The sequence below is a fragment of the Coleofasciculus sp. E1-EBD-02 genome (assembly GCF_040218245.1).
GTDB lineage: Bacteria > Cyanobacteriota > Cyanobacteriia > Cyanobacteriales > Coleofasciculaceae > Coleofasciculus.
The window spans coordinates 1-48,136 of record NZ_JAVJQN010000200.1 but is presented as its reverse complement, the minus strand read 5'-3'; the positions used below and the strand labels follow the sequence as shown (position 1 = coordinate 48,136).

Genomic DNA, 48,136 nt, shown 5'->3' with positions numbered 1-48,136 from the left:
CGGTGCAAAGTGCAAGACCGTGGCACCTAGTCGAGTGGCTGCTTCTTGGGGGGTTAAACTAGACATTGCCTGACTATATCAGAGAAAATGTCTAGTTATGTCACTAATTGTCTAGATATTTACGGACTGTTAGTTAACCCTGTACGCTTGAAATCGTCATGACCTTTTCCTCCTCCACCCTACCCAAACCCCCTGAACGCGACACTCACACTTGGACATGGCGCGGGTTTCCCATTGCCTATCAAGTCCACGGCAATTCTGGACCAGCAGTGGTGATGGTGCATGGCTTTGGCGCGTCTTGTGGACATTGGCGTAAGAATTTACCCGCATTAGCAGAATCCTGTCGATGCTATGCCATTGACTTAATTGGTTTTGGTGCCTCTGCCAAACCGATGCCGGGACTTGAAGTGGAGTATACCTTTGAAACCTGGGGACAACAAGTCATTGATTTTTGTCGGGAAGTCGTAGAGACTCCAGCGTTTTTGGTGGGGAATTCAATTGGCTGTATTGTAGCGATGCAAGCGGCTGTGGATTGTCCAGATAGGGTATTGGGCGTTACCCTGATCAACTGTTCCCTGCGGATGCTGCACGATCGCAAACGAGTGACGTTACCTTGGCATCGTCGCATCGGCGCACCCATGATACAACAGTTACTGGGAGTTAAGTGGGTGGGGCAACTCTTTTTTCGTCAACTGGCGAAGCCACAGGTGGTGCGGAAAATTTTATTGCAAGCGTATCGCAAATCCGAGGCAGTGACTGATGAATTAATCGACTTGCTGATGCAACCAGCAGCTGATGTGGGTGCGGCTGATGTGTTTATCGCATTTACCCGCTATTCCGCAGGACCTCTAGCCGAAGACTTATTACCTCAGTTACAGTGTCCCACACTGATTTTGTGGGGAACTGATGATCCTTGGGAACCCATCGCGGAAGCAAAAGAATGGGTCAATTTTCCCGCCGTGGAACAATTTATCCCCTTAGACGGTTTAGGTCATTGTCCCCAAGATGAAGCCCCTGAGGTTGTTAATCCCATTTTGCAGGATTGGATTGCACAGCATTCGGTTTAGTTTCGTCATTTGTCATTCGTCATTTGTCATACTCAAGGGAGTGAGAAGCAAGCTACGTCATTTGTTGCCCTAGTTCCCCCATCTCTCTCATTCACTGTTCCCTGTTCCCTCGCCTCACCACAAGACTTATTCAGCAATCCCTGAAAAAATGACTATTGAGAATTTTTTCAAAAAAGACTATCCTTTGATTGGTGAGTAGATAATTAGAGAGTTGGAAAGCAAGGAATAAGCAGCTAAGGGTAAGCAAGCGTGCTAGAACACCGATTTAGTTATCCAACTCAATCAAAAAATGTAACATTAGCTACCAAACAACCCTTTTTGTTACTGTTGACTTTATTGCTACCGCCATTTTACGGACTGCATTGACGTTCTAAACAAGGGGTGTGTCATGAGTACAAAGGATAAGCTAGGTAATTCTCAACCGTCGCAGACAGCGAAGATCGCGACGGCAAGAAAGCTATCCAAACTCTGGGCAAAAAAGTATGTTCAACAGCACAGTACATCAGACAAAACGTGGCAGTCGAATTCTCCAGGATTACGAGCTGTTATAGCACAGCGGTTGCTTGATTCATTGCGATCAGTAACGATTCAAGCTTGGGCAAAAACCGAAGCCTTACTCTGCCAACAAATCAAGCGACAAGGTATTAACTATCGCTTAATTGATCCTTGGCAAATTACTAAAGATACTTACTCAATCTATGAGAAAGTATTGCTCGCTTATGCCGATCAAGTCATCCCCGAACGTTTATGTTTATTTTTAGCATCAGATTTAGGTCGAATTCGACACAATTATACAGCAATTGATCCTAGAGTGATTGCGTTTGTTAGTATGCAGTTTCACTATAGTGGTCAGTTACTACTGAAATCACTGTCACCTCAAGAACAAGCTACAGTGAGTATTTATTTCCAGGTGATTGATGATTGTCTGTATATGCCCTTACAACGACTCTATAAAACTGCCGCCAATTATGATCATCAATCATTAGCTTTGGTATCTCTACGGAAAATCTTACCGGATCAAGCATTAATTGCTCAACAAATTGCCACCCGAATTAGCGATTTACATCCAAACTATCACTGTCATAGTGGTAGCTTAGTGAATCCTACGGTGAAATCTGCCAGTATTCGGGATGTGGAAATGTTCCAGATTTACCTGTGGCTTTGTGTTCTGGAAAAAAGTATTGCGCCCATCCAACGCGAATTGTTTCCTTTGTGTGTCATGCTCTACCCTACTTTAAACGTAGGGTGGGAATTAGTTCGGCAAATGATTCATCTGTTAGGATTGGAATTTGGTAAACGTCTTTCTCAGCAGCAAATTTCGCTTGTTTTACCCTATTTACAAGTATTGTGGGAAATGTTTTCTCCTGAGGTATTTCCCGAACCTTTGCCCGTTGCAGTGTTGGAAAATTCGGCGTAGTTGTCATTTCATTTAAATTCCTCTGTGTACCTGGAGTGCCAACTTCTGCCTTATAGCAAAAGGCAGAAGACCTTTTTAAGCTGAAGTTCCCCTAGTTCAGATGTACTACAGGGAAATTAACCCCTACTGCGTAAGCATTTTAGCAATCTAGCCCCCTCGATCCGTACCCATGTATTTTTAAGATTTTCTTACCAAAGAAACCGAAAAAGTATCAATGAAGAAGCCACACATAAGAGCGATCGCTCTTATGTGTGGCGCGATCGCTCTACTCCTAATCATCAAAACACTGCACTCTCAGCCGTTTCATACTCATGTCTTGATCTCGGACATCCTCTTTTGAGAACTTTACTGACGCTATGTCATAATCGGTTGGACGGAAACGGTTGGTTTTGGACAAGTGCCTAGTCCCCAATCAACATAGAGATCACGAGGATCAGTCTCCCGTAGCCAGGTTGCTAAGCGCTTGAAATCTGCCTCATGATAAACACCAATACATCCCGCTGTCCCCGGAGACTTAGCCATACCGGGATAACGTTTAAAGCGATTCCAATCCATGTGTATCTGAATATAACGGCGCTTTGTATAGTCAGGACTCTTGTAGTCTAAATTAATCTTGACTGGTCCTAGTCCGTCTGACCAACTTGCATTGTAGTTGTCCTTTCCATTAACCCATAGCATATCATGAATATACCACTTACCTTCAGGCAGAGGTTCATAGGAACCGGACTGGCTACATTTGCCAATTCGGAAGTTTTGCTTGCTTTTAATCCCGGAGCAAACAAATATATGATCAACCTCCTTTCCATTCTTAATATAGGCTAAACGGAGTTTACGCAGACAAAATTTATCAAAGGCATTGGTTTTCGTCAGACGCAGATAGGTTCCTCCCCCCGCATCTGGATATGGCTCTGGTGGAACTATTGGACTCTCTCCGCTTAAGGCTTTCCAGGTTAGAGGACCGACTTTGCCATCAGCTTCCGGTGATCCAAATACATGCGCCTGGAAAACTCTGACGGCGTTGTCTGTAATTGGACCAAAACAACCGTCGATTTCACCGTCGTAGCAACCCAGTTCCTGTAGTCGTTTCTGTAGCCACTTAACCTCTTCGCCCTCACTCCCACGAACTAAGAGCGAATCGAGTGCGGGTTGAGGTGCAAACGGTTGAGACGTTTCGGGTTCTGCGCCCAAAAAGTTGATTATTTCTCCTTCAGGAATCCGTTTCTCTGGTGGAGCAACATGCAGATTCCGTGCATTCTTGTACAGTGAAAGAACTGAAATCAAATCCTCCTTAAAAGCACGATCTAGGGTAACCAGTTCGACCAGTTCTGAATCCTTCCAAGCTGCAATGATTGTCTGACCTTGATTACTGCGGTACGCCTCCAACCAAGTGACTTGCTCTTGGGGCGATGGCTCAACTAAGATAGGTTCTCCTTCATCCCCCACCGTTTCAAACAAGCGTTTTTCTTCTGCACGGCGCTTGATCAGACCTTCTAGGGGTTTTTTCACCCCATTCTCTGTGATTTTCACCCACCGAGAGAACTCTTGGGCTGCACCCGGATAGTCCCCTTGATTGAGCTTCTTGAGTAAAGTGCTGCAACTTAGAGCCCCACAACCTAGGTTATAGCAGAAAGAAATCAAAGCATCGATTTGATTCTGGTTCAGAGAAACTGTAACCAGTTTTGCCAGTTGCTTGGCGATCGCATTACACTCTTCAATCAAAAATAACTCAGCTTGCTGCTCAGAGATCTGGTCTCCCATCTGAACCGGACGGTCATCTGGATAGCGAATCGTGCCGTAACCAATAGTCGGAACTCCCGCAGGACAAAGATAAGCTTTTAATCTAAGCCCTTCATACCGTTTAATTAGGGCTATACCTTTTGACGAAATATTCATAAAACCTTCTCCTTACTGAAACCAGTAATATATCCAGCATATTTTTATTTTTTATTTTTAGCTATAAATGATTCATTTTTGTTAAAATTCTACTAATTTTGTTACATTTACGAGCAGCTTTATCGGGAATCTCTACTCTAATAATACTACCTAAAAAAAATAAGTTATTTCCCCAACCGTTTGATACCAAATCTGATGACAGGAAGCCCCTTTTGCTAGGGCGATTGAAATCGCTGCTACACAAACAAAGTCCGCGTAGGCGGACTGCAAAGCACAAAAGACGAATGACAAATAACCCCTTACATCATATTCAATGGATCAACATCAATCGTCAAACTCACATCCGGCGGACAAATCCGCTGCAACGCCGCCACATCGGGTAATTCTACCGCTACATCTGGCGGAAATTTGAGCAAAATCTGCCACCGATAACGACGGGCGATTCGCATAATCCCCGCCGGGGCGGGTCCTAATATCTCATACCCGGAACCCGCTTGACTCAACCAATCCGCTAACGTCTCCGCCGCCTTCTCAACGTTTATCTCCTCCAACCCACTCAATCGCAATAAAATCAGATGCCCATAAGGAGGATAATTCAACGATTCCCGTTGTACCAATTCCGCCTCGGTAAACACCTCATACCCATGGGTTTTCACCGCCTGAATCACCGGATGTTGAGGTGAATAGGTTTGGACAATCACCTGACCCGGTTCATCCCCCCGACCTGCCCGACCTGCGACTTGGGTTAAGGTTTGAAATGCTCGTTCGGCTGCCCGATAATCAGATAAGTGTAATAATCCATCGGCGGCGACAACTCCAACTAAGGTGACTCCCGCTAAGTCTAATCCCTTGGTTAACATTTGCGTCCCGATTAATAAGTCCGCTTCCCCATTGGCAAACTGAGTTAACAGGGTTCGATGCGCCCCCTTAGTTCGGGTGGTATCACTATCAAAGCGAATCACCCGTAAATCAGGAAACGCCTTAGCCAACTCCTGACTCACCCGCTGTGTGCCACTACCAAAAAACTTGAGGTAAGGTGAACCACATTCGGGACAATTATTAGGATGGGCGGTTGTGTAGTTGCAATAATGACAACGTAAGAGTTGATTCGCCCCCTCGTGGGCATAGTGATAGGACAGGGACACATCACAGTCCGGACATTCAATCACATATCCACAACTGCGACAGGAGACAAACGTACTATGTCCACGACGGGGAATAAATAAAATCCCTTGTCGCTGCTTTTGTTTCAACTGCTGTAACTCATCTTGGAGAGAACGGCTGAAAATAGAACGATTCCCCTGCTTTAACTCCTGTCTCATATCCACAATTTCCACAGGGGGTAAGGGGCGAGATTGGATGCGTTCGGGTAATGAAAGGTAATAGGTTTTACAGGGGGCGTCTGTGTTGAGATTGGCTTGTTGACCGTTGACAGCAACCCAGGTTTCCAAAGACGGGGTAGCTGAACCCAAAACTAGAGGACAATTTTCCAATTCCGCCCGCCATTGGGCAACGGTACGGGCATGATAAGTGGGAGAAAGACTGTCTTGCTTGAAACTGGAGTCGTGTTCTTCATCTAATATAATTAGACCCAATTTAGGTAATGGCACAAAAACAGCCGATCGCGTACCAATGACGACCTGGGGTTCTCCACTTAATACTTGTCGCCAGGTATCATAACGTTCCCCATGGGATAACCCACTGTGATACACATTCACCTTTTTGCCAAACCGGGCGCGAAATCGGTCGGTGAGTTGCGGGGTTAGCCCAATCTCTGGAACTAACACTAGGGCAGATTGTCCCGCCCTTAACAACGGTGCGATCGCTTGTAGATAAACCTCGGTTTTCCCGGAACCCGTTACCCCATGCAATAGCACTTGGTTATACTCATCCAAACTTTGAATCGTTTTCAATGCATAAGTTTGCGTATCTGTCAATATTTTAGGGCGATCATCTGCCACATTCGGCTGATCCAAGGTTCTGAGAATTTCCCGGTATTCAACAACTACATACCCTTTTTCTGCCAGCTTGTTAACAATAGAAGACGTAGCATGACAGACTTGCAATAACTCATTCAGCCACATATCCCCACCCCGACGCCGCAGTACATCTAATACTTCCCGTTGTCGTTCGGTGACATCAGGTTCAAAGCCATCCGCGACGAGAGTGACAGCTTTCTTCAGCTTCGGGCGTGAGGGTTGGGGCGGTTTCAAATAACTTTCCACCCAGCCACGTTTAAGTAAATCTTTCACCCCGCGACGCGCCCCTTTCACCTGGCGTTGTAGATAGGCGACGCTGTAATCTCCGTCCGGTTGGGCATCTAGGAGTGCTAAAATCTGACGCGCCGTTCGACCGACAAACGTATCTGCACCATCAGGAATCGCCTCTCTATGCAGACGAACTCGCCGTTGCGATCGCATCAACAATCCTGGTGGTAATGCCCCCCGAACTACGGATATCAGGGGTGTGCAGTAATACTGCGCCACTCGTTCCAATACCTGCCAATAGGAGTTCTCAAAAAAACCCGTACCAATTACATCCTCCACCTCCCGGATTTTCGCCAATGGCACATCAGCAGGGGGAGAAGCCAGTAACCGAATTGCGATCGCCCCCACCTGGCGGTTATTCAATGGCACCGTTAAAATATCTCCCGGTTTAATCGACAAATCCGCCGGGATGCGGTACGTCAACAGTCCCTCGAGTCCCGGACAATCCACCAACGTCTCCACCCAGCAATTCTGATGATCACCACCGGATTGATAGGTTGCTTTCGGTTCTGCCACAATTAAACTTGTCGGGGAATCAGACACAACGATAACCTCTCAATTTTTCTCACAGCGACTGGGGGAACATCGATTCAATAACCCCAGTTAACAGTTCTCAGATAAAGACGTGCCATGGCGCGTCTTCACAGAGTCATCAAGTAATTCATCTGAATCATTAACTTCAAAGATAAATGCTAACGTCAATTATTGTTAAAACTTATAGTTTAATCGGAACTCCTATCCTCGTATGGATGAGGCAAATCCAGAAATCCTCCCTAAACGGGACACCAGTAGAACTTGGCGGTTTCATCGGTAATCACCTAGCCAAATTTTAGAGAACGTATATTCTATAGCAAAAGGCAGAAAGCAGGGACACGGCAATGCCCATTGGTGTCAACTTAACCAGAAGAAGCCCAGATTTCTTTTGAGCGAGCGGCATTATCTCGATGTCGCTTGCGCTGTATTGGGAACTTCAGTATAGGAGAAGAGGTTAAACTCAAGAGCGCGATCGCGGATTTTTACAAAAGTTGCTGGAGCGTACCCTTTACTTTGTTCCTGAACTACATTTATTCAGATTCAATAGATGGATAAAGACGCTTGAGTTTAATTCGAGCATCTTGGGTTGTAAAACGCTAGTTAACTTGGGAATCTGCCTGATTCCGTTCAGCTTCCCAAGCATCCACTGCCTGCTTCAAAATCTCTTGGTCAGCGACAACCTATTCTTCCAAAAACTGAGACTTGATTTCCTCTAATTCCCTGTCCATTTGACTTTTGGTTTTTTGAGTATTGGCAGAACCTTTAGTCGGCGGTGTCGATTTGGGTGGGGTACTTTTAGATGTCGGTGGCTGCAAAAACTCAGACTTCAAATCCGCTAATTCTTTATCTAACCCTTTCCCATATTGAGGCGGATTTGGCTGGGGCTTCATTGGCGCTGAAGCCGGAGGATGTGCAGGTTTTGCCGATTTAACCTTAGCCACAGGGGTTTGAGACTGTAAATCCTGGAGTATCTCCGCCACCGATTGATAGCGCTGATTCGTCGCACTGACTAACATCTTATCTAAAATTTTAGCCACGCGATCGCTGACTGGATTTTTCAACCCTTGTCGCCATATCCAAACCCCCTGATTCACATCAAATAAGTCAAAGGGATGGATTCCCGTTAGCAGATGGATACAGGTCACACCGAGACTATAGATATCACTCGCAAACACGGCTTTCCCGATACTTTGTTCCGGTGCAACATACCCCACCGAACCAATCACTGTCCCGGTTCTGGCTAACGCTGTACCTGTCGCCACTTTTGATGCGCCAAAATCAACCAGAAATAGTTGCTTATCGCGATTTCGACGAATAATATTTTCCGGTTTAATATCGCGGTGAATAACATGATGTTGATGAACGAATTGTAAAACAGGCAACAAATTATTCAACACATCGCGAACTTGGGCTTCTGTAAACGCGCCTTTTCTTGCCAACTCCTGGGCTAAGTCTTCGCCCTCAATAAACTCTTGCACCAAATATTGATGGCTATCTTGACAAAAATACGCCAACAGTTCTGGAATCTGGGGATGTTTACCCAACTCATCTAACCGTACTGCTTCTTGGGTAAATAACTGCGCCGCTTTTTGTACCGTACTGGTTCCCTGGGCTTGGGGGAAAAACTGCTTAATCACACAAGGGGGATGAGACGGTTTATCCTCATCCACGGCTAGAAACGTGCGCCCAAAACCGCCTTGTCCCAAGGGTTGAACCGTGCGATACCGTTCCTTGAGGCGTACTTTTGACCCGCAGGTGAGGCAAAATTTGGTTCCGGCGGGATTTTGGGGGTTGGTACAGTTAGGATTGAGACAGTAACTCATGGGGGTAGTTGGCAATTCAGCGTTTATCTCTATTTTGCATCTAAATGAGGAGTAGCTTTTTTACTCTTATTCTTTTACCCTATTATCCTATTATCCTATTACTTTATTCCGTCTCAACTTAATTTCGTTTAGGATGCTACGATTCCTTATCTGAGTACATACTTTCCCGGCTCACAGCATAATCTGATAACAGGGGTGAATGGTACTCGTTACCATTAGTCCTTGCCAGCTAAGCGACAATTGACACTCGGTAGGGTGTTGAAGTCTCTCTGATGGACGGGGAATTAATATTTGTCCTGTTTTCTGGTGGATGAGTCACCGACAACTCTATAAAAACTCAGCATTGCCCTGTCGGAAAATCCTGCTAAACTCAAAAAAACACCCACGACCCGCCATAACCCGACTCCCTGGGGTGAGACGTTATGGACTATTCCCGACTGGTGAAACTCAATCGACTACTGTTAGCCGGAACTGCCCTCGTGGGCTTATTTTCCATCGTCACGGGATGTGCCGCCCCTGATTAAGTTTAAGCTGGCGCAAGTGCGACCGGGTATGAGTGGATCGGCGCTGTTGAATCGGCAGACGGGGAAGGTCTGCGGGATGGTGAAGTTTACTCGCGGTCGCGCCTCTGATTTGGGGGGTGGGGCAATTCCGGCGTCTGTAATTTTGCAACGGTTTCCCCAATTGCGGCAGCTTCAGAAAGATTTTCACGACCAAGATCAACACTGGCACGATCTGCTAACCCAAAAAGCTGAATTGAAGGATTCTTCATCTAAAGCAAAAAGTTTCTTAGGCAACTCTTTATTTAAAGTATCTAGAACGAGAGTTATATTTGGGTTTTCCTTACTGACTCTTAGCACGACTATACTATTTGGCTTCAAAGCTCAATCCCCCTTAAATCTACCTTTCGGAAGAAGTTTTTATACAGACATAGAAAAAGTGGAAGCTCAAACAGAGAACGTTGACTTTGCGAACGTTGATTCTCTCCGCTTTGTAACCGAGGATGCGAGATTTACTGACATTGATGACGATAGACTTGGTGACAGTAATTTACTAAAACAAACATTAGAAATAAAATTTGCAATTTACAACAACAGTGAATCCGAGATCAATATCTCGAATTTTCAGGTTGTTATTTATAAACAAGACAGACTTATATTGTCGAGTGCTCGACTTAGACGTATAATCAATATAACTCCAGAAAATCCTTTTATAATGCAAAATATAGTCTATGGCGTAGCTCCAAAAGATAGTGAATATTTCTTGCTAAACTATAGAAACACAGTGGGAAATGGTATAAAAGGTGCTGATACAGTGGGTGTTTTAGTATATTATCACTCATCTTCAGGCAATATTGGTAAGTTGAAGTCCGAAAAGCTACTTTTTCTGAATTTCAATTCCTCTGAAATAGTTACATTTGATGAGTCCTACATCTTGAACAGAATTAAAGAGGTTGAAAGATCTGAAATTGATGAGCAGCAGAAGGAAAAAACGTTAGAAAACTTACGTGGTTTGCTAAGAGATATTGTTAGACACAAAAATCTTTGATTTAATTTCTGCTTCTTTTAAGTCGGTGCAGGCAGAAGTGTGGAATCCAGTCATAAAACTTCATGCTTTATTCAGACCAGTTTGTCTGACCGGATGGGATGTGGGTGGCAAGGGGGGGTTCTGGAAGTGCGGGAAGCGCTAATAACGTTTGATATGATGTCCGGCAAATCACCCTTAATAAAAAAGGCCGAAACCCTTGCGGTTACAGCATTGTTATTATGGGCAATTCACCGGACTTGATATGAGGAACAATTCAACCCAATGCTTGGCGATCGCACCCCTGACGTTCTCAGAAGGCAAAATAGTAGATACAACACAACAGGAGCCAGAGATGACACTCAATGAACTCTTGCCAGCCATTCATCAACTCAACCCTACCGACAAGCAAAAACTGTTCGAGCTTCTCGATCGCGAACTGCACCCAACCCCCCACACACCCGCCCCAAAACTTCAACCCGAAAACTTTGAAAACGAAGGTCAGTGGCTCATCGCAGTCTTTGAGCGACACTTCAGCCAGATCGAACCCAACGAAATTCTCATCGAGCCACGGGAACCCATTCGAGTTGACGAAACCCTGTTTGGCGAACCATGAAAATCATTCTCGACACCAACGTCATTTCGGAACTCATTCAGCCCAGGGGTTCGAGCGTCATCCGCGAATGGTTAGCCAGCCAAAACGGTGCATCACTGTACACAACCAGCATTACCCAAGCCGAAATTCTGTACGGTATTCAAATTCTTCCAGAAGGACAGCGACGACAGAAATTGCTCGACGGAGCATTGATCGTCTTTGAGGATTACTTGGCAGAGCGAATTTTAGCATTCGATCAAAAAGCCGCTGAGCTTTATTCCCAAATAGCAGCTTACCGCAAACAAATCGGTCGCCCCATCTCACAATTTGATGCACAAATTGCAGCCATTTGCCGAGTTCACCAGGCAACATTAGCGACCCGCAACATACACGACTTTTTGGATTGTGGAATTGATTTGGTTAATCCGTGGGAAGCCAAGCGATGAACTGCTTTCCTCTCTGAGATGTGGGTGGGGGCAAGAAACCGGGTTTCTGCGATAGATTTCGGTGAGGATGCAGAGATTGCCATAGAAACCTTGGTAGTCAGCGCTATAGTGTTTATGGCGAAGACAGCGCAACTACGAACTTCACACGAATTTAACTTAAGGCGTGGGACGTTCGCTTATTGAACACTGTGGTTAAATGCTTGGAATTGTTCCTGAGTTATCCGCCCGGCTTGATACAGGGTTTGGGTAATTTCTGAAATCGTTAATACGGAATGCGCCTGATAACCATTGTCCCTCAACCTATCTTTCACTCCACCTTCATGATCAATAAATACGACAATATCCTGCACATTTAATCCCCCTGTCTCCAACTTCGCTGCGCCTTCCATCACACTCTTCCCACTAATCAAAATATCATCCACCACTACTACCGTTTCCCCTGGCTCAAAGTGACCCTCTATCACCCGTCGCGTCCCATGGGCTTTCACTTCCTTGCGGGGAAAAATCATCGGGTGATGCAGACGCAGGGATAACCCGGTTGCTGTGGGTAATGACCCATAAGGAATCCCGGAAATCCGGTCAAAGGTTAAACCTTGCAGAATCTCGGCATAAGCACTCAGCATTAGATGGAAAAGTTGGGGATTGGAAATCACTTTCCGCAAATCAATATAGTAGGGAAAAACGGCTCCAGATGCTTGGACAAATTCACCAAATAGAATGCAGCCCATGTCATAAAGTTGGAGGATTAAATCTTGATGGGGATGTTGTTCGAGAAAACAGACATCGGGCATCCACAAATCACAAGCAGAACCCGCTTGAATCTTTTTCCCTCTTGCCTGATTAATCTCCTCTCGCAGAGGTTGTATCGCGGCGGCGGGTTCTTCTGTGGCTAACATATCTTGGGGAACGGGAATTAATAACCCCTCACCATTGGCATTTAACCCAGCGGCTAAAATTTGGTTCAGTTCAGCCCCTCCCTCCGCCCAGATACTCCGGGCTAAAATTAAGCGTTCTGGGGCAATTGCCCGAATTTTTGCCAATATGTCTGGAGAGGTTGTACCAACTTCTAGGGCTAAATCTTCGGGTGCGCCCCAGGCTTTGGCTTCTTTAACTACTTGCAGATAAAGGGGTGTTTGGGGTTGGGGATACTGCTGGATAGCGACAGCCGCCGGATTGGAGGTGCAACAGAGAATAAAGACGGCTTTACCGGGATAAATTAAAAAGGGTGCAACATGGTCTTGTCCAGAATAAGGACTCAGCGTAACCGCATCAACCCGCGATCGCGTAAAAATGGTTTCGGCAAAGACGGTGCTAGTGTTTAGGTCACCATGTTTGGCATCTAAAATAACCGGGATGGAGTCAGGAATCGCTGCGAGTGTCTGTTCTAATAAATTGAGTCCCGGTGCGCCCAACGCTTTGTAAAAGCCAAATGTGGGCTTATAGGCGCAGACTAAATCGGCGGTTTGCTGGATGATTACGTGCAACCAATCCCTTAACCCATCCATCAGATCACCGGAGTGTTCTCCAGTGGAGTAACGCTTGGGCATCATTTCTGGGTTAGGATCGAGTCCGACTACCAGTAAACTTTGATTTTGGGCGATCGCATGATTGAGTTTCTCAAAAAAGCTCATTGGACTTTGCCCTTGGCGGGTAGGGAATAGGTTTTAATCACATACTCCAATAATCCCTCGCAAGCATCGAGGAGTAAATCAATCACTTGGTTAAATCCCTCTGGACCCCCATAATAGGGATCAGGAACGTCTCGTATCCGATGACGAGTGGCAAAATCACACATTAATCGCACTTTATCCCGATACTTCCCCGTCGCATCTAGGAACAGAATGTCGCGTAAATTCTCCCGATCCATCGCCAAAATCAGGTCAAACGCTTCAAAGTCAGGGATTTGAAACTGTCGGGCTTTTCCCTTGAGGATGATTCCCCGTTGGCTGGCGGCGAGAGTCATGCGTTCATCGGGAGGAGAACCAATATGATAATCACCTGTTCCCGCTGAGTCGCAGACAATGCTCTCCTGAAGTCCCGCTTGCTCAATTAAGTGATTCATAATGTTCTCGGCGGAGGGAGAACGGCAAATATTACCAAGGCAGACAAAGAGTAGCTTGCAGGGCATCGGTATAATGGATAGTTCTGTACAACTATGGATTTTAACCCGCGCTCAGATGTAACCCTCACATTTTAATGTCAGTCTGATAACCCGATCCGTGTTAAGTTTAGCAACGCAGCCGCCTGATTCTGTGATGATTTGAGGAAAGTATTTGATGTTCAAGTCGCGCCGCCGTCGCACCTACCGTAAGCGCCGCCGCCCCTTCCCATTGCTCACGATCATTTTGGCGATTCCGATTGTCTTGATTCTCCTAGAATTGTCCACTCGGCTGTTGGTGGGTGTCATGGGCAAAACCGCTGAGTTAGCTGCTTACGAGGGTGAACCAGCGATCGTGAATGTTTACCGCCTCAAGTTTTTGAATGAATATGATCAGCCTTACGAGGGGTTATCTGAACAGGGGCGACTTGCTGCCCACCGGAGTCTTGCTGTAGGGTATCAGCTTGAAGGTGAGCAAACCAGCAATTTTTGGCAGATTAATCCCCAAGGATTCCGCGACACTGAACCTGTTCCCCTAGACAAACCCAACAATGAATTTCGGATTTTTTTGCTGGGCGGATCAACCGCATTCGGTCAATGGAATCCCAGTAATCAAGCCACGATCGCGGCTCAACTGGAAGCGCGTCTGAAGGAACGGGTTGCTCAACAGCAGCGTTCTCCGGAGAAATATAGACCGACAGATTTGCCCTTCTATAAACCGGATTTAGAAAAGGCGTTGGCGTTACCTCCTAAGATTAAAGATGGTCAATATCGGGTGATTAATGCGGCTGTACCTGGGTATGCATCGGGGAATGAATTGGCTCAGTTAGCGTTGCAAATTTTGCCCTACCAACCGGATGCGATCATGGTTTTGGATGGATACATGGACTTGCTCCTACCGAGCGATCGCATGGCAACGGACATTCCCCATATTGAAACCTTTCTTAGTAATGCCTCTGGGCATTTTTGGACGCACCTCTCCCAAGAGTTAACCTCTGTGGTGACAAATACCTATCTGGTGAAAGCCATCCAATACTGGATAGTACGTCCTCAACCCTCGGTGAGTCGGCTGAGTTTAGCAGCGTTGAATGGTACAGCCCACCTAGCCAACTATCTTCCTGCTGACCCAGAGGAACTGCAAGAACGAGTTACCCGTTATCGCGATCGCCACAAGCAAATGATTCGCTTGGCAACTGGGGCATCTGTTCCTTTAATTATCGCCGTACAACCCGAAATTACGGGTCGTGGGGGTAACCAACAGATTTCACTCAGAGAGCAGGAAATTTTGGTTGAATTAGGAGCAGATTATCAGACACGAATCCAAGATGGCTATGTTGCTTTAGCTAAATCACTGGATCAGCTTCAAAGCTGGTATCCCGAAAATGTGAAAACGCTGAACTTCTACGATGTTTATAACGATTTTTCTGATCGGGCGTTTTGGGATGCCATTCATTTGACTGAAGAAGCCAACCGCATCTTATCTGAGCGCTTATACCAAACGCTGACGGCTTCATCTGAGCTACAAGTGCCACCGTCTCGACCTATACCTTAGTTTGAAGGATTGGAGAAATGGGGAAGGAAAAGATTAAAAATTCCGTAGGGTGGGCATTGCCCACCAGCATGCTGTTCCCGGTTCCCTAATCTCAACCGTTCACTTTAGATTGTAAGAACTCAATTGAGGAGACAGATGAAATGACCTTTGCCGAATCCCGCAGTGACACCGTTCCCGTTGAACTTCCCAATGGGGCGATCGCTTTCTTTGAGGTGACAACGACGGGGCGAGAGGATGTCAGCTTTGACGCCAAGCAGTTTCAGCCTGTTGCTGATGCGATCGAGGGGGTAGTACAGATGGTCGCCGCACCCCTGAAAAAAGCTAGACCGAGGAAGGCGACGGTAAAATTTGGTATGGAAATGGCGATCGAGGCGGGACAATTAACGGCAGTGATTGTCAAAGGATCGGGTAAAGCGAATCTGGAAATCACGTTGGAATGGGAAGCCCAGCCTAAACCGTAAACCCTGAGGGGGTGACAAGGAACTTGAAGGTACTACTGGGTGTAGGGTGTAGGGTGTAGGGTGTAGGGTGTAGGGTGTAGGGAAAAATTGACGCTTCGACTCCGCTCACTTCGACTCCGCTCAGCGTTGAACTTTACTCAGGGAGTCACCAAAAACTCTATTGCTTATTCATTTTGACCCTGAAGTCCTTCTGGTTGACGGCGTTGCCTCGCCAGAAAGAGCACTTGCTCCTTACCCTATCTCCTCTTATGGGCTTTTGTGTTCCTTACCGATTTACCCCACACCCCACACCCCATACCCCATACCCTGCCTACCTTTGACTTAGTTTGTCACCCCTTCAGCCGTAAACCATGAGTCGCGTCGAGAATCTGCTGCAACAATGCACGGTGAAGCTTTCCCTTCCCGGAGGTTGGGGGACAGGCTTTTTTGTCGCTCCAGAATGGATTCTCACTTGCGCTCATGTGGTCAAAGGGGCGAAGGGTGAACCGATTCAGGTACGCTGGCAGATGCAGCAGAATTGGTCACAGGCGGTAGTAGAGGAATCGCTTCCTGATCCTTATGATTTAGCGCTGTTGCGGGTGACGCTTCCTACTGATGCTAATCCGCCTTGTGTGTATTTGGATGGGGCGATTCAATCCCGTGATCCACTCTATCTATTTGGTTATCCTGATCGAGAGTTTGACAATGGCTGTCCGGTAACGTTTAACTGTGAAGGGTTCACAGGGGATGAGCCAGGATTAATTAAGTTTAAATTGGGACAAGTGCGACCAGGGATGAGTGGCGCACCGTTGCTGAATCAGCGAACAGGTAAGGTTTGTGGGATGGTTAAGTTTACCCGCGATCGCTCGTTTGATTTAGGGGGTGGCGCTGTACCAACGACGGCGATTCTGGAGCAGTTCCCTCAATTGCGAGAGTTTCAGCAGCAGTTTCATCAACGCGATCGGCGCTGGCGGGATTTAGTTCTCAAGCTGTCTGAAATCGATGTTCAGCCCTATTTAACCGCAATTACCACTAAATATGAGAAGTGGTGGCAACTTTACACATTAACCGATGCCGAAAGCAAAAAACGGCAATCTCAGGATGTGACACCGATTTTTGACTTCGGGTTGATTGTGCAGAGGGTGAAAAAGGAGGAGCGAGAACAGCGACAGGAAGAGAAAGAGCGAGAACAGCGACAGGAAAAGAAGGTGGAGCGATTTTCTGTGCTGGAAGGGCTTCGCAAGTATGCCCAGGAGCAGGTTTTGTTAGTCGGGCGTCCGGGATCGGGAAAGTCTACGGCGTTAGCACGATTACTCTTGGAGGAGGCGACGACTCAGAAATCAGAGTTTTTGAACAACTCCGACTTCTCACTCTGCACTCAGGAAGCCCTCACCCCCAGCCCCTCTCCCAATTCTGGGAGAGGGGAGTTAAGGAGGATTCCGGTGTTGGTGGAACTGCGTTACTGGCAAGGTTCAATCACCCAATTAATTCTCAATGCCTTTACTCGAAATGAACTCCCCTTAACGCAAGCACAACTGGAAACGGTGTTATCGCGATCGCTAATCCTCTTGGATGGGGTCAATGAGTTGCCCTCAGAGGAAGCGCGATCGCAGCTTGCTGATTTTCGCCGCAACCATCCCAAAGTGCCGATGATCTTCACCACACGGGATTTGAGTCTGGGGGGAGATTTAGGGATTGAGCAGAAATTAGAAATGCAGCCGCTCACTAAAGCGCAAATGCAGGCGTTTATTCGAGCCTACGTGCCAGAACAAGCGGAGGAAATGCTGCGCCAACTGGGTGAGCGCTTGCGAGACTTTGGGAAAACCCCGTTGCTGCTGTGGATGCTGTGTGACTTGTTTGGGGAGACTCAGACAATTCCAGAGAATTTGGGGTTGGTGTTTCGGTTATTTACTCAGGGATATGAGCGCAACCTGAAACAGGATGTTGTGATTGAGAGCGATCGCGACTGGTGGAAATCAGTGCTGCAACAGTTGGCGTGGGTGATGATGCAGGGAGAGACGCCAACGGAACTACGGGTAGGGATTGCACGGGAAGAGGCAGTACAGGCGATCGCGCAATTTCTCCATGGCAAAGTGGCGTATGGGGAGGATTTTGCCCGCAAGTGTCTGCGGGATTTGCAGAAGTATCATCTGATTCAGGCGGGAACAGGCAATCAGGAGTTAGAGTTTCGCCATCAACTGATTCAGGAATATTACGCAGCCGAGGCATTGTTGGCACGGTTGCCAACGTTGAGTGATGGGGTGCTGAAGCGGGAGTATCTTAACTATCTGAAATGGACAGAGCCAATCGCGTTGATGTTGGCGCTGGTGGATGATCGGCGAGCGGTGCAGGTGGTGCAACTGGCACTGGACGTGGATTTGCGGTTAGGAGCGCGGTTAGCGGGAGAGGTAAAGTTAGAATTTCAGGAGCAGACGGTTGGGTATGTGGAGGCGTTGGATGTACCCGCTTGGTTAAAGGTTCGGCATTTAGGGGAGACGCGATCGGATAGTGCCATTCCGGGTTTGCTCAAACTGTTGGAAGATTCGGATTCTGATGTGCGTAGGAGTGCCGCTGAAGCGTTAGGTAAAATCGGTTCACAGACAGCAATACCTGCCTTGCTCAAACTGCTAGGACATTTTGATTATTCTGTGCGTTGGAGAGCCGCAAAAGCGTTAGGTAAAATCGGTTCACAGACAGCAATACCTGCCTTGCTCAAACTGCTGGAACATTCGGATGCTGATGTGCGTTGTAGGACTGCAGATGCGTTAGGTGAAATCGGTTCAGAAACGGCGATTCCTGCCTTGCTCAAACTGGTGGAAGATTCGGATTGTGATTCTGATGCGCGTTGCAGAGCCGCCAAGGCATTAGGTAATATCGCTTCAGAAACGGCGATTCCTGGTTTGCTCAAACTCGTGGAACATTCTGATTCTGATGTACATAGGAATGCCGCCAAAGCCTTAGGTAAAATCGGTTCACAGGCAGCGATTCCTGCCTTGCTCAAGCTGGTAGAACATTCTGATTCTAATGTGCGTAGGAGAGCTGTCAAGGCATTAGGTCAAACAGGTTCAGAAAAGGCGATTCCTGCCTTACTCAAACTGGTGGAACATTCTGATTATAATGTGCGTAGGAGTGCCGTCAAGGCATTAGGTCAAACAGGTTCAGAAAAGGCGATTCCTGCCTTACTCAAACTGGTGGAACATTCTGATTCTGATGTGCGTAGGAGTGCCGTCGATGCCTTAGGTGAAATCGGTTCACAGACGGCAATTCCTGCCTTGCTCAAACTAGAACATTCTGATTCTGATTCTGATGTGCGTAGGAGTGCCGCCGATGCCTTAGGTAAAATCGGTTCACACAGGGCAATTCCTGCGTTATTAGGGGTGTTTAACCGGATATGATATAAAATGGTAGAGTGGATAATATATCCTCTATCGTTAGCGTTGTCCTCAATGGGTTTGGTAATTCCTAAATATTAAGATGTAATTCTTTTTTAGAGTCCTATGTACTAGAGATCAATATGTTTCATCAAGTAACGCTTAAAAACTTTAGAACCCATACGTTAACCACTGTAGATTTATACCCAATAACACTACTGATTGGCAACAATAATTCGGGTAAAACCAATTTGCTAGCTGGGATACAACATTTCTGCGGTCTGGTTAGGCGTGGTCATCCTAATCATCACATTCGCCATCAAACAGTCATAGCGGCAAGAGATCTTTATCCTCATAGATATAGGCTGGCTCAAGAGGATGAATCCATAGAGTTTTCTATTACATGGTCAAATGACCAGGGGAAAGCTAAATACTCCATGAAATTGTTTAAAGAGGAAAGCCTAAAAGAACAAGCAGCTTGTAAAGAAGAAATAGAGTTTCAGCTCTTCAATTCATCTGAACCTAAGAGGATTAAAAGTGGATACAGTAAGCTTTCAGGTGCAATTAAACTAAGAAAAAACATCGAAGAAGATCAATTATTGACAAATACAGAACAAGAATTATGCAGAAACTTCTTCGATGATTTTGCCAACACATTTAGCTATCACTTTCAGCCAGCTTTTCTCAAAGATTTGTTCACTGTTAGTCAAGATGAAGATGAAAAATATACAGAAAGTGGCTTAGAACCTGAAGACCGTCAAACTCAGACGAAAATAAAAATCCCGTCAAAATTAGGAGGCACGGGTCGTAATCTTCAGACTATCATTAAATATCTAAAAGAAAATGATGAGCGTACATTTACAAGATTTACGGCTTTAATGCGACGGTTTGAACCAAGTTTTCAGGGAGTCAGGTATGATGCTCAATGCTCTCGCCTAGTTTGGGAATTTGATTTAGGGCGTCAAGGAATTGTAGAGGAATTTCCACCAGAGGTTTTGTCAGATGGCTTTATGAAAGCGGCAGCAATTAGTCTTTTAGCTTCTCTGCGGCGCCCTCCAACGTTAATTCTTCTAGAGGAAATTGAAAATGGCATCAATCCTGGCAACATTCAAGAACTAATGAGATGGATATGGCAAATGACATCCCCAAGTTCTGAAGGGTATTCTTCCCAGTTCATCATTACATCCAATAGCCCTTCTGTTCTAAGAGAATTTCATGATCATCTTGATCATGTTTACACAGTTCGTTTAGATAAACGTAGCCGGAGGAGTGATGTCAGCAATCTCAACACATCTCTTGATACCTTAGTTGGAATAGGTACTGTTGAAGGAGAAATTCTAGAACGTGAGGATGGGAAGCGCGTCGTGGAACTTCCTAAATACCAACTGGCAGAACTTTGGTATTCGGGAACAATTGGGTAAAGGCGACACTGATGAGAAATATAGGCATTGTGGGGGATGGAGAAACTGATCGGGCTATTTTCGAGAAGTTTATTCAATGTGTTCTACTTAACGGAACATTCAATACGACGAGTTTTAATATTTGCAAATTAAGTAGACAAACAGTACGAGATTATGTCGATCGTTACTGGAAGTCAGCGACTCGGTCACAGAATTATTATCTACCTAGTGAACCTGCATCTGAACTTCAAAACAATATCACAAATACTTTAGTCGCTGCCTTTTCTGATTTTGAAACTGAAGTGGGTATTGGTGAACTTTCTAATCGAGACATTTTGTTAATTACAACTGATGCAGAGAAGTCTTTATCCAGTCCTGAGGACTATTTTAAAGATTGGAGTTTTAGTATATCTAAAATTTTTATGGGAGCAATAGATAAGTTTTACGCTCTTAAATCGCGAGAAGGCTATCCTTGTCAATATTTACCAGTCCTACTATCTCTAGTCTGCTTTCCTTCTTCTGAAGTTTTTGTGGCGGCTGCCAAAGAACCTCCTATTCAGTACTATGGTAAGAAACCTAAAGAGTTGAAGCAACTCCTCTATGGAACTGATGATTTGCGACGGCTTCGAGATCAAGATTTTGAAGAGAAGGCACTAAACTACATAACACCGGACAGTGTAGACAGAATTTTTAGCTATGTTCCTGAATCAAGACTTTTTATTCAAATGTTATCACTGGGAAAACACGGGGTAGATAGACCAGAATAATGGTGCGTTACGGCGATATTTCCATTAGAAGGATAATAAATATGAGTGATTACGCCTAACGCACCCTACGCTTCTAATTTTTGCCTTGACTCGAATAATGGTGCGTTACGGCGACATTTCCATTAAAAGGACAATAAATAGGAGTGATTACGCCTAACGCACCCTACGGTTATTACAAAGGACATAAGACAAATGACCAATGACGAAGCTTATGCAACTGGATTAAATAATTCATATAAATCTAACATGAAAATTGTAGTTTTCTGCTCATTCTCCTGGAGAATGGCAGCATGACTCACCATCGGTAAGCGACGGTTATATTTAGGTAACTTACGAATTAGGTCAGGATTTAATTCAATCAAATTGGGCGGTTCATCAACGATAATGCCAAAGAGATCCCCTTCTATGGGGTTGGTAATGACTAAAAAGGATTGCAAGTTGGTTGAATTGGCGTCATAGTTAGGATTTAACTGTTCATGTAAATCGACAATCCGAATCGTATAATCTCCTATTTGCAGTAATCCCATGGCATTCCAACCACTCTCATTGGATGGTGTGTTTAGCACTTTTAACACGTTATCCATGGGTAATGACATCAGAGAGTCGCTAATCTTAAAGACGATATATTTTTGGGAGTCAGGGGTCATGGTTCATTGGTTAATAAAGGACAGAATGCAAAAGACAGCCGCACGTTTATCTCTCTATAGGCAAAAATTGATCAGAACGTTCTAACCATCTAAGTATTGATGAATTGCTGTACTTTCTCTAACAACTGAGGTTCGAGAAATGGCTTAGTGATATAATCATTTGCCCCTAACTCAGTGGCAATCAAACGATGCTTTTCGCTACTGCGAGAGGTTAAAATAACAACAGGAATATTCGCTAATACTGGCTCCTGTTGGCGGTATTTGAGAAACTCAAACCCGTTCATGCGCGGCATTTCAATGTCACAAATAACTAACTGAATTTCCCCATAATTTTGCAGTTGTTCAAGGGCTTCATACCCATCCTTTGCCTGGAGAATCTGATAGCCTGCCTTTTGTAAGGTAAAGGTTAAGCTTTGGCGCACGGTAATCGAATCATCGACAATCAGCACCAGTTGGGGCGATCGCCTGGGGGTTGGCGTAGGGGGTGGCGGTTCAGGTGCAGCAGGTAACGCGGCTGGGCGGGAGGGAGATAATTGTCGCTGGTTGCGATCGGATGCAACGGAGGTGGAACCCGTTAAAGCCACCATTGAGGATTGAAAATCAGAGGTAAACTCTGGCGGGGATTTTGCCGTCTGCTGATCAGCAATCGACTGCATTAATGTGGTTCCATCTAGCACCAGGGCTAACCCACCATCTGCCAGAATACAACCACCATACACGTAAGCTGGAGGTGCAATCATCGATCCGAGGGGACGAATCACTAATTCCTGTTCCCCGACAAGCTGGTTGACTTCCAAGCCTAATAGCCGATTCTGACACCGGATTAAAATCACCGACATTTTCGGAGTTTGTTTAACTAAGGGGCGTTGGTCGGGAAAAACTAAGGCTTTCCGTTGAGGAATATGGTAATCTAACACATCTGCCAACGAAAAAATCGGGATCAGTTGCTCATCCTTGCCAGTACCCCATCGCAGCACTTTCCCCTCATCCCAGCAGCGCAGTCGTTCCGGTGGCGGGATAATGATTTGTTCGATCGCATCTGAGAGTAAAGCATAAGTTTGACCTCCCGCCTCCATCAACAGTAGCTTGGCGATGGTCAGATTTAGGGGGATTTGTAGCCGAAAGGTTGTTCCATAATACGGTTGAGAATATACTGTCACTGATCCTTGCAGGGATTCCACCTGAGAACGCACCACATCCATGCCAATTCCCCGCCCGGATAAATCACTTAACCCGGAAGCCGTGGAAAAGCCGGGTTCAAACAGAAACTCCGCGAGTTCAGCAGGTGACAACTGTCTGGCTTTTTCCGCGTCAATTAAGCGCTGTTCCACCGCCCGTTGGCGAATCTTCTCAAAGTTTAACCCTTGCCCATCATCGCGAACTTCAATCACTAAATATCGATTCTGGTGATAGGCATCAATGGCAATAGTACCCTGACGGGTTTTGCCGGATTCTTGGCGAACCTCTGGCGACTCAATCCCATGATCAAAGGCATTTCGGATCAGATGCAGTAAGGGGTCATAGAGTTTCTGCACCACCACTTTATCCACTAATACCTCTGTCCCATCCATGTAGAGTTCCACAGATTTATTGTGGGTGACTTCTAACTGTTGTAGCACTCGCGGAAACCGTCTAAATAAGGTTCCCAATGGTAACAGTCGCGCCTCCATCAATGTGTCACGGATACTGGTTAGCAGTCGCCGTTGTTTGTCAAACGTTTGATTAAATTGACTGGCAAAAACTTCAATTGACTCCGTTGCTTCCGTGAGTTGGGCGGTATCATCCATCAACGACTGGATTAAAAGCTGCGGTTCGTTATAACTATCCAGTTCTAACGAGTCAAATTGATTCGGGATTGTCGTCTGGGGATTTTGCCAAGCTAATGACGGGTTTTCGTTGATCCAGTCTCGACGCCTTTTTCCCCGGAGACTCATCCGTTTTTGTTGCGATCGATGCAATTGACGGTCATGCCAATCTTGCAACTCATCCAAGAGTTGTTGATGCTGTTGCAGCCGACTTAATACCAAACGAACCGCTGATTGCAATTGCTCATCCTGGAGGGATTGGCGATTTTGGTAGGTTAAGAGTTCCCCTACAGCATAATTCAAATGTTCTAAATGATCAATATTCACCCGCACCGTTTGCGGCTGCGTTTCCGGAACAGATTCTTGTTGTACCCGTGGCGAAGGTAAAACATAATCCATTAACGGTTCTTCCGCCTCTACTGGAGGAGTCGGTACAGATTCTGGGATTGAGTCCTGAAAATTATTGGCTGGAGTCTTGAAGACGGGAAACACTTCTTCGGATTCCGATTCAGATTCTACCTGAACATCCTCCTCCGTTGTTGATTCGGAAACCGAGATATTTCCCCAAACACTATCCAATAAATCAGCCGAATCGGGTTCCTCAACCCCTTCTGTCTCCGGTTCAGATACACTATAATCCTCATACTCATTGACATCGATATCCAGTAAAGGCGTCAAATCCGTCGCATCCAGTTGAAAATCTGCCGAATCAGTGATCGGACGTTGCGAAAACTCCTCATCGGGGTAAGCTGAATCCGCTGCATTTGTATCAGACGTCGCAAAATCTGCACTAACCTCTGGATCACTCAGATCCCCTTCCCACACCTGCTGTGGTGCGGCTTCCAGCGGCGCATGATCGGGAATAGCATCCAGCATCCCCGCCAATTCTTGCAGGGATTGAGAGGGTTGACCCCCTTGAGTGCGATCGCCATTCAACACCGCCTTTTGTCCCGCTTGCAAATCAGCTAGGGCGATCTGAGTAATCATTTCCGCCTGATCCGGATAATTCTCCAACGCCGCGATCGCACTACTGGCAATCGCCGCAAATCCCGGTAAATTCATCGATTCCGCCACACCCAGCAACACCTCCGCCTGCGATCGCAAGGTGTCCGCCATCACAGACGGATCATTACTCGCCAAAGCCTCAGTAATTTGATCTAACCGCTGACTCACCCCCACCTCAAAAATGGATTGAGTGACATCAAATCCCAACTCCAACGAACTCGGAATATTCGCTTGTTGATCAAAACAATCACCCAGCTTTTCCTGCAACTTAGCAAACACCGCCGCCGTGCGATCGAGAACTTCCGCCTCATTAATCTTTCCCCCCATCACTTCCGCCGTCAGGGGTAAGCGCAGACATTCATAGCCTTCAAACAGTAACGCCTCCACCTCCGCATCAATCACGACATCGGGATTAAACAGAGTTTTAAAAATATCCTCCAACGAGTGAGCCACCGTTTTAATCGTGTCCAACTCCACACTCGCCGCCGCACCTTTTAGGGTGTGAGTGGTTCGCATTAAATGGTGGACTTTATTAACACTAAAATTAACCCGTAAATCGAGTAATTCTTGTTCGATAATACCCATAAGTTCTGGCGCTTCTTCCAGGAAATATTGGTAACTTTGTTCACGGATATTTGGATCATTCATGGGAAAACTGTTGGATTGCGAGGGATGTAGGGGCGGGTTTTACCGCATTGGTGTCAACTTAAGCGCTAAAAGCAGGGGAAGCAGAGGAAGCAGGGGAAGCAGAGGGAGCAGGGGGAGCAGGGGGAGCAGGGGAAGCAGGGGAAGCAGGGGAAGCAGGGGGAGCAGGGGAAGCAGGGGAAGCAGGGGGAGCAGGGGAAGCTCTTGAAGTAGAGATACTTTCGCCTGCCAAGTTCGATAAGGAAATGCCTCGGAGCGAGGCTATGTCTGCCTTTAATGGCTGTAAGCCAGAAGTAGCAATGGTTGTGGCTTAAGTTGACACGGATGGTTTTACCGATAACCCTGAAGGAGTGACAATGCGTCTAAAACCTTTTAAAATCAGGTTTTGAGCGACATTAGTATCTCCAAAGATAAATCCTTATTGACAGATGAAGACCACCCGATGAGATATAGTCAAGCGAAGCGTTGCGCGGGGGGTATGGGGGAGGCGCTCGTCCCCCATCGGGGGGTCTGGGGGGCTGGTCCCCCAGAAACAAACTCCTATTTTTGACCCTATCTGTGACAAGAAGAAATGGGCTAAAAGCAGGATGGCTCAACACTTCAGCTAGCTTATCACCCCGTCAGCCAGCCCTGACTAAATGGTTGGGTTTAGGGGCGGGTTTACTCACATCTGGGTGAGAGAAAAAACGATAGTTGTGAAACCCGCCCCTACAGCATCAATGACCAATGACCAATGACATAAGACAAATGACCAATGACCAATGACCAATGACCAATGACAGACTATTCAACCTTGAACTGATCCGCACTCATTTGCAGATTTTGCGCCATCGTCAACAAACCTTGGAACGATGAAGACATCTCCATCGAATTTTCCGCCGTTTGATTAGCAATCGTCGCCACCTGAGTCATGGTTCGGGTAACCGACTGTAACTCCTGACTCTGAACTTGAGTCGCTTGAGTAATTCCCGCTACCACCTGACTAATCTGACTCGTAGCTTCCACGATCGCATACAAATACTCCCGCGCTTCGTTCACCTGGTTTGTACCCGATGCCACCTGCTGAATCCCCGTTTCCATAACCGATGACACCTCAGCCGTACCCATCTGGATTTCCTGCACCAATTGGGCAATCTCCGTCGTCGCTTCCGCCGATTGACGCGCCAGAGAACGGACTTCATCCGCAACCACGACGAATCCTCGTCCATACTCACCCGCGCGGGTGGCTTCAATGGAGGCGTTCAACGCCAACAACTGGGTTTGGGTGGTAAAGTTACTAATCAAATTCACCACTCGCGACACCTTCTGCGTCGATTCACTCAAACGCTTCAGCCGCTTACTGGTTTCCGCCACGGTTTCCCGGATATCCATAATCCCATCCACCGTGCGGTTCATCGCCTCATCCCCAGCTTGAACCGTTTTGTTCGCCTGTTGCACCGCTTCTTCCACCTGTTGAGCGCTAGCCCCCACCGCTTCGGTAGAATTCACCATCATCTGAATCTGTTCCAGGGTTTGTTCCAGCGCCTGGAACTGGCGTTGGGCTTGTTGGGCTAATCCCGAAATCGCGGTTTCACTGGCTTGGGAGGTTTGTGCCACTTGGCGCGAGGATTGCTGCACCTGTTGGACAATCGCCCGCAGACTTTGCAGGGTATTGTTATAGGCATCCGCCACCGTTCCCACTTCATCTTCGGTAATTGGCGCTCGTACCGTCAGATCCCCTTGTAACGCCGGACGTACTGCCATTAGCAGTTGAATTACCCCCTGTTGTAATTCTTCCTTCGCCGCTTTCTCCCGTTGCGCCGCCTCCCTCAATTGTTGGGACTGTTCCTGAACCTGTTCCAAGGATTGCGCTTGCTGGAGAGCAATCCCTAACTGAGTTGCCATCTGCGCCAAGAGTTTGACCTCGCCCTCTTCCCAGGTACGCGGTTCATTATTTTGATACACCCCCAGCAATCCCCAAAGTTGTTCCCCTTGGAATAGGGGGGCGATGATGTAAGCCTGCGCTCCCCACTGCTGCAACATCTCCCGGTTAAACGTCAACTCCGTGGCTTGGCTAATGTCATTCACCGCCGTAGTCTGATTTTGGCGATACACACCACCCTCACTTTGTTGCAACACCGGATCACTCACCTTTGCCAGTTGGGTACCGACAACCTTGACGTAGGAACCCCCCACATCTTCAAGCACCAATTCCCCACTCCAATCAGAATTAAAGCGATAAACCGCCACCCGATCCGTATTCAGCAGGAGTCGCAGTTCCTGACTCGTCGCCTGCAACAGAACCTCTGGGTTCAAGGTTCCTTTCTGCAAGCGCTCGGCAATCCGTTGTCCGGTTTTATACAGCAGGTTGATAAAGTTACTTTCCCGTTTCGCTAACTGGGCGAATTGATCCGACTGCTGTTGCACCTTCTCCAGGTAGTAGAGGCGTTGTAATGCCGTTCCTACGCCTTGAGCGACTTGGGTCAATGCGGTGATTTCGGTACTCGTCCAGTGCCGAGGTCCAGTATTTTGATACGCACAGAGGATTCCCCATAACTCATCGGCGACGAAAATCGGGGCGAGGGCGTAAGCTTTGACCTCAAACTGTTCTAAAATTTCAACGTGACAATCGGAGTGACCCACGGTATGGATATCATCCACGGCAAAGCTTTCCCGATTCCGATAACGTCCCCCTTGAGTTTCCTGTAAATAGCTATCTTCCCAAACAGTGCGGATATCCGGACCGACTAAGGGTGTCCATCCCGTCGCCACCGACTCCGCCACAAACACGCCACTCCAGTCTGGTTCAAACTGATAAACCGCCGTGCGATCGCACTTGAGTAGTTTCCGCAGTTCACGAGTGGATGTATTGTAGATGGTGGCGATATCCTCGCCATAGCTCAACTTAGTCAGAACACTGGATACGGTTTCCTGAGTTTGGGCAATCGTCGCTAGCTGCGTGGATTGGTCTTGTAACTGGTGCAGGTACTGGGATTGTTTCAGGGCGATGGACAATTGATACGCCACCTGCTTGACAAATTCCACCTCTTGGTTTCTCCACTTGCGTGGACCACTGCACTGGTGAATACAGAGTAATCCCCACAATTCGATCCCTTGCATAACGGGGGCGACTAAATTCCCGCGCACCTGAAATTTGGAGAGGGTATCAATATAACAGGGCGCTAAATTGGCGTGATAGATATCGGCAACTGCCCAAACCCGTCCCTTACGATAATTTTCCGCATGTTTCTCACCAAAACAATGGTCGTCAACTGTGATCGACAGGGCAGAGGGAAAACCTGCCACCACTCGTTCAGACACCATTTCTCCCTGATCAAACCCCGATTCGGGATCAAAGCGATAAATCCCCACGCGATCAGCCCCCAAAAAGGTTTGTAGTTCCCCACAAGCCGTCTGGAAAATCTGATCCAGATCTTGAGACTGGCTAATTTTGCTGATAATTTGAGCCGTGACTCGTTCCAAGTCGGCGGTTTTCAGCAGTTGCTCCGATTTGGCTTGCAATTGCTGCAAATAATCGGCTTGTTGCAGCGCCACCCCCAGTTGAGATGCCACTTGTTTGAGCAGTCGCACTTCACCGTCTTCCCAGTGGCGTGTACTGGTGTTTTGAAAGGCACTGAGTAATCCCCAAAGTTTGTCGTCTTGGAAGATAGACACCACCGCACAGGATTTGACTTGATAGTATTCTAGAGCCTCGATATGACAATCAGTGAGATCCGCATGGTAAATATCATCCACAACGAAGGGTTCATTGTCTCGGAAACATCCTCCGTGGTGTTCGTTGAGATAGGGATCTTCCCAACCACTCCCAACTAACTTGGGAAATCCGCCCGACTCGGATTCACAGATAAAGTCGCCGAAATAGTCATCCCGGAACTTATAAATCGTTACCCGTTCCGCATTCAGCAGTCGCCGCACCTCCTGAGTAGTGGTTTCAAACATCTTGTCAATGTCGAAGGGTTGACGAATCTTATCCACGACTTTGGCTAACGCCCGTTCGCGTTCCGCCTCTTTCGCCTGCTGTTCAGATTGCAGTTGAATCTGATGCACATATTCGGCTTGTTGTAAGGCGACACCGAGTTGGTTGGCAATTTGTTTGAGTAATTGGACTTCGCCTTCTTCCCAATGACGGGTACTGGTGTTTTGAAAGGCACTGAGTAATCCCCACAGTTTTTGCCCTTGGAAAATCGAGACAACGGCGCAGGATTTAACGCCATAGTTTTCTAACGCCTCGACGTGGCAATCGGTGAGATTGGCGGTGTAAATATCATCCACAACCAAGGCTTCATTGTCGAGGAACCGTCCGCCTCGATGGTCGTTGAGATAGGGATCTTCCCAACCACTGCCCACAATTGGAGAAAATCCTCCGCTTTGGGATTCACTGACAAAATCACCGAAATAATCGTCGCGGAATTTATAGATGGTGACGCGCTCAATATTGAGCAGTTTACGCACTTCTTTGGTAGTGGTTTGGAAAATCGTCTCCAAGTCTGTAGTTTGACGAATTTTCTCGATCACCCGGGCGATGGTGCGTTCCCGTTCCGCCGCTTTTGCTAATTGTCCGGTGCGGGCTTGTAAACTGTCCAAATATTCGGCTTGCTGGAGGGCGACACCAAACTGACGCCCGACTAATGCCAGTATGTTAAGCTCTGAAGCGTCCCATTGACGCGGACCGGAGTTTTGGAAGGCGGCGAGTAATCCCCAGAGTTTGTCTCCCTCGAAAATGGGCGCGATCGCGTAGGCTTTTGCCTCAAATTGTTCCAACAGATCGATATGACAGTCAGTCAAACCAGCGGCGTAAATGTCATTCACGCCATTGGTTTCTTCGTTACGATAACGCCCGCCTCGGGTTTCTTGGAGATAGGTATCCTCCCAAACTGTTTGAATATCCGGACCCACTAGGGGAACCCAGCCAGGAGCAACGGATTCAGCGATAAACTCACCACTCCAATCTTGATTAAACCGATACACCGCCACGCGATCGCACTCCAGTTGCTGACGGATTTCCCGGGTGGCGCTGCTAAAGACTTGGGGAATATTCAGCGATCGCAAGATGTTCTTGAGAATTTTCGCCGCGACTTGACCGACAACTTTGGTATTTTTGTTTTGGCTGCGGAGTTGACTAAACAGTTCCCCCGGTTGCAGGTTAAGCGCCAGTTCCGTTGTCACCTGATACAGCAGATTAATTTCGGAGTCTTGGAAGGTGCGGGTTCCGGAACATTGCTGAACAATCAGTAACCCCCAGACTTGTTTACTAAACAGAATCGGTAAACTCAAGCTGGCTTTAACTTGAAACCGTTTCAGCAGTTGCAGTTGATAGGGACTGGTTACGCCTTGATACAGATGACTCAGGGTGACAACCTGTTGCTGCTGATACTCGATTTGACTATTCGCGCCAAAGGTTAACGCGGGTAAGGATTCACCCAAACAGGGAGTATACCCCGCAACCATAGATTCAGCGCGAACCACGCCCTCGGTTTCCGTCTTAAATTGATAAATCAGAACCCGATCAACCTGGAAATGCTCCCGCACTTCTGCCACAGTGGTTTCTAGCAGCGTATCAACGCTTTCAATCGTAGACGCACGACGCATCCGTTGAGCAACCGCTAACAGCCACTGGCGTTGTTCCTGAAAATAGGTTTCGATATTGACACCCATCTCAGGCTGAGACTCATCTGTCACGCGATCGCCATTACTAATTTTATGAGCGGAATCGTTCTCCGCATCAGGGTTGAGTACTTGCTTCGATTGTTCGAGTTCTTGCATAATTTCGATGTGTCTAGTCCTAATATGTCCGCGATCTGCGATCGGAAAAAATGTTGACCCTCCACTTCAGAAAGAGGGCATAGCCTGTGAATGTGTAGGGGCGGGTTTTACCCATAAGATTTAGGAGAAAACCCCTAATTGAACTAAACCCGCCCTGGCTAAATTTTCAATTAGCCCCTAGCATTTTCTTCACTCACGATGCATTTGCCAAAGGGGATAATGGCTAATGGCGTGAATATTCAGTACAATGCCCTGATCTTCAGGGAAGGAACCCAGAATAAACGGCAAAAGTTTAGGCGGAAATACACCCGGAACAGCAGGCTGCAAATGTTGCAAATTGTGGTATTCGATGTCATTAACTTGAGAAACAACAAGTCCGATTGATTGCTCATTCACCTGTACCACTAACACCACCAAAACATCAGCCAATTGCCCTTGTTGGTCTAATGATAAATAGCCCAGCAACTGGCTCAGATCAACTAGCCAAAGCATATCGCCACGCCAGTTGCAGATCCCTAAAACACAACCAGGCATTTCCGGAACAGGCAGAATGTCTCTTACATTGACCCGTAGCACTTCCCCAATTTGTTCCAAGGGCAATAGGGCACTATCTTGGTGACTCATAGGAAAGCGAAGTAACCGCCGCTGTGTTTCTGGGGGTGAAGGTTTAAGGTTGAGTGAATCAAGACTCGTGGTTAAGAGGATTGAGTCAAGTGAATTTGTCATTTTTTAGGGAACAGGGAACAGGGAACAGGGAACAGCAATCAGCTAAACCAGTGTAAATTTATTAATGATTTTCATTAATTCCTGTTGATCGACTGGTTTAGAAATATAGGCATCAGCACCTAGCATTGACCCCCATAACTTATCAGCATCCGTGCCTTTTGTTGAACACATCACCACAGGAATTTTCTTGGTGTCGATGTTTGTTTTAATCTCGCGGCAAAGTTCAAAACCACTTTGACCCGGTAAAATAACATCAAGAATCACTAAATCAGGTTTTTTAGCTTGAAGTTTTATATGGGCTTCCTCTCCACTTGTTACACTCACTACGTTAAATCCGGCTTGTCTTAAATAACGAGTCAGTACCTGGGTTTCTGTTACACTATCTTCCACTAAAAGAACAGTTGTCATAGTTAATCCAATGTTTGCGATACACAACCTTTGCAGTTTTTGGTTCAGTCATAAATACTGAACACTATTTAATTACTCATCGGTACAGATTTGGTCGGTAAATACTTCTGCAAAGTACTCAACACCTTTTGTTGAGTAATCGGCTTTGGCAAAAAACCCGAAGCCCCGACCATTTTGGCACGCACCCGGTCTACAATGCCATCATTTCCGGTCAGAATAATCACGGGAATATCCTGAAAAACCGAAACACGGCGAATTTGAGAACAAATTTCATAACCATTAGCGACAGGCATCACCAAATCCAGGAATATCAGATCCGGCTTATTTTCTAAAAGCTTAACTAGGGCTTGCACTGAATCCTGGATTGAGACAAACTTATAACCCGCTTCCTCTAAAATATAACCCATCATTTGAGTGTCAAGCCGACTATCATCAATGTAAGCAATTACCGCATTTGATGATTTAGAGGAGGATGACAAGCGAGAAGGATTCCGTGATGTAATTTTGCCATTTTCAGGAGATTTATCCTCAACAATTTTACGAGGTAAAATAGAAACCTTCAAGTCCTCAACTTCAACTAATCCAATTAATTTTTTATGAATATAAGGGGCAATTGAGTGAGTTAGGGGCAGAGGACTTTGTTTTAACTTAACCGCTAAATCCCGAAGCGTTTGTTTCCCGTCCGCAAACGCTGTTAGATTACGATAAGCAGAGGGTGATGTCTGCTGGCGCAACTGATCTGCCTGCAAAATTTTAGGGGCGAGATTCGGTGAAATGTCAGCTAAACCCGCTTGTTGCCAAGCTTGCCAATCCTGAAAAACTTGCTGCCAAACGCGCTCCGTCCGAACCACAACCCAGCCTAAATCGATAGAATCTTGAGGAATGACTCGGTAGCTTAGATACATTCCAGAATGATAGTTTTGTTGTTCCCCTGCTTGGATAATATCAAAAAGAACTTCGCTGGTATGACCTTGAACAAGTGCTGCCATTTGTCCTAGGGGGATTTGTCCTTGTTTCGCTTGTGTGGCTAATGACTCATAATCTTGATATTGAATCGGTTCTCCTGCTGGCGTTATAGCATTAACAGCCAGTGAAGGGCAGTGCAATGATAGCTGACGAAACCAACGACGCACGGGATGTACCTTACTGTGACAACCAATCAAACTGCCGACACTAAAGAATAGCTGCCACTGCTGTTGTTGGGGATTGGTTATGTTGAAATCTAACTGACCTGTAAATTGTTGACTAGCACAATTTTGAATCCGTTTTAGTAGTTCTTCTGTGGTAAAAACGACATCATGTTTGGTTATAGTCCAATGAGTTGATCGAACAGATAAAGGAGCAAGCATTTTTATTTATTATTTATCTCGCTAAATCAGATACTATCGTCAGTCATATCGATATAAATATGACTGTTTTTTTTACCATTAAGATTTAAAAACGTTCTTTTTTGAGAGCTACAATGTTAACTATTTTTCGCCGATAAAATATTCCATGATAAACTACAGATATAACCAGCTTAATTGTAGCTCATAAAAAGGTGATTATGTCAATAATCGGGAATAAAACATTTAATATGAATTACATGTTTTCCTACAATAAATGAAAAATAGAGAAGAATACAACTATTTTTTAGTAGATAACTGTTGTCATAAAGCTTAGGACAGATGTAAGGGCTGAAATGATTCCGTACCAGTAATACACTTCTGCCATCTACCATCTGCCATCTGCTTTGTCTCCACCAAAGTGTGAGTATTCAACACTACACTACATTGGAGAGTATTGCATCGGTGGTTGAGCGTACCAATCTCCAAACATTGATGTATCCTGAAACTGGTTAACCGGGGGCTTGGGGAGATAAGTGTGTAACGCTTGGAGCATTTTATCTTTATTAATGGGTTTGGTGATAAAATCTGACGCACCGACAATTTTTGCCCGTGTCCGGTCAATAATCCCATCCTTACCCGTCACAATAATCACTGGGGTGGATTTGAAAAAGGAAACCCGACGAATTTGGGAGCAGATTTCATACCCATTCGCAATGGGCATAACTAAATCTAAGAAAATCAGGTCGGGTTTGTGTTCTATCAATATCGATAATGCTTTTTCCTGATCCTCAATATTGATAAATTGATAGCCTGTTTGAGTGAGAATATGATTCATCAGTAGCAGATCAACTGAGCTATCCTCGATACAGGCAATTAAGGGATTCGCCGATTTCGATTCTCTTGGAGTGGCTGGGGTTTCGGGAGATGAAAAGTCTGGCTTTGTCAGTGATACAGCACTGAAACTCACATCCTCAACCTCAATCAATTCAACTAACCCTTGACGAATATAGGGCATGATGGGCTGAGTTAGGAGTACAAGATTCCGATTCAAATGAACAGCTAAATCCCGTAATGTTTGATTGCCATCCATCGAAGCTATCAGGTTATCAGATGTAACGTCAGAGGTTTCCTCTTGCAACGCTTTAAACGTCTGATTCATACCTCCCAAACCACTGAGGTTATTGTAGAGCATCTGGGAAAACTGTTGTTGCAATTGCTTAGGGTTTAATGCCTTAGGCGCTAAATTAGGAGAAATGTCGGTTAAATCGGCGCTTTGCCAACTTCGCCAAAGTTTTACCGCTTGCCGCCACATTTCATCAACATCTAGGGTGACTAAGGTAGACTCCATCTGAGCTTGAGGGATTTGACTATAATTAAGTTGCCAGTTGGAGGAAGCAGATATCTGTTCCAGGTGTTGAATCAGATCAAAAAAAATTTCTAAAATATAGCTTTCGACAACTTCTGTCATTTGCTCTGACCGAATTTTTCCCTGGGTTACTAATTCCGCTAAGGTATCGTAATTGTGACTAGGGAACGGTTGGGAAGAATTGACAGTCGTATCAATAAGTTGGGGACAGTAGCGATAAAGCTGGCGCAACCAACTGCGACGGGGATGTATGCCACTTCCACCACAGATTAAACCTTGGCAAAAATATAAACTCCAGTGTTGGTGTGGATGGGCTTCAATATCTAAGCACCCTGTAAATTTCTCACTGGCGCAGGAGAAAAGTTGGGTCGCCAGATTTTCAGGATTGATAATTGAACAAGGGGTGAAGGGAAAAGCACCAGTGCTAATAAATTCAGTCCAGTTTTGTGAGTATCCAATGGCTCGCTCGAATTGATTGGTCATAATTTTAGCTTGAACTTCTGGGAATACAGCATGAAAGTGATTAGGGATGATGAAAGCAACTAGCCAAGTTGGGAACAGGGGAACAGACTGCACTTAAGTAGGTGGACACAATTAAAGTTAGCGGTGGAGATTAGGGAACAGGGAACAGGGAACAGGGAACAGTAAGGGTTTGATGCTTGTTTACATAACTTAATCTAGTTAAGTTTATTTCCACCAACCTACTTAGTCGTGCTAATACCATCAGACTGGAATAATCAACTGGGACAATTCCATACAGTCTTGTTTGGAGAGCAGCATAAACAACTGGATTCGTTGGGTTGGCATTTAAATCCAGCGCTTGCCGTTAATATTACAGAATTTGGTAAATTACCCAGATTAGATAAGTTTTCGCTGTCACCGATGGAGGTGAGCCAGCCCCTCACTTAGGCGTTGTGGAGATGCACTGCTGTAGGATAGTCCAGGTTTTGTTGTATCTTGGGTAATTCTACGTAGACGTTTCGAGAAAGTTGCTTACACGCACTATCACCAGTCTTAATAATTGATTTTTAACAGATGAGGCTGGAAAGTTTGCCCAGCAAGGATTGCTATTTCACAACTCATTCAGACTTACTCTGTCTTTATGGTAGAGGATGTCACTAGCAATTCAGTAAAGTGAGCATAAAGTTTTTGTAAAGCTTTGTTCACCTTTTCTGGTTTAAGTCATTACATCTTCTTATTGTCGGCTTATCGTGCTGCTAATTGCCTCAGCATAATGGCGTAAGTTTACTGCGTATAGCTCTATTGCAGGAAGGCAAGCTATTAACCTCTTAACCATAGGCGTTTCAGCGCCTAAGTTAGCCCGAATTTTAGGGGGATTTCCCTAAGCCATTTGGCTTAGGTATGGGGAGAGTTATTACCCGATCCATCCGTAATTTCCCTGACATGATTAATCTTTCTTCCTAGATATTAAGTATTTTTGATTATCAGGTTCTGGCTGAATATATAGCAAGTGTATAGCGTAATTATATAAAAGCAAAAAGAATAAAAAAAATATATCCCACGCTAAAAAACGTGGGATATTACCAGACGCAAGAGACATGATACTCGCGAAGCACCAAGAAAGCTAAATGGTTCATCGTTGATTGTTCAAGGTTGATCAACCATGAACAAAGGAACTATACCAGTTGCCGCTTTTGGTGATCACTTATTTTCTGTACAATTCGCCAATAAACTCATCGAGGACTTTCTGGGCAGCTTTGTAGGCGAGTGCATTTCTACCGAGATTCAAGTTGCCGAGAATGCGATCGCGAATTGCCTCTAAGTTAGATACTGGTGGAACCTGTTGCCTGAGAGTTCCATTGTTCACCCTCAGGCTGCGAATTCCCCCAACGCTGCCCTCAACTGATCTAACTCTTCTCGAATGGGTTGAATGTGGGCGGCAATTCGTTCATCGATCTCAATCAGATTGGCTTGGGTAATCGGGATACCTAATGACGATTTGATCGCATTGGTAATAAACTCTGTCTGCGTGCAGCCTTCAGCGGCACATTTTTCGCGTAGCGCTTGGAGTAATTCGTTGTCTATGCGAAGATTGATTTGGGTTCGTTGACTCATAGCTTCCTCAAATTTGAAAAACTTTTAAGGTAGCATAGAAATATCCGATAGACAACTGACACCAGTACAAAATACCGTTAACTGCGAAATAATCGCGTATACTGGGTTTCGTGAGCCATGCTAGAGAGCGCTAATCCCCAAGTGCAACTGTGTAACTGTTCATCATCTTCTAGGGCTAAAATGCCTTGGCTAGCACCCGATAGCTGAGGAGCAAGTTCCAGCAGCAGTTGTTGTCCGGCGGTTTGACCCAGAGGAATCAATTTCACACCTGTATTAATTAGATTAGATGCCCAACTGTGTAAATAGCCCAATAAAGCATCCATGAGGTTAATTTGCCAGTACGCGCCTGCAATACCAAAGGCGATCGCATAATTACAGGGAGTTCCCACTATCCCCGCCACAGATTGAAGTTCCGGTTCTAACTCCACCAGTAAGCGGATCAGGGAATTACCCATTTGCCAACTTTGCGATCGCAACTCCGAGGTTTCCTTCGCCGCACTCGCCCAAGCATTCCAATATTTCAATGCCTCTAAATCTTCAGCCTGGAGACTCTGATAGGCGCGTATCATCATAGCGGCTTCTAAGCGAATCGCTCCATATCTCAATTCTTGGTCAATCCACGCTTTCAATTGTTGTGGGTTATTAATTATCTCTTTTTCTACAAGTATTTCTAATCCTTCTGAATAGCTGTAAGCACCGACAGGTAAGCCTGGACTCGCTAGTTGCAACAAATGTAAAAGGTGATTGTTTGTCATTTGTCATTTGTCATTTGTCATTTGTCATTCGTCATACTCGCTATCGCGAGAAGCAAGCTACGTCATTCGTCATTTGGTCAGGGCGGGTTTTGCAGCCAAGCTAAGGAAAACCATCAATATTAGTCCCTAAACCCGCCCCTACACACAGATACACCATGGTACGTTTCTACCATGACTGTCCCCAGCTTCCCCAGCTCCCCCAGCTCCCAGACGTGCCATGGCACGTCTCTACATTGGCTCCCCCAGCTCCCCCCGCTTCCCCAGCTTCCCCCGCTTCCCCAGCTCCCCCCGCTCCCCCAGCTCCCCCAGCTCCCCCAGCTTCCCCAGCTTCCCCCGCTTCCCCAGCTCCCCCAGCTCCCCCATCTCCCCCATCTCCCCCAGCTTCCCCCGCTCCCCCAGCTTCCCCTGCTCCTCCACACCATCAGGGTGTAGGATTCGGATACCGGGCGTGAACGGCATTAATTTCTGCCAAGATATCCTGATCCAATGTCACCTCAGCTGCACTCAGATTTTCCTTGAGTTGTTCCATCGTGGTTGCACCGATAATCGTACTGGTAACAAACCAACGCGATCGCACAAATGCCAAGGCTAACTGGGCGGGTGTCAGGTTATGCTTATGGGCAATGTTCACATATTCCTTCACCGCTTCAGTGAGATTGAATTTCTCATACCGCCCCCCAAATCCTTGAAATAGGGCTAGCCGTGACTTTTCTGGGATACCGTTGAGATATTTACCCGTCAGCAAGCCAAAGGCTAAGGGACTATAGGCGAGTAACCCAACCTGATTAAATCGACAGGCTTCCGCCAAGTGAATATCAAAGATGCGATTAACCAAGCTGTAGGCATTTTGAATCGATACCACTTTCGGTAATCCTAGCTGCTGGGCAACATGGCAAAACTCACACACACCCCAAGGGGTTTCATTACTCAACCCCAAATAGCGAATTTTCCCAGCTTTGATGAAGTCAGCGAATACCTCCAGTTGTTCAGCTATAGGTACGGTGTCCCGTTCATGCTTGGGATCATAATCAGGTGCGCCAAACAAGGGAACATAGCGATCGGGCCAATGGATTTGGTATAGGTCAATATAATCAGTACGCAGGCGCTTCAGGCTATCTTCTAGTGCCTGCTCGATATTGGGGCGGTCAATTCGGTGATTTTCTCCCCGAATCCAACTCATCCGAGATGTGGGACCCGCAATTTTGGTCGCCACAATTAGCTGATCGCGCTGTTGCTTAACTAACCACTCGCCAATATACTCTTCTGTCTTCCCCTGCGTTTCCGCCCGTCCCGGTACAGGATACATTTCTGCGGTGTCAATAAAGTTCACCCCTTGGGAAATCGCGTAGTCCAGTTGCTCTCTCGCATCGTCTATAGTGTTCTGCTGACCATAGGTCATGGTTCCCAAGCAGATTTCTGAAACCCGTAGGTCGCTTTCCCCTAGTTGTTTGTACTCCATACCTGATTATTAAATAATTGTCATCCTTCTATATTAATACAAAATGTTAAGACACTATTCAACTCAAGGAATTATTAATTTTTTTTGAGTCTAGGTTAAATCTTAATTATCATCGATTAATATTTTATTATTATCAGATCGAATAAAAATAGTCAAAGGTTAGCTCTATGCCTCTTATTACAGCCCTTCGCTCTTTTTTAAAGCATCCCCAAGCTATTCCTAAAAATATTTTTCTGCGCCTACCGAAGACGATTTCTCAGGAACCCCATATTTTCGTGTTTGGTGCGCCTCGCAGTGGCACAACCCTGATAAAATTGATTTTAGGCGCTCATCCTAATTTGAGTAGTTTTGGGTATGAAACAGGCTTATTTATGTACCGGGATATTTATGGGTTTACTTATGAAGGATTTACCACTACAGACATAGCAGATTTAATTAAGCAGTCCCCAGATATTGTACAATTTTACGATAACTTCACTCAACAGATCACTCACCAAACAGGAGGTCAGCGTTTTATTGAAAAAACTCCCCAGCATGTTTTGAGGCTGAAGTTTTTATTAAAGCACTTTCCCAACGCCAAGTTTATCAATATGTTCCGCGATGGTCGAGACGGCTATTGTTCCGCACGCCATCACCAAAATGTTCCCCAAGGAAAGAGTATCGTCCGCTATGCGTCCTACTGGAAAAAATGTGTAAACGCGAGACTAAACCAGGGAGAAAATGACAATATTTTTGACGTTAAGTATGAAGACTTAACCAATAATCCGGAACAGGTGATTAGACAAATCATGAATTTTCTTGGGGAAGAGTATGATGCCAGACAGATCGAGCCTCAATACTATTCCCAGAACACCATCACTCAAGATACTCGCCAAGAATTTCAAAAACTATCCAAATCCATTGATAAGTTTAGTCAAGGGCGCTGGAAAAAAGAGTTAACGGAATCAGAGGTGCAGCAGTTTCATGAAATCGCAGGTCAGGAATTACAAAAACTGGGCTATATTGAGGATAGCTTAAAGGTTGACAAAGCCCATTTATTGAGCAGTCACTGATTTCTAAATAGTCAGACACAATTCAAGTTAATGGTTGAGATAAGGGAACCCAACCGACAAAACTACCCTTCATCTCGAACTAATGGCAATACAGTGATCAATCCTGAAAAGCGGTTGAAATCAGCAACATTATGGGTCAATAGCTGATCAATTCCATAAACCAGCATTGTCGCCACAATATTGGCATCATGGACTTGCCGACCACCTATAGGAATTTCCTCCATCAACCTTAACAGCCGTTCTATCACTTGTGCGTTGTCTTCAGCGACACGAAAGTGGTCTTGAAAAAATCGCACTCGTGCAATCACAATTTCTACAGGTCGAGGATTGACAAAAGCTTGAGGGCGGGTGAGAGTTGTCAAATATTCTCGCAAAACTTGTCGGCTAATCCATAAATCGATTCCGGCTTCATAACGAGTTTGAATGGCTTCTAGTGCCGATTGGTGAAATAGAGATTCTTCAACATTAGCGTACACCAGAACATTGGTATCGAGAAATACCGCATTATCGACCCCATTCATCATACATATCCTCACGTCTTAGGGAAAGATTAGGAGACCAAGAACCGTAACTATCCACAGGAAAATTTAAAGGCGGGCGTTTCTTAGGAGTTTCTGATGCTTCTGGAACAATGGTCTGATCAAGTACCAACACAACCTGATACTCTCCGGCTGGAATATCAGGGGGGAGTTGTAGAGTGATTTTACCATCTGATGTGACGTTGGCTGTTGTTTCAAGGGTTCTCATTTTATTTCTCCTATCTATCGCCTTATTGTACATTTTACTCATAAATCAGACCAAACCTCTCTCCATCCCCCCTTGGGAGGGGGGATGCTTTGAATTCTCCCCCTTCGGTGCAATAAGATCTCGTAAACGCAGCCTAGTCATAATTGCGCTTTAGACTAATGATCGAACCTTAAAGATTGCGGTAATCTAGGTAACACGCGATCGCCAAAAGCTATAGGGATGTGAATTCGAGTCACTGAATCGAAATTCAACACTAGAAACGACTGATTTTTCGTTACACTGAAGTCAATACTTGCAGCGATAACCTTATGAATTCAACGACTGGTTTATTAAATCGTATTACCCAAACCTCTGGTCAGTGTGGCGGTCGTCCCTGTATTCGAGGTATGCGAATTCGAGTCACTGATATTTTGGAAATGTTAGCTGAGAATGTTAGTTTTACTGAGATATTAGAAGACTTCCCGGATTTAGAACTGGCAGACATTCAAGCTTGCCTACTTTTCGCCGCACGGCGCACTGATTTTCCCAGGCTGACGGCATGAAAATTTGGATTGATGCTCAATTACCTCCAGCACTGGCGCAATGGCTGATAGACATCTTTGGTTTAGAAGCGTCTGCATTGCGGGATTTGGGACTGCGAGATGTTCAAGACATCGAAATTTTTGAAGCCGCACGAGCCGAAAATGCTGTGATTATGACTAAAGATAGTGATTTCATTGACTTAGTATGTCGATTGGGTTCTCCCCCTACAATTCTGTGGCTAACCTGTGGTAACGTCACAAACCGTAATCTGAAACAACTACTAAGTGCTACCTTGCCCAATGCCTTAGAACGGTTGCGTCAAGGAGAAATGATTGTAGAAATCAGCAACCGTCCTTAACGTCTAATCAATGAGCCAATAAACCTCTCTCCAAACCTCTCTCCTGCAAGGAGAGAGGCTTTGAATTATCCCCCTTCCGTGCAATAAAACCTCGTAAACGCAGCCGAGTCATAATTACGCTTTAGACTAATGATCGAACGTCAAAGATTGCGGTAACTTAGGTAATACGCGATCGCAAAAAAACAACGTCCCGGATGCGACACATAAAGGAATGGTAACCAGATTCACCAAGGGTATCGTAATTAACGCCATACAGACTAAACTAAACCCCGCACTAGCAGGTAAACTCTTAAACACAATCCCTAACTTGTAGCGAAACCGTAAACGGCGACGTTCTAAGGGCGCGTCCAGAAAGTCCAGACAAGTTACCGTTGCGGTTAAGATAATCCCGCCAATTGCGGCGGCTAAGGTGCCAAGCCCTGGGAGAATATTCAACATTAGTAACAAGACACCGACGCTGATTCCCAATACCAGCTTCTTCAACTCAAATAAAATCGCCCGCCAAATATCCTGGATAAAGCCCACCTCTACCGTATGAATTTGACCCGTGCGGATTTCTTCTAACTGTTCCGAGAGTTGACCATACCACGGCGCACCCAGTAAAACGCCAAACTGAACGAGCAAAAATCCCGTAATCAGCAGTAAGCCAATTACCAAGACTACATCCAGCAACCAATTGATCCCCGTCGCGAACACGCCCAGGAAACTCAGCCAGGGGGGAAGACTCGCGATCGCATTATTCAACCATTGCGATAAACTAAGCGTAACACTGTCAATCTGTTGCCACCCAAACACCAGTAATCCGGCGTACAGAGCAATACCGATGAACACATTCACCAAAATTGGAGTAATCATGTATCCCCACAGACGTGGAGTGCGCCGGAAAACTGCCAACACGCGCAACGGGTAAGTGGCTCCCGTCACGAAACCAAATCCACTCAGTAGTCTTAACATCGTTGTTTGCTGAATTCCTCCCTCTTGACGTTCAGAATGAAACCCAAATTTAAAACAACCCAGGCGTGGGAACAAGCAGGGCTATTAATGCAACCCGCGTTAATCCGTATCGTTGATCATATTCGCCAGCAGCTTGAACCAACCACCTGGAAAGCCACGTATAAGGATGTGCAGACACCGATACCGGGTCATGCGGTATGTTTAGAAAAGCCTGATCATTCAACCTGTATTAACTTGTGGGAGTTATGCTTTCAAGTCTGTTTTCAGGAGTACGCCCCGGTTCATTCTGAAGTAGAAAGCCAGGAGGTTGAGATTGATACTAGCCTAATTGATGAAGACGGTGAAGTAGATTGGCATTCTCTGGATATTAAGGCGCAAAAGGTGATTGAGCAAGTATTTGCTGAGTTTGCAGCGGTGTGATAATTTGCCGATGTCTAACGTTTGACGACAGAATGTGTGACGCTACCTTTGGAAACGCGACACGAGCGCTAACAAACCCAACCTAAACTCCTCAAAAAAAATCACCAGTAGTGGCGTGGCACAGCTAAAATAGGGCTTTGTTTGTAGTAAGCACGAAGAGTGCTATAACGCCTAGCTGGAGAGGGCTGAAGCCCTCACTACGAACCAATTCTAATCCACCAAATAAGGTGTGCCACGCCAGTAGGGTGGGTTAGGCGGTTATACCATTTTAATTGTTACCCTTTAATTTGATATCCGCCGTAACCCACCAATCACAAAATTACTGGATGGATCTAGCTAAAATTGTGGGATAAATTTTACGATTGAATCTGGCGCACGTCGGTGGTAAATCCCAAACCAACCCCGTCCCAATGACCTGCTGCCCACATATTGCAATTTGAATGAGCTGAAAGAGGAGAATTTCGCTTATCTGTTCATTCTGCCTTATCCTCCATCTTATTGCCCTCCTCATCCGCCCTCTTTCCCAGAGCAGTAATGGCGTGACACAGCTAAAATGATGGAATAGATTGGGTTTGTAGTAGGGGAACCTTAGCCCCTAGCTCAACAAGTTAGCCTTGGGTTTAAACCCAAGGAACCCAAGCGAAAGTCAGCTAAAGCTGACTAGACCAAGCAAGAATAATGGCACTGACTTAAGCCTTTTGGAATCGCCGGAATCTTGCTATACCCTAGGTTAGGCACTATATATCAGCTTTAAGTTAGTACCATTCGGATTAAAAGTTTTAGTCCACTTTAGTGGACTTGAGCTTTTAGCCCGGAGTTTGAACTCCGGGCGGGTGTCTACGCCAATAAAGAATTGCTCGATGTGGAATTTGCTGCTTATAATCAAGAATGCGATCGCCTCGAAGCAGACTATTTAGCTCGAAGGCGATCATGAGTCAGATTGGTTTCTATCTGGATGAAGACACCATTAACGCGGCGTTGGTCAAAGCTTTGCGGAATGCTAATCTAAATGTTGTCACAGTTGCAGATGCTGGCAGATGTTCACGAGCTTTTAGTCTGTAGAGGCAAGGTAGAGTAGGAATGAGGTCTAATCGTGCGATCGCGCCCCCTCACCCCAGGTTGTGTGTGGCAGACATTGCACCTACACTAATATCTATATCCAGATTGCCAAGACAGTTATGAACAGTGCCTTCCTAACTCGCCTTCATAGTCCCCAACGCCCGGTTCTCGTCTTCGATGGCGCGATGGGAACCAACCTGCAAACCCAAAACCTCACCGCTGAAGACTTTGGTGGGGCGAAATATGAAGGATGTAATGAGTATCTGGTTCACACCAAACCCGAAGCCGTGGCGACAGTGCATCGTCGTTTCCTGGAAGCCGGGGCGGATGTGATTGAGACGGATACGTTTGGGGGGGCGTCGATTGTTCTGGCAGAATATGATTTAGCCGACCAAGCCTATTCCCTGAATAAAGCCGCAGCCGAACTCGCTAAAAAGGTTGCAGCCGAATTCTCCACACCCGAAAAACCCCGATTTGTCGCGGGTTCCATCGGACCGACAACCAAACTCCCCACATTGGGGCATATTGATTTTGACACAATCCAAGCCGCCTTTGCTGAACAAGCTGAAGGACTCTACGATGGCGGTGTCGATTTAATCATTATCGAAACCTGTCAGGATGTGCTGCAAATTAAAGCTGCACTGAATGGGGTGGAAGAGGTGTTTCGTAAAAAAGGGGAACGCCGCCCGATTATGGTATCGGTAACCGTGGAAGTTCAGGGGACGATGCTGGTGGGAACCGAAATTGGTGCAGCCCTGGCGATTTTGGAACGCTATCCCATTGATATTCTTGGTCTGAATTGCGCCACGGGACCCGATCGCATGAAGGATCATATCAAGTATTTGTCCCAGCATTCGCCGTTTGTGGTGTCGTGTATCCCCAATGCGGGGTTACCGGAAAATGTGGGGGGGAAAGCCCATTATAAGTTAACGCCGATGGAACTGCGGATGGCGTTAATGCATTTTATTGAAGATTTGGGCGTCCAGGTAATTGGCGGCTGTTGCGGTACTCGCCCGGAACATATTCAACAATTAGCCGAAATTGCCCAAACCCTGACGCCGAAAGAACGTCATCCCGAATACGAACCCGCCGCTGCTTCGATTTATTCCACCCAACCCTACGAACAAGATAACTCCTTCCTAATTGTCGGCGAACGGTTAAATGCCAGTGGCTCGAAAAAATGCCGTACTTTATTAAATGAGGAAGACTGGGATGGATTAGTCGCCTTAGCTAGGGCGCAGGTACGCGAAGGTGCCCATGTTCTGGATGTGAATGTGGACTATGTGGGACGGGATGGCGAACATGATATGCATGAATTGGTCTCCCGTTTAGTCACCAATGTTACCTTACCCCTAGTTTTGGATTCCACGGAATGGCAAAAGATGGAGGCGGGGTTAAAAGTCGCCGGAGGGAAATGTATCCTCAATTCCACCAACTACGAAGATGGGGAGGAACGGTTCCTAAAAGTCTTAGACTTAGCGAAACAGTATGGCGCGGGTGTGATTGTCGGTACGATTGACGAAGAGGGGATGGCGCGAACCGCTGATCGAAAATTCGCGATCGCGCAACGGGCGTATCATCAAGCTATAGACTATGGGATTCCCGCCCATGAAATCTTTTTTGACCCCCTAGCGTTACCGATTTCGACGGGGATTGAAGAAGACAGAAGCAACGGGAAAGCGACAATTGAATCCATCCGCCGGATGCGGGAAGAATTACCCGGATGTCATATTATTCTCGGTGTTTCTAATATCTCCTTTGGACTCAATCCCGCTGCTAGGGTGGTATTAAACTCCATGTTCCTCCATGAAGCGATGGCGGTGGGGTTAGATGCAGCGATTGTTAGCGCCAGTAAGATTTTACCCGTAGCCAAAATTGAACCCGATCATCAAGAGATTTGCCGGAAACTGATTTATGATCAACGGGAATTTGATGGCGACATTTGCACGTATGATCCGTTAGGGGAGATTACTCAGCTATTTGAAGGCAAAACCACAAAGCGCGATCGCACGGTGGATGAGAATCTACCGATTGAGGAACGCCTCAAGCGCCACATTATTGATGGGGAACGGATTGGCTTGGATAAGAGTCTAGAAAAAGCCTTAGAAACCTATCAACCCTTAGAGATTATCAATACCTTCCTCTTAGATGGGATGAAAGTCGTCGGGGAACTCTTCGGTTCCGGACAAATGCAACTCCCCTTTGTCTTGCAATCCGCCGAAACCATGAAAGCAGCGGTGGCGTATTTAGAACCGTATATGGAAAAAGAAGACGGGGAAAATAATGCCAAGGGAATCATGGTAATTGCTACGGTGAAAGGGGATGTTCACGATATTGGTAAAAACCTGGTGGATATCATCCTCACCAATAATGGCTATAAGGTGGTGAATCTGGGAATTAAGCAACCCGTAGACAATATCATCGAGGCGTACAAAGAACATAATGCCGATTGTATTGCCATGAGTGGACTCTTGGTGAAATCCACGGCATTTATGAAAGATAACCTGGAGACGTTTAACGAAAAGGGAATCACGGTTCCGGTTATTTTAGGCGGTGCAGCATTAACGCCGAAGTTCGTCTATCAGGATTGTCAGAATACCTATCAAGGGAAAGTCGTGTATGGCAAAGATGCGTTTTCCGACTTACACTTCATGGATAAACTCATGCCCGCTAAAGCTGGTGAAAAGTGGGATGATTTAAAAGGCTTCTTAGATGAAGTAGATGAGAGTCCCAATGGCAGCAATCAGCCCTCAGAAAACGGCAAATCTGATCAGAAGAAAGAGAAGCCGCAGTCATCGGCGAAACAATCGGTTCCAGAGGTAGAAGATACCCGCCGTTCTGAACATATCACCGTAGAGATTAATCGCCCAACTCCACCCTTCTGGGGAACTCGGATTCTGGAACCGGAAGATATTCCCATCGATGAGGTATTTTGGTATCTAGACTTGCAGGCGCTAATTGCTGGACAATGGCAGTTCCGCAAACCGAAAGACCAATCCCGTGAGGAGTATAATCAGTTTCTGGAAGAGACAGTGTATCCGATTCTCGACGACTGGAAACAGCGGGTTGTGGCGGAAAACTTGTTGCACTCGCAAATTATTTATGGCTATTTTCCTTGCCAATCGGAAGGAAACTCTCTGCATCTATTCGATCCGGAGTTGATGAATCAAGAGGGTGAGAAACATCCAGAGAAATGGGAACCCATTGCCACATTCAAATTTCCGCGACAAAAATCGGGGCGGCGTCTATGTATCGCTGATTTCTTCGCGCCTAAAGATTCGGGAATTATCGATGTTTTCCCGATGCAGGCGGTAACGGTAGGGGAAGTCGCTACCCGATACGCCAAACAGCTATTTGAATCGGATCAATATACCGATTATCTCTACTATCACGGGTTAGCGGTGCAAATGGCAGAAGCCTTAGCTGAATGGATACACGCCCGAATTCGCCGGGAATTAGGCTTGGCTGGGGAGGAACCAGACACGATTCGGGATGTCTTAGCGCAACGGTATCAAGGTTCGCGCTACAGCTTCGGCTATCCCGCTTGTCCGAATATCCAGGATCAGTACAAGCAACTGGAGTTACTGAAGTGCGATCGCATCAACCTGTACATGGATGAAAGTGAACAACTGTATCCCGAACAATCAACCACCGCGATCGTTACCTATCATCCCGTAGCCAAATATTTCAGCGCTTAATTCTACCTTAATTCCACCTTAATTCTACCTTAATTGTAGGGTGCGTTAGCGACAGCGTAACGCACCGTTTTTAAGTAAAATTGTAGATTGTAGGGTGCGTTAGCGACAGCGTAACGCACCGTTTTTAAGTAAAATTGTAGATTGTAGGG

General features: G+C 46.1%; 36 protein-coding genes. 17 read left to right on the top strand and 19 right to left on the bottom strand.

Going from position 1 to position 48,136, the window contains the following annotated elements:
• Positions 1-158: 158 nt before the first annotated feature.
• Positions 159-1,067: an alpha/beta fold hydrolase gene (locus tag RIC07_RS31135; protein WP_446397899.1), complete on the top strand. Its 909-nt coding sequence runs from the start codon at positions 159-161 to the stop codon at positions 1,065-1,067.
• A gap of 388 nt (positions 1,068-1,455) precedes the next feature.
• The gene (locus RIC07_RS31130) at positions 1,456-2,484 is read left to right on the top strand and encodes a hypothetical protein (RefSeq protein WP_446397898.1); all 1,029 of its coding nucleotides are present in this window, start codon (positions 1,456-1,458) and stop codon (positions 2,482-2,484) included.
• Between the two features lie 354 nt (positions 2,485-2,838).
• On the opposite strand, the gene RIC07_RS31125 is transcribed toward RIC07_RS31130, so the two are convergent.
• The 3 genes from RIC07_RS31125 to RIC07_RS31115 form a co-directional block, all read right to left on the bottom strand.
• Positions 2,839-4,377, bottom strand: coding sequence for a glycoside hydrolase family protein (locus tag RIC07_RS31125; RefSeq protein ID WP_446397897.1), 1,539 nt, complete (start codon positions 4,375-4,377; stop codon positions 2,839-2,841).
• Between the two features lie 299 nt (positions 4,378-4,676).
• Positions 4,677-7,187 (bottom strand): primosomal protein N', encoded by a 2,511-nt coding sequence (gene priA / locus RIC07_RS31120; protein ID WP_446397896.1) that lies wholly within the window; start codon positions 7,185-7,187, stop codon positions 4,677-4,679.
• A gap of 671 nt (positions 7,188-7,858) precedes the next feature.
• The gene (locus RIC07_RS31115) at positions 7,859-9,001 is read right to left on the bottom strand and encodes a protein kinase domain-containing protein (RefSeq protein ID WP_446397895.1); all 1,143 of its coding nucleotides are present in this window, start codon (positions 8,999-9,001) and stop codon (positions 7,859-7,861) included.
• 507 nt (positions 9,002-9,508) lie between these two features.
• Between RIC07_RS31115 and RIC07_RS31110 the strand changes: the two genes are divergently transcribed.
• The 3 genes from RIC07_RS31110 to RIC07_RS31100 all read left to right on the top strand — a co-directional run bounded on the left by RIC07_RS31110 (position 9,509) and on the right by RIC07_RS31100 (position 11,566).
• The gene (locus RIC07_RS31110) at positions 9,509-10,549 is read left to right on the top strand and encodes a hypothetical protein (protein WP_446397894.1); all 1,041 of its coding nucleotides are present in this window, start codon (positions 9,509-9,511) and stop codon (positions 10,547-10,549) included.
• Positions 10,550-10,790: 241 nt separating this feature from the next.
• Positions 10,791-11,141, top strand: a complete 351-nt coding sequence (locus tag RIC07_RS31105; protein ID WP_446377247.1) for a hypothetical protein — start codon at positions 10,791-10,793, stop codon at positions 11,139-11,141.
• Positions 11,138-11,566 carry a PIN domain-containing protein gene (locus tag RIC07_RS31100; RefSeq protein ID WP_446397893.1) on the top strand — a complete coding sequence of 143 codons (429 nt, stop codon included), beginning with the start codon at positions 11,138-11,140 and terminating at the stop codon, positions 11,564-11,566. The genes RIC07_RS31105 and RIC07_RS31100 overlap by 4 nt, the downstream gene beginning before the upstream one ends.
• 176 nt (positions 11,567-11,742) lie before the next feature.
• Here the strand turns inward: RIC07_RS31100 and RIC07_RS31095 are convergent, their stop codons facing one another.
• A complete protein-coding gene (locus RIC07_RS31095) occupies positions 11,743-13,197 on the bottom strand; it encodes a bifunctional orotidine-5'-phosphate decarboxylase/orotate phosphoribosyltransferase (protein WP_446397892.1) in 1,455 nt (484 codons plus the stop codon).
• Positions 13,194-13,694, bottom strand: a complete 501-nt coding sequence (locus RIC07_RS31090) for a low molecular weight protein-tyrosine-phosphatase (protein ID WP_446397891.1) — start codon at positions 13,692-13,694, stop codon at positions 13,194-13,196. Before RIC07_RS31090 ends, RIC07_RS31095 begins: the two co-directional genes overlap by 4 nt.
• Before the next feature lie 148 nt (positions 13,695-13,842).
• On the opposite strand from RIC07_RS31090, the gene RIC07_RS31085 reads away from it, so the two are divergent.
• The 5 genes from RIC07_RS31085 to RIC07_RS31065 all read left to right on the top strand — a co-directional run bounded on the left by RIC07_RS31085 (position 13,843) and on the right by RIC07_RS31065 (position 21,194).
• Positions 13,843-15,216, top strand: a complete 1,374-nt coding sequence (locus RIC07_RS31085) for an SGNH/GDSL hydrolase family protein (RefSeq protein WP_446397890.1) — start codon at positions 13,843-13,845, stop codon at positions 15,214-15,216.
• Between the two features lie 140 nt (positions 15,217-15,356).
• Entirely contained in the window at positions 15,357-15,677 is a 321-nt protein-coding gene (locus RIC07_RS31080; RefSeq protein ID WP_446397889.1) for a CU044_2847 family protein, read from the top strand.
• A gap of 350 nt (positions 15,678-16,027) precedes the next feature.
• Entirely contained in the window at positions 16,028-19,051 is a 3,024-nt protein-coding gene (locus RIC07_RS31075; RefSeq protein ID WP_446397888.1) for a HEAT repeat domain-containing protein, read from the top strand.
• 119 nt (positions 19,052-19,170) lie between these two features.
• Positions 19,171-20,448, top strand: coding sequence for an AAA family ATPase (locus RIC07_RS31070; protein WP_446397887.1), 1,278 nt, complete (start codon positions 19,171-19,173; stop codon positions 20,446-20,448).
• A gap of 11 nt (positions 20,449-20,459) precedes the next feature.
• Positions 20,460-21,194, top strand: coding sequence for a hypothetical protein (locus RIC07_RS31065; protein WP_446397886.1), 735 nt, complete (start codon positions 20,460-20,462; stop codon positions 21,192-21,194).
• Between the two features lie 209 nt (positions 21,195-21,403).
• Here the strand turns inward: RIC07_RS31065 and RIC07_RS31060 are convergent, their stop codons facing one another.
• The 7 genes from RIC07_RS31060 to RIC07_RS31030 form a co-directional block, all read right to left on the bottom strand.
• Positions 21,404-21,841, bottom strand: coding sequence for a chemotaxis protein CheW (locus RIC07_RS31060; RefSeq protein WP_446397885.1), 438 nt, complete (start codon positions 21,839-21,841; stop codon positions 21,404-21,406).
• 89 nt (positions 21,842-21,930) lie between these two features.
• Complete coding sequence (locus tag RIC07_RS31055; protein WP_446397884.1) at positions 21,931-25,299, bottom strand: response regulator; 3,369 nt, start codon at positions 25,297-25,299, stop codon at positions 21,931-21,933.
• Between the two features lie 780 nt (positions 25,300-26,079).
• Positions 26,080-31,059 (bottom strand): GAF domain-containing protein, encoded by a 4,980-nt coding sequence (locus tag RIC07_RS31050; protein WP_446397883.1) that lies wholly within the window; start codon positions 31,057-31,059, stop codon positions 26,080-26,082.
• Between the two features lie 189 nt (positions 31,060-31,248).
• Positions 31,249-31,785, bottom strand: coding sequence for a chemotaxis protein CheW (locus tag RIC07_RS31045; protein ID WP_446397882.1), 537 nt, complete (start codon positions 31,783-31,785; stop codon positions 31,249-31,251).
• A 42-nt stretch (positions 31,786-31,827) separates the two neighbouring features.
• Positions 31,828-32,193: a response regulator transcription factor gene (locus RIC07_RS31040; RefSeq protein ID WP_044209958.1), complete on the bottom strand. Its 366-nt coding sequence runs from the start codon at positions 32,191-32,193 to the stop codon at positions 31,828-31,830.
• Between the two features lie 68 nt (positions 32,194-32,261).
• Positions 32,262-33,542, bottom strand: coding sequence for a response regulator (locus RIC07_RS31035; RefSeq protein WP_446397881.1), 1,281 nt, complete (start codon positions 33,540-33,542; stop codon positions 32,262-32,264).
• A 418-nt stretch (positions 33,543-33,960) separates the two neighbouring features.
• Entirely contained in the window at positions 33,961-35,370 is a 1,410-nt protein-coding gene (locus RIC07_RS31030; RefSeq protein ID WP_446397880.1) for a response regulator, read from the bottom strand.
• Between the two features lie 228 nt (positions 35,371-35,598).
• Here RIC07_RS31030 and RIC07_RS31025 point away from each other — a divergent pair, with 228 nt between their 5' ends.
• On the top strand, positions 35,599-35,796 hold the full coding sequence (locus tag RIC07_RS31025) for a hypothetical protein (protein WP_446397879.1): 198 nt from the start codon (positions 35,599-35,601) through the stop codon (positions 35,794-35,796).
• Between the two features lie 757 nt (positions 35,797-36,553).
• On the opposite strand, the gene RIC07_RS31020 is transcribed toward RIC07_RS31025, so the two are convergent.
• The 4 genes from RIC07_RS31020 to RIC07_RS31005 form a co-directional block, all read right to left on the bottom strand.
• Positions 36,554-36,715: a hypothetical protein gene (locus RIC07_RS31020; protein WP_446397878.1), complete on the bottom strand. Its 162-nt coding sequence runs from the start codon at positions 36,713-36,715 to the stop codon at positions 36,554-36,556.
• A gap of 2 nt (positions 36,716-36,717) precedes the next feature.
• Entirely contained in the window at positions 36,718-36,963 is a 246-nt protein-coding gene (locus tag RIC07_RS31015) for a hypothetical protein (protein WP_446353677.1), read from the bottom strand.
• Between the two features lie 77 nt (positions 36,964-37,040).
• Positions 37,041-37,718, bottom strand: a complete 678-nt coding sequence (locus RIC07_RS31010; protein ID WP_446397877.1) for an urease accessory protein UreF — start codon at positions 37,716-37,718, stop codon at positions 37,041-37,043.
• A 421-nt stretch (positions 37,719-38,139) separates the two neighbouring features.
• The gene (locus RIC07_RS31005) at positions 38,140-39,177 is read right to left on the bottom strand and encodes an NADP(H)-dependent aldo-keto reductase (RefSeq protein WP_446397876.1); all 1,038 of its coding nucleotides are present in this window, start codon (positions 39,175-39,177) and stop codon (positions 38,140-38,142) included.
• A 167-nt stretch (positions 39,178-39,344) separates the two neighbouring features.
• On the opposite strand from RIC07_RS31005, the gene RIC07_RS31000 reads away from it, so the two are divergent.
• Complete coding sequence (locus RIC07_RS31000; RefSeq protein ID WP_446397875.1) at positions 39,345-40,229, top strand: sulfotransferase family protein; 885 nt, start codon at positions 39,345-39,347, stop codon at positions 40,227-40,229.
• A 62-nt stretch (positions 40,230-40,291) separates the two neighbouring features.
• Here RIC07_RS31000 and RIC07_RS30995 read toward each other — a convergent pair whose 3' ends face one another.
• Together RIC07_RS30995 and RIC07_RS30990 are read right to left on the bottom strand one after the other, a co-directional pair.
• Entirely contained in the window at positions 40,292-40,753 is a 462-nt protein-coding gene (locus tag RIC07_RS30995) for a type II toxin-antitoxin system VapC family toxin (protein ID WP_446397874.1), read from the bottom strand.
• The gene (locus tag RIC07_RS30990; RefSeq protein WP_446397873.1) at positions 40,734-40,976 is read right to left on the bottom strand and encodes a hypothetical protein; all 243 of its coding nucleotides are present in this window, start codon (positions 40,974-40,976) and stop codon (positions 40,734-40,736) included. The genes RIC07_RS30995 and RIC07_RS30990 overlap by 20 nt, the downstream gene beginning before the upstream one ends.
• A gap of 308 nt (positions 40,977-41,284) precedes the next feature.
• On the opposite strand from RIC07_RS30990, the gene RIC07_RS30985 reads away from it, so the two are divergent.
• Together RIC07_RS30985 and RIC07_RS30980 are read left to right on the top strand one after the other, a co-directional pair.
• Positions 41,285-41,518, top strand: a complete 234-nt coding sequence (locus RIC07_RS30985) for a DUF433 domain-containing protein (RefSeq protein ID WP_446346521.1) — start codon at positions 41,285-41,287, stop codon at positions 41,516-41,518.
• A complete protein-coding gene (locus RIC07_RS30980; RefSeq protein ID WP_446346917.1) occupies positions 41,515-41,856 on the top strand; it encodes a DUF5615 family PIN-like protein in 342 nt (113 codons plus the stop codon). The genes RIC07_RS30985 and RIC07_RS30980 overlap by 4 nt, the downstream gene beginning before the upstream one ends.
• 126 nt (positions 41,857-41,982) lie before the next feature.
• Here the strand turns inward: RIC07_RS30980 and RIC07_RS30975 are convergent, their stop codons facing one another.
• Complete coding sequence (locus RIC07_RS30975; RefSeq protein WP_446397872.1) at positions 41,983-42,810, bottom strand: EI24 domain-containing protein; 828 nt, start codon at positions 42,808-42,810, stop codon at positions 41,983-41,985.
• Positions 42,811-42,846: 36 nt separating this feature from the next.
• Here RIC07_RS30975 and RIC07_RS30970 point away from each other — a divergent pair, with 36 nt between their 5' ends.
• The 3 genes from RIC07_RS30970 (at position 42,847) to metH (ending at position 47,987) form a co-directional block, all read left to right on the top strand.
• Positions 42,847-43,230, top strand: a complete 384-nt coding sequence (locus RIC07_RS30970; RefSeq protein WP_446397871.1) for a hypothetical protein — start codon at positions 42,847-42,849, stop codon at positions 43,228-43,230.
• A gap of 930 nt (positions 43,231-44,160) precedes the next feature.
• A complete protein-coding gene (locus RIC07_RS30965) occupies positions 44,161-44,292 on the top strand; it encodes a hypothetical protein (protein ID WP_446397870.1) in 132 nt (43 codons plus the stop codon).
• Positions 44,293-44,408: 116 nt separating this feature from the next.
• Positions 44,409-47,987, top strand: coding sequence for a methionine synthase (gene metH / locus RIC07_RS30960; RefSeq protein ID WP_446397869.1), 3,579 nt, complete (start codon positions 44,409-44,411; stop codon positions 47,985-47,987).
• Positions 47,988-48,136 lie beyond the last annotated feature (149 nt).

Excerpts from the sequence above, each read along its gene's own strand:
- RIC07_RS31015 (WP_446353677.1), bottom strand. The coding sequence starts at position 36,963 with ATGAGTCAACGAACCCAAATCAATCTTCGCATAGACAACGAATTACTC.
- RIC07_RS31010 (WP_446397877.1), bottom strand. The coding sequence starts at position 37,718 with ATGACAAACAATCACCTTTTACATTTGTTGCAACTAGCGAGTCCAGGC.
- RIC07_RS31095 (WP_446397892.1), bottom strand. The coding sequence starts at position 13,197 with ATGAGCTTTTTTGAGAAACTCAATCATGCGATCGCCCAAAATCAAAGT.
- RIC07_RS31060 (WP_446397885.1), bottom strand. The coding sequence starts at position 21,841 with ATGACCCCTGACTCCCAAAAATATATCGTCTTTAAGATTAGCGACTCT.
- RIC07_RS30995 (WP_446397874.1), bottom strand. The coding sequence starts at position 40,753 with ATGATGAATGGGGTCGATAATGCGGTATTTCTCGATACCAATGTTCTG.
- RIC07_RS31050 (WP_446397883.1), bottom strand. The coding sequence starts at position 31,059 with ATGCAAGAACTCGAACAATCGAAGCAAGTACTCAACCCTGATGCGGAG.
- RIC07_RS30985 (WP_446346521.1), top strand. The coding sequence starts at position 41,285 with ATGAATTCAACGACTGGTTTATTAAATCGTATTACCCAAACCTCTGGT.
- RIC07_RS31045 (WP_446397882.1), bottom strand. The coding sequence starts at position 31,785 with ATGACAAATTCACTTGACTCAATCCTCTTAACCACGAGTCTTGATTCA.
- RIC07_RS31070 (WP_446397887.1), top strand. The coding sequence starts at position 19,171 with ATGTTTCATCAAGTAACGCTTAAAAACTTTAGAACCCATACGTTAACC.
- RIC07_RS30990 (WP_446397873.1), bottom strand. The coding sequence starts at position 40,976 with ATGAGAACCCTTGAAACAACAGCCAACGTCACATCAGATGGTAAAATC.
- RIC07_RS31115 (WP_446397895.1), bottom strand. The coding sequence starts at position 9,001 with ATGAGTTACTGTCTCAATCCTAACTGTACCAACCCCCAAAATCCCGCC.
- RIC07_RS31055 (WP_446397884.1), bottom strand. The coding sequence starts at position 25,299 with ATGAATGATCCAAATATCCGTGAACAAAGTTACCAATATTTCCTGGAA.
- RIC07_RS31040 (WP_044209958.1), bottom strand. The coding sequence starts at position 32,193 with ATGACAACTGTTCTTTTAGTGGAAGATAGTGTAACAGAAACCCAGGTA.
- RIC07_RS30970 (WP_446397871.1), top strand. The coding sequence starts at position 42,847 with ATGAAACCCAAATTTAAAACAACCCAGGCGTGGGAACAAGCAGGGCTA.
- RIC07_RS31125 (WP_446397897.1), bottom strand. The coding sequence starts at position 4,377 with ATGAATATTTCGTCAAAAGGTATAGCCCTAATTAAACGGTATGAAGGG.
- metH (WP_446397869.1), top strand. The coding sequence starts at position 44,409 with ATGAACAGTGCCTTCCTAACTCGCCTTCATAGTCCCCAACGCCCGGTT.
- RIC07_RS31090 (WP_446397891.1), bottom strand. The coding sequence starts at position 13,694 with ATGCCCTGCAAGCTACTCTTTGTCTGCCTTGGTAATATTTGCCGTTCT.
- RIC07_RS31130 (WP_446397898.1), top strand. The coding sequence starts at position 1,456 with ATGAGTACAAAGGATAAGCTAGGTAATTCTCAACCGTCGCAGACAGCG.
- RIC07_RS30980 (WP_446346917.1), top strand. The coding sequence starts at position 41,515 with ATGAAAATTTGGATTGATGCTCAATTACCTCCAGCACTGGCGCAATGG.
- RIC07_RS30965 (WP_446397870.1), top strand. The coding sequence starts at position 44,161 with ATGAGTCAGATTGGTTTCTATCTGGATGAAGACACCATTAACGCGGCG.
- RIC07_RS31030 (WP_446397880.1), bottom strand. The coding sequence starts at position 35,370 with ATGACCAATCAATTCGAGCGAGCCATTGGATACTCACAAAACTGGACT.
- RIC07_RS31085 (WP_446397890.1), top strand. The coding sequence starts at position 13,843 with ATGTTCAAGTCGCGCCGCCGTCGCACCTACCGTAAGCGCCGCCGCCCC.
- RIC07_RS30975 (WP_446397872.1), bottom strand. The coding sequence starts at position 42,810 with ATGTTAAGACTACTGAGTGGATTTGGTTTCGTGACGGGAGCCACTTAC.
- RIC07_RS31075 (WP_446397888.1), top strand. The coding sequence starts at position 16,028 with ATGAGTCGCGTCGAGAATCTGCTGCAACAATGCACGGTGAAGCTTTCC.
- RIC07_RS31065 (WP_446397886.1), top strand. The coding sequence starts at position 20,460 with ATGAGAAATATAGGCATTGTGGGGGATGGAGAAACTGATCGGGCTATT.
- RIC07_RS31105 (WP_446377247.1), top strand. The coding sequence starts at position 10,791 with ATGAGGAACAATTCAACCCAATGCTTGGCGATCGCACCCCTGACGTTC.
- RIC07_RS31000 (WP_446397875.1), top strand. The coding sequence starts at position 39,345 with ATGCCTCTTATTACAGCCCTTCGCTCTTTTTTAAAGCATCCCCAAGCT.
- RIC07_RS31080 (WP_446397889.1), top strand. The coding sequence starts at position 15,357 with ATGACCTTTGCCGAATCCCGCAGTGACACCGTTCCCGTTGAACTTCCC.
- RIC07_RS31135 (WP_446397899.1), top strand. The coding sequence starts at position 159 with ATGACCTTTTCCTCCTCCACCCTACCCAAACCCCCTGAACGCGACACT.
- RIC07_RS31005 (WP_446397876.1), bottom strand. The coding sequence starts at position 39,177 with ATGGAGTACAAACAACTAGGGGAAAGCGACCTACGGGTTTCAGAAATC.
- RIC07_RS31035 (WP_446397881.1), bottom strand. The coding sequence starts at position 33,542 with ATGCTTGCTCCTTTATCTGTTCGATCAACTCATTGGACTATAACCAAA.
- RIC07_RS31100 (WP_446397893.1), top strand. The coding sequence starts at position 11,138 with ATGAAAATCATTCTCGACACCAACGTCATTTCGGAACTCATTCAGCCC.